This is a genomic window from Alteromonas sp. LMIT006, assembly GCF_024300645.1.
GTDB classification, from domain to species: domain Bacteria; phylum Pseudomonadota; class Gammaproteobacteria; order Enterobacterales; family Alteromonadaceae; genus Opacimonas; species Opacimonas immobilis.
Window position 1 is genome coordinate 922743 of the sequence record NZ_CP101291.1, and the last position, 57671, is coordinate 980413.

Genomic DNA, 57671 nt, shown 5'->3' on the forward strand with positions numbered 1-57671 from the left:
ATTGAACCGTGCACCAACGCTTCACCGTTTGGGGATCCAGGCGTTTGAACCGACGTTGATCGAAGGTAAAGCCATTCAGCTTCACCCATTGGTTTGTGCGGCGTTTAACGCGGACTTCGACGGTGACCAAATGGCGGTTCACGTTCCATTGACACTCGAAGCGCAACTTGAAGCACGTGCATTGATGATGTCAACGAACAACATTCTTTCACCAGCAAACGGTGAGCCAATCATTGTTCCATCACAGGACGTTGTATTGGGCTTGTATTACCTAACACGTGACCGTGTCAACGGTCGTGGTGAAGGTATGGTGTTTGCGGACCCGAAAGAAGCTGAAAAAGCGTATCGCACTGAACAAGCTGAATTGCATGCTCGTGTGAAGGTTCGTATCACTCAGTATGAAGTGAACGAGTCTGGCGAAAAAGTGGCAAATACCTCTTTGGTTGATACGACCGTTGGTCGTGCATTGCTTTCGACAATCTTACCGCAAGGTTTGGATTTTGCGTTGATCAACCAGCCAATGAAGAAGAAGCAAATCTCAAATCTTTTGAACGAGTGTTATCGTAAGCTCGGTCTAAAAGACACAGTTATTGCTGCTGACCAAATCATGTACACCGGTTTCCACTATGCGATGATCGCAGGTGCGTCAGTTGGTATCGATGACATGGTGATCCCTGAAGAGAAGAAAGACATCATCGAAGCAGCTGAAGCTGAAGTCGTACAAATTCAGGAGCAGTTCAACTCAGGTCTAGTAACGGGTGGTGAGCGCTATTCAAAAGTATTGGATATCTGGACAGCGGCAAACGAAAAAGTCGCAAAAGCGATGATGAGCAATCTCGAGAAAGATACGGTCATCAACGCACAAGGCGAACCTGAAGACCAGACTTCGTTTAACTCGGTTTATATGATGGCCGACTCAGGTGCTCGTGGTAGTGCTGCTCAGATCCGTCAGCTAGCGGGTATGCGTGGTTTGATGGCAAAACCGGATGGCTCAATCATCGAGACACCGATCACGGCAAACTTCCGTGAAGGTCTAAATGTACTTCAGTACTTTATCTCTACTCACGGTGCGCGTAAAGGTCTTGCCGATACCGCATTGAAGACGGCTAACTCTGGTTATCTTACACGTCGTTTGGTTGACGTGGCGCAGGATTTGGTCATTACTAACGACGATTGTGGCACCTTAGAAGGTGTTGTAATGACCCCTCTAATTGAAGGTGGAGACGTTGTTGAGCCATTGCGTGAGCGTGTACTTGGTCGTGTGGTTGCTGAAGATGTCATCATGCCAGGTGGTGAAGAAGTGCTCGTTGCACGTAATACGTTACTTGATGAAGCACTGGTAGACATGCTTGAGGCCAACTCGGTTGACCAAGTTGTGGTTCGTTCAGTTATCACTTGTGACAACGATCACGGTGTATGTGCTAAATGTTATGGTCGTGACCTAGCGCGTGGCCATATGGTTGCCTCTGGTGAAGCGGTTGGTGTTATCGCTGCTCAGTCAATCGGTGAGCCAGGCACACAGTTAACCATGCGTACCTTCCACATTGGTGGTGCGGCATCACGTGCGTCTGCAGAAAACTCAGTAGCCGTGAAGAACGCAGGTTCGATCAAATATCACAACCAAAAAACCGTTCGCAATCAAGACGGCAAGCTCGTAGTGGTATCACGTTCAACTGAAATTACAGTTATTGATGAAAACGGTCGTGAGAAAGAGCGCTATAAAGTGCCTTACGGTGCCATCTTAGCGCACGAAGACGGTACTCAGGTTAACGGTGGCGACATCGTAGCAAACTGGGATCCGCATACTCACCCAATCATCACAGAACGTGCAGCGAAGATTTCATTTGCTGACGTAGATGAATCAAATACCGAAACGCAAACAGATGACCTAACTGGTCTATCGCGTATCGTTGTTAAAGATTTAGCGACGGTAAATGCAAAAGAGCCTAAGTTAATCCTTGAGTCTGATGAGTTCGGTTTACAAGAAATTCGCTTACCAAGTGGTACGGCAATTCTTGCAACCAATGGTATGGATGCGAAAGAAGGTGACGTGTTAGCACGTATTCCTCAAGAAGGTTCTAAAAACCGTGACATTACCGGTGGTCTACCGCGCGTTGCAGATTTGTTCGAAGCGCGTAAGCCAAAAGAGCCTGCGATATTAGCAGAGCACACTGGTATCATTGGCTTCGGTAAAGAAACCAAAGGTAAGAAGCGTTTGACTATCACTCGTGCTGACAATGGTGACGTATACGAAGAGATGATTCCAAAATGGCGTCAACTTAACGTGTTTGAAGGTGAATCAGTACAAAAAGGTGAGGTTATCGCCGATGGTCCAGAGTCACCACATGATATCTTGCGTCTACGCGGTATCAGTGCAGTCTCTAACTACATCGTGAACGAAGTACAAGAAGTCTATCGTTTACAAGGTGTTAAGATCAACGATAAGCACATCGAAGTCGTTATCCGCCAGATGCTACGTAAGTGTATCATTCTTGATGCAGGTGATTCGCAGTTCTTAGAAGGCGAGCAATTAGAAGTTTCACAAGTGAAAATTGCTAACCGCGCGCTGGAGAAAGAAGGCAAAGTCCCTGCTAAGTACGAAACACAGCTATTGGGGATTACCAAAGCGTCACTCTCAACTGAGTCATTCATCTCAGCTGCATCGTTCCAGGAGACCACGCGTGTCCTTACGGAAGCAGCGGTACAAGGTAAAGAAGATGAGTTACGCGGTTTGAAAGAAAACGTCATCGTGGGTCGTCTGATCCCAGCTGGTACTGGTTTCGCGTATCACGAAAAACGCGCAGCTCGCAAAGCGGGTGCGGAAGTTGAATTGTCTATGACAGCGGATGAAGCTGCAGCGGCAATTACTGAAGCATTAAATGCGGAAACAGAGATGCCACAGACTGACGAAGAATAACATCGTTAGCAAAGCAATAAATATGAAACGCACCTTCGGGTGCGTTTTTTTTGGTAAATAACGAGGTATTCAATTTGCAGTTTTATGAAAGCTTGTCTATAACTAGAATGTAATTGTTAATTTATTCAAAAAAAGGAAAAAAATGAATAAAATCACTTTCCTTGCCTTGCCTTGCCTTGCTTAGCCTAATCTTCAGCTCTAGCTCATCAGCCCAGTTCGTTGCCTATGACGACTCCAACTATTACTTAAGTCATTTGCATCAACAAAATATTTATTACCAGATAGATGGGAATAACGAAGGGTTCAATCAAAACTCAAGAGAATTAGAATTAACCTTAGGAGAAATTTGTCGCAAAAAAGCTAGGGAGAAGTGGCTAGAGTGCACAAAGCGTGTTAGCGGTGTTTTATTAAATTATACACTTTCAAACTCTGTAATGGCTTACGGTGCTACATTAATGCTAACGGGCGTAGGAAGTGCTGTTGGTAGTACAATTGTTGCGTATGGTGCAATTATGACGGGAATTGGAGCTTATTACCACAGCATAGAAACAAAAAGATGTGATGTAGAAAAAGAAAATATGATAGACGGGTGTTCATCATGATTAAATCAATAAACATTAGCCTCAAAAATATAATTATAGTCATTATGCTCCCATTACTGGTTCAAGCAGGCTTTGACATTTTCACTGAAATGGATGCGGCGCATTGGGATACTGGGCGGTATTTTATGGTTTTTGTAGGAGGCGTGTTTGTATATCTGACCTATGAAAGAATTAAACCCTTTAAAAGTGTTGTTGGAAAAATATGTTTGGAAGTTTTTTTTAAAAACCAAATCCTAATTATTGTGATCATGATAAACGTAAGTAATTACATAAGGATGGCAAGCGATGTAAGTTACCATCAAACTGTTCAAGAACCAGATGTTGAAACTGCAAACTCTGCAAATACGAACACCTCAGGTTTAAATTCGCTGCCACAGTCAGAATTAACCGCCCCTAAAATCATGGAAAAGTCAGATCATGATGCAAAACGATTTTTAGCATCCAACACTGTCAGTCAACTTCAATCATTCCATGAAAAAGTAAAAGCTGTAATGGCAAATAATAATGTAAGTACTCAATCTTTGACAAAAGAGCAAGAGATGCATTTGATGAACATTGGTATGCAACTTGCCCAATATGCTCAGAGCAAACAATGGGAAGCGTTTGAAAAAGTAGTGCTGGCTGAATCTGGTGATGTTGATACCTTAACAGCACTGACCAATGCAGCTATCGCATTAAGTGCGCCAGTTGATATGATCGAAAATTTTGTGAATCAAGGTGCGCAGATATTCCCTACCTCAACTTTACATGCACTTTCACAAGGAAGGATAGAGTTTGTAAAGCAGTTGGAGAATTTTGGTGTAAACCTAGTGGATGACTCGAGTGAGCTCCACGTACTAGATATGGCGATGATGATGCCGATGCCAGCAGAAAGTTTTGAGTTTTTGTTGGATAAGTCTTTTGATTTAATGTCATATAAACCCTCCATGGGTATCGACACTCTAGGTATTGCTATTGTGAATGCGCCAATAAATCCAACAGCATCTCCACGAATCGTGCAATCTTTATTAACAAAAGGCGCGGAATTGAATAGTCATCATATAGAACTATTGCAGAGATTATCTAAGGATAGGCCAGATATACACACAAAAATTGTAAAATTGTTACCAGTTCTGGGGACTTGAGTTTAATAAATATGAAACGCACCTTTGGGTGCGTTTTTTTTCGTGTTGATAATCAGGTAAGGATGGTTAAACAACTTGACTTTATTCTCATTCACCTTCATAATTTCGCGTCCTTAAATTAGGCGATGTTCTCGCTAAACCTTAAGAAAGACAGAGTTTTTGCTGGAATACGAGCATATTTCACAAAAACGACACGTTGGTAATGTATAAACATTGCCGTATTTTTATTTACTCAGGAGCTAGTTAATGGCAACAGTTAACCAGTTAGTGCGTAAGCCTCGTAAGAAGCCAGTTGCAAAAAGCAACGTTGCGGCTTTAGAAGCTTGCCCACAACGTCGTGGTGTATGTACTCGCGTATATACAACTACGCCAAAGAAGCCGAACTCTGCATTACGTAAAGTATGTCGTGTTCGTTTAACCAACGGTTTTGAAGTATCTTCATATATCGGTGGTGAAGGTCACAACTTACAAGAGCACAGCGTTGTATTGATTCGCGGTGGTCGTGTTAAAGATTTACCAGGTGTTCGTTATCACACAGTTCGCGGTACATTAGACTGCGCTGGCGTAAGCGATCGTAAACAAGCCCGTTCTAAGTACGGCGCTAAACGGCCAAAATCGTAACGGTTCTCCGTTAGTAAGGCCAAACATTAATATTTAATGAGTTTTGGGAAATCCCTGAATTCTACGGAGAATTAAGATGCCAAGAAGAAGAGTCGTAGGACAACGCAAAATCCTACCTGATCCTAAGTTCAAATCAGAACTACTTGCAAAATTCATGAACGTCGTCATGTTAGACGGCAAAAAATCAACAGCTGAGAAAATCGTTTACGGTGCGCTTGATATTGTTGCTGAAAAAACTGGCAAAGCACACTTAGATGTATTTGAAGATGCACTAGAGAACATCCGTCCAACGGTCGAGGTTAAATCTCGTCGTGTAGGTGGTTCTACGTACCAAGTACCTGTAGAAGTTCGCCCAGTACGTCGTAATGCACTAGGTATGCGTTGGTTAGTAGAAGCGTCTCGTAAACGCGGTGAGAAATCAATGGCTCAGCGCTTAGCGGCAGAAATGCTCGATGCCTCTGAGAACAAAGGTTCTGCGGTTAAGAAACGTGAAGACGTACACCGCATGGCTGAAGCGAACAAAGCGTTCGCACATTACCGCTGGTAAGCTGGTAATAACCAACCTAGGGAATAAGAGGACTATATGGCTCGTCAGACTCCGATCGAACGCTATCGTAATATTGGGATTTGTGCGCACGTTGATGCGGGCAAAACCACCACGACTGAGCGTGTTTTGTTCTACACTGGTCTATCTCATAAAATTGGTGAAGTGCACGATGGTGCCGCTACTATGGATTGGATGGAACAGGAACAAGAGCGGGGCATTACCATTACCTCTGCTGCAACGACTTGCTTTTGGGCAGGTATGGAGCAGCAGTTCCCACAACACCGCATCAACATTATTGATACGCCAGGGCACGTTGACTTCACCATTGAAGTAGAACGTTCACTGCGCGTATTAGATGGTGCGGTTGTCGTATTCTGTGGTTCTTCAGGTGTTGAACCACAATCTGAAACGGTATGGCGTCAAGCTGACAAATACGAAGTGCCACGCATGGTATTTGTCAACAAGATGGACCGAGCCGGAGCAGACTTTATGCGTGTTGTCGGTCAAATCCGCAAACGCTTAGGCGCGCAATGTGTGCCAATTCAATTGAACATGGGCGCAGAAGAAAACTTCGTCGGTGTCATTGATTTGATCAAAATGAAAGCCATCAACTGGAATCCAGATGATCAGGGTATGACCTTTACCTATGATGAGATCCCAGAAGAATATCAGCTTGAAGCAGAAGAACTTCGCACTGAATTAGTGGAAGCTGCGGCGGAAGCCAATGAAGAGTTGATGGACAAATATCTAGAGGGTGAAGAACTCTCTGAAAGTGAAATCAAAGCGGCGTTAAGACAAAGAACAATTAATAATGAAATCGTCTTAGCTACGTGTGGTTCTGCATTCAAAAACAAAGGCGTGCAAGCCGTGCTTGATGCCGTCGTCGAATATTTACCTTCACCTACCGAAGTCAAAGCGATTACCGGTATATTGGACGACAAAGACGAAACTGAAGCGTCTCGCGAATCAGACGACAAAGCGCCTTTCTCTGCGTTGGCGTTCAAAATTGCAACCGATCCGTATGTCGGTACCCTAACCTTTTTCCGCGTATATTCTGGTGTCGTCAACACTGGTGATACCGTGTATAACCCAGTAAAAGGTAAGCGCGAACGTTTTGGCCGCATTGTACAAATGCATGCAAACGATCGCGAGGAGCTTAAAGAAGTCCGCGCGGGGGACATCGCAGCAGCGATTGGTCTTAAAGACGTGACCACGGGTGATACCTTATGTGACCCAAGCAATATCATTACGCTTGAGCGTATGGAATTCCCTGATCCGGTTATTTCGATTGCAGTAGAACCTCGTTCAAAACCCGACCAAGAAAAGATGGGTATTGCGCTATCGAAATTGGCGGCAGAAGATCCGTCGTTCCGCGTGCACACTGATGAAGAATCTGGCCAAACCATCATATCTGGTATGGGTGAATTGCATTTAGACATCATTGTTGACCGCATGAAGCGCGAGTTCAGTGTCGAATGTAATGTTGGTAAGCCGCAAGTTGCTTACCGTGAAACCATTCGTTCAACGGTTGAAGTCGAAGGTAAATTTGTACGTCAATCTGGCGGTAAAGGTCAATTCGGTCATGTGTGGTTGCGTTTAGAGCCACAAGAAGAAGGTGCAGGCTATGAATTCGTTAATGAAATCGTTGGCGGTGTTGTACCAAAAGAATACATTCCAGCGGTAGATAAAGGTTGCCAAGAACAGATGCAATCGGGCGTATTAGCTGGTTATCCCATGTTAGACGTAAAAGTCACATTGTATGATGGTTCATATCACGATGTTGACAGTTCTGAGATGGCGTTTAAAATTGCAGGCTCTATGGGCTTCAAAAAAGGTGCACTTGATGCATCTCCAGTGCTCCTAGAACCAGTAATGAAAGTCGAAGTAACCACTCCGGAAGAGTGGATGGGCGATGTGGTGGGTGACCTCAACCGTCGTCGCGGCTTGATTGAAGGAATGGAAGATGGTGTTGCGGGGATTAAGATTGTCCGTGCTAAAGTGCCTCTTTCTGAAATGTTTGGGTATGCCACTGATTTGCGTTCAGCCACGCAAGGACGTGCATCCTATTCGATGGAATTCTTTAATTATTCTGAGGCGGCATCGAATGTTGCTCAGGCGATTATCGAATCTCGTCAATAATTTTTATTAGCAGGTTTGGTCCGGTCTTGTGTGGTCGGGCTTTTCAAAAAATTAGGAAACTTAGCAATGGCAAAAGAAAAGTTTGAACGTACGAAACCGCACGTTAACGTAGGTACAATCGGCCACGTTGACCACGGTAAAACGACATTAACCGCAGCGATCACTACTGTACTAGCAAAGACTTACGGTGGTTCAGCGCAAGCATTCGATCAAATCGACAACGCTCCAGAAGAGCGTGAGCGTGGTATCACGATCGCAACTTCACACGTAGAATATGACACACCAACACGCCACTACGCGCACGTAGACTGCCCAGGACACGCTGACTATGTTAAAAACATGATCACTGGTGCTGCACAGATGGACGGTGCGATTTTGGTGGTTGCGGCGACTGATGGCCCAATGCCACAGACTCGTGAGCACATCCTATTAGGTCGTCAGGTTGGCGTACCTTACATCATCGTATTCATGAACAAGTGTGACATGGTTGACGATGAAGAATTATTAGAATTAGTCGAGATGGAAGTTCGTGAACTTCTTTCTGAATATGAATTCCCAGGTGACGACTTACCAGTTATCCAAGGTTCTGCATTAAAAGCGCTTGAAGGCGAAGCAGAATGGGAAGCGAAAATCATCGAACTAGGCGAAGCCTTAGATTCATACATCCCAGAGCCAGAGCGTGACATCGATAAGCCGTTCATCTTGCCAATCGAAGATGTATTCTCAATCTCTGGTCGTGGTACTGTTGTAACCGGTCGTGTTGAGCAAGGTATCATCAAAGTTGGTGAAGAAGTCGAAATCGTTGGTATCAAAGAGACTACGACTACTACTTGTACTGGTGTAGAGATGTTCCGTAAGCTGCTTGACGAAGGTCGTGCAGGTGAGAACGTTGGTGTTCTATTACGTGGTACTAAGCGTGATGAAGTTGAACGTGGTCAAGTATTGGCGAAACTGGTTGGTTCAATCAACCCACACACTAAGTTTGAAGCAGAAGTATACGTACTAAGCAAAGACGAAGGTGGCCGTCATACGCCATTCTTCAAAGGCTATCGTCCACAGTTCTACTTCCGTACGACTGACGTAACAGGTGCGGTAGAGCTACCTGAAGGCGTAGAGATGGTTATGCCAGGCGACAACTTGAAGTTTGTTGTTGAGCTTATTGCACCTATCGCGATGGACGAAGGTTTACGCTTCGCAATCCGTGAAGGTGGCCGTACAGTAGGTGCGGGCGTTGTTGCCAAGATTATTGACTAATACATGTTAGTTATTGAAAAAGCTCGCTTCGGCGAGCTTTTTTGTATCTGGTGGTTGGAGTACCCATTGTCTGGAATTTAGAATTTAGTGGATTCGCAGACACACAGGTACCATGCCACATCCTTTTTCGTTGTGATCTATATGAAAATCTTTTTTGAAGTTCATTATTTATATTATTTAACGCAATATTTACCAGGTAACTGATGCGGAATATCTTGACGTGTTTTGGGTTGATGAGTTTGATCACTCAAAGGCATATTACAAACATCAAAGAGCCGATTGGATCGTGTTTGGGGATACAGTAGAAGATTTGGATGACATCCATCAATACAGTAAAACTACGCTAATGCAACATGGGATTTGACCGAAAATTTTCTATTATGATGTTTCAGAATGTCCTACGACAGTGCGATTTGTTGAGGGGCAACACAAGCTACAGAGACTACAAACCCGTTTTCCAAGTTCAATTGAGAAAATGCGCCCAGCGAATTGCGGTTTATTTGATACAAAATTAATACCACGCAATTAACCGAATAGGAACAAGTTGAAAATATAATGTAAGCGCTTTCATTATTACTTTTCATTAACTTATCTTTGCTGTATGGTTACGGTGTTTTAAAGAAAAGAGCGTGATATGAAATTTTTAATAAAATATTGGTTGGTGATGGTGTTTGTCCCATTCTCAGCACTGGCAGGTTGGGAAGTCACATGGATCGAACGCTTTGATGGCACTGGTGTCAACTGGAACAACTGGACGGCGCAAACCAACGCTAATTACAATAATGAAGTCCAGTGTTACACTGATGATGAAACATCCGCTAACCGTAACTATGAAGTATCAGACGGCACATTAAAAATTATCTCTCGCCGCATGAATATCAATTGTCCTGGGCAAAATGGACGTTTTCGTGAGTGGACTTCAGGTCGTTTGAACTCCAAAGATAAGGCAGAATTTTTGTATGGCAGAATTGAAACGCGTTTGCGTTTTAATGATTTACGCCATGGCACGTGGCCTGCATTTTGGGCGTTAGAAAATCGCATCCAAGAACAACCCATCGCGGGTGATAACGACAACGTTGGTTGGCCAAATCGTGGGGCAGGTGAAATCGATATATGGGAATGGCACGGAAATAATGGTAACAGTTATATTACGGCATTCCATAACTCAACCCGCTATGCTGGCAGCGACGCATGTGGTGCTGTCGCTTATTATAACTACCCTAGTGGTGCTCCAGATGTACAGGATTTTCATGTATATGCAATGGAATGGACCGCTGATAGCATTAGTTTTCATATAAATGACACCGAAGTAGTGCGTTATGACATGCGCAGTTGTGACTTTTATGAAGAACCGATGTTCCTTCTGCTCAATGTCGCGATGGGTGGTACTTTAGGTGGTGCGATAGATTCATCTTTGGATACATCTACGTTAGAAGTCGATTATGTTGCGCGTTGTTTACCAACGTCCTCAAACCAAGCTTCACGTTGTAATGAAACGACTCCATTGGCACTCGATGATGACAATGATGGAGTGGCCAATAGTGAAGATCAGTGTCCTGCGACGCAAGCCGATGCAAACGTCGATTATAGAGGATGCTTAGTTGTTCCGCCTGAGCAACTACCTGATGCACCCGAAACAGCTGCGCCAATACCTACAGTAGATGCCAATAATGTGATTTCCTTGTATTCAGATGTATATGAAAATATAACTAATATTGATTACAATCCAAACTGGAACCAAGCAACTCAAGTTGAAGAGCTTTTGATTGATGGCAATAACACGCTGGTTTATCGTGGTTTGAATTATCAGGGCACGGATTATGGTAACAATAAGCAAGATGTGAGTGATTATGACTTTTTGCATATTGATTATTGGACTAAGGACGCAGCCTACCTCGAATTATACCTAATCAGTCCAGGTCCTAATGAAAACCCAGTTAACTTACCCATCGAGCGTGCCCAGTGGCAAAGTGCGGTGGTGCCACTCAGTGAATACGAACAAGTCGTTGATTTAACAGATACATTTCAGCTCAAAATTATGGGTTCAGGAACGGTTTTTATTGATAACATTTATTTTAGTCGAAGGGCTGACAATGGGAATACCAACCCAACAACTCCAACCAATCCAACTAACCCAACTAATCCAACCCCATCAAATAATGCGCCAACGATTAATTTGCTTGTAGCTCAAGCATCGCAAACGATTTCTCGTATTGATACAACCGATGGCAATGTAACTGTAATTGCTCAAGTTCAAGATGATGATAGTAATGACTCACACACAATTGAGTGGAGTATAAGTGGTGTATCCAGCCATAATGTAAATAATGCACAACTCACATTTTCTCCAGCTGCAATCACTGCAGATCAAGTTATCATCAGTGCGACGGTAACGGATTCAGGCTCTCCGGCATTAAGTACCACAGCGTCGAGTACCTTAGATGTGTTTACCCCTGTAACAACGCCTTCGACTGCAGTAACTCCGGCAACAAATGATTCAGGAGGGTCTACAGGCGGTATTGTAAGCGCCTACTGGTTAGTGGGGCTTGGGTTATTGGTTTTATGGAGAAGAAAAAGCCTTTTGTAGAGGTGACACCAAGTAGACATTGGTGCATACTTTAATTTTTGAAAATTAGATTTCTATACGGACATGATACTGCTGTTAATTTACATTGGTGTGGCATTGGGCTTTTCTTTTTTGTGCTCCATTGCCGAAGCGGTTATTTTGAGTGTGTCGAGCGCACATATCTCGGTACTCAAGAAAAAGCGCAACGCCAGTGGCCAGATCCTTGAAGATCTCACGCAAGATATCAATAAACCGCTTTCGGCGATATTAACCCTCAATACTATTGCACATACGATGGGCGCAGCAGGCGCCGGTGCGCAAGCGGCAAAAGTATTTGGGGATGCGTATTTAGGGCTCATTTCTGCGGTGTTAACGCTGTTGATTTTGGTGTTCTCAGAAATTATACCCAAGACCCTTGGCGCGACGTTTTGGCGTCAACTGGCTCCGGTTACTGCGTATTTTTTGAAGTATTTAATACTTATACTGTATCCATTTGTGGTCATGTCCAGAAAGCTCACCTCAGGATTTACTGAAGAATCACCATTAAAAGGGCTATCTCGAGAAGAACTGCACGCGATGGCTGAAGTCTCAGGGCAAGAGGGGCAATTAGCTGCGCATGAAGCGAATATCCTCAAAAGTCTTATGTCACTTCACGAAATGACGATTCGTCAAGCCATGACGCATCGCAAGGACGTATTTTCTGTCCCTCAAGATATGACGGTGGATGCTTTTTGTAACGAGCATGCGCATGTGCAGTTTTCGCGTATTCCGATCTTCGAAGAAGGTGATGCCGAAAAAATTGTTGGATTTGTCATGAAAACCGATGTTTTAATCGCACAAGCGCAAGGCAAACATCATTATCCTCTGATTGATTTCAAAAAGGACATGCCGGCGTTGCTCAGCTCGATGCCGTTATCGAGTACGTTTGATAAATTTTTATCACATAAAGTCCACATGCTACATGTGATAGACGAGTACGGCGGCTTAGAAGGCATCTTGACTATGGAAGATTTGTTAGAGGCACTCTTAGGTGTGGATATTCAGGATGAAACCGATGAAAACATGAGTCTACGACAAGTTGCTAAGGCACTAGCTCAGTCACGTCGTCAAGAAAAAGCCAGCAAGGTATCCAAATGATTAAAGCAAAAGAAAGGTCAGTGTAGCTGGCCGTCGTCATAAAAGAATTTGTGCCACATACTCAAGTGTTCCATGAAGCGAGATTTAGTCGCAGCGCTCACTTCATCCACTTCTAACAAATCATCCGGGATTTCACCTAAAATTCGCCAAAAAGTCAGCGCTTGGGCACCGCAAGCAAGCACTTGAGCACAGTTAGCATTGGCATTGTCTGAGGTGATGTATGCTTGGGTTTTATAAACCAAATCCGTCATTTCAGAGGGCATTTTATCAATTTGCGCTAAGCTATTTTTAAATATATTACGCAAAGCGTGCCAGTGATCGTTGTCATCTGACACATCTCGCTGAGTAGCCATTACACTGCTCTGAATCGCATTGATGTGCTGTAAAATATCAAAATTGAGTTGATGTAAACTCGCAAATAATGGCTCTTTTTCAATTAACCTTGGATCGATAAATCGTTCTTCTGACATGGTTCCTCACTTCATTTTTACATGGCTAACAATCATTTAACAGCAATCATTATGCAAAATAGGTATTATTAGTAGTGGAAATGGTCTTGCAGGCGTTGATAAATAAGGGAAATGTCATTTTACTCCCTTTGCGACTACCAAAGTCTAATTCAGATACTAGCACAAATGGATACTCTTAGTAGTAGATTATTGTTTTTAAGGTAAATTTTATGCGAACTTTCACACTTCTTATGATGGTGTTGTTGACTGCGTTTGCCCCAGCTGCGATGGCTGGAGGTGGCGGCGGGCTAACAATAGACCTCACAGCAACGGCTGCAGGCTTTTTGGCAATAGGTGTCTTCGTTGTGGCTTATACCGCGGTTATTTTTGAAGAACAGATTCACATGCGCAAATCCAAGCCTGTTTTATTGGCTGCTGGCGTGATTTGGATCATTATTGCCTTTGTCTACATGGGGACGGATAAACGTCACTTAGTAGAAGAAGGGATTCGTCATAATTTCCTTGAATACGCAGAACTCTTTTTCTTCCTACTTGTGGCAATGACTTACATTAATGCGATGCTTGAGCGCGGCGTGTTTGATGAGTTGCGCAATCGTTTGGTCAGACGCGGATACAGCTATAAAGCCCTATTTTGGTTGACTGGCGTATTGGCGTTCTTTATTTCACCGATTGCCGATAACCTAACCACTGCGTTGGTGATGTGTGCGGTGATCATGGCTGTAGGTCGTGATAACCCCAGCTTCATTGCGCTTGGGTGTATCAATATTGTGGTCAGCGCTAATGCGGGTGGCGCGTTCAGCCCATTTGGTGACATTACCACCTTGATGGTCTGGCAAAAAGGCATTTTGGATTTCCATGAATTCTTTGCGTTATTCATTCCATCAGTTGTGAATTTTTTAATACCAGCAGTAATTATGTCGTTCGCTATTCCGAAAGGTAATCCACCACCATTGGCAGACGACAATGATGGCCCTGCTATCAAGCGTGGTGGCATGCGTATTGTTGGTTTCTTTTTATTAACGATTGTTACCGCGGTGAGCTTCCATAATTTTTTACATATACCGCCTGTGTTTGGCATGATGTTCGGTTTGGTATATTTGAAGTTATTTGGTTACTACCTCAAAACCGTCGAAAAAACCTATGCAGCATTGAACGATGCGATTCCAGGTGCGGCACCTAAACGTGCAGCAGATGGCAAAGACAAGTTTGATATCTTTAACAAAGTCGCTCAGGCCGAGTGGGATACCTTATTCTTCTTCTATGGTGTTATTCTTGCGGTAGGTGGCTTAGGCTTTATGGGCTACTTGGCATTGGCGTCTGAATTCATGTACGTGCAACTTGGCACCACGACAGCCAATGTCTTGGTTGGGATCTTATCGGCCATCGTCGATAACATTCCGGTCATGTTCGCGGTCTTGACAATGCAGCCTGAGATGAGTCATTCACAATGGTTATTGGTCACCCTTACAGCAGGTGTGGGCGGTAGTATGTTGTCGATTGGTTCTGCCGCTGGCGTTGCGCTAATGGGGCAAGCACGTGGCTACTATACATTCTTTGCACACCTCAAATGGACCTGGGCAATAGCCTTAGGCTATGCAGCGAGTATTATGGTGCACTTGGCGATTAACTAAGCCTTAAGCATTTTAAAAAAGTAAAATCAACAAACCCGAGTCTACTCTGTTAGCCTCGGGTTTTTTTATGTAAAATAAACCCAAATTCACATGATTAAACACTATGTTTGCACTCGATATAAACGCACTTCAAAAAACGTACAAAGGCGGTGTTCAAGCCTTAAAAAGGATTGATTTACAAGTTCAACAAGGCGATTTTTTTGCTTTGCTAGGACCTAATGGCGCAGGTAAATCCACCACCATCGGCATCATTTCGGCTTTAGTGAACAAAACTGCTGGTTCGGTAAAGGTCTTTGAACACGACTTAGATAATGCACTAGACAAAGCCAAATCCTGTATTGGCCTAGTGCCGCAAGAGTTCAATTTTAACCAGTTTGAGACAGTGTTGCAGATTGTGGTCAATCAAGCTGGGTATTACGGCGTACCTAGAGCGCTCGCTAAACAGCGCGCTGAAAAATATCTGAGCAAACTCGATTTGTGGGATAAACGCAATGCGCCTGCGCGGACATTATCGGGCGGTATGAAGCGTCGTTTGATGATTGCCCGGGCTTTAGTACATGAACCTAAATTACTTATTTTGGATGAGCCGACTGCAGGGGTGGATATTGAGATCCGACGTTCAATGTGGACGTTTCTGCAAGAGATCAATGCGCAAGGTGTGACCATCATTTTGACTACCCATTATCTTGAAGAAGCCGAAATGCTCTGTAAAAACATTGCTATCATTGATAAAGGTATCATCGTTGAAAACACGACAATCAAAGCACTCCTCGCCAAACTTAATATCGAAACCTTTATCTTAGATGTGCAAACAGACGCGTCGGAGATTGTGCTCGATGGGATTGAATGCCGTTTTAAAGAGGGCGAATTAGAGATTGATGTTCCCAAAGAAGCAGGGTTAAACCCTGTGTTTGCTCAGCTCAGTGAGCAAGGTGTGCAAGTGTTGAGTATGCGCAATAAAGCAAACCGTCTTGAAGAGTTATTTGTGCGCTTGGTGGAAGCGGGTCGAGGAGATAATAATGAATAATATGATTTTCACTGCGCTCAAAACGATTTGGATCAAGGAATGTACTCGCTTTTTGCGAATTTGGGTGCAAACGCTCGTTCCGCCTGCGATTACGATGTCTTTGTATTTTGTGATTTTTGGTAACTTGATTGGCTCTCGGATTGGTGAAATGGGTGGCTTTACCTACATGGAGTTTATCGTACCTGGACTCATTATGATGTCGATCATCACAAACTCGTACGCCAATGTGTCGAGCTCATTTTTTAGCGCGAAATTTCAGCGCAATATAGAAGAATTACTGATTTCACCTGTTCCTACATGGGTGATTATCATGGGGTTTGTTGGTGGCGGTGTCGCGCGAGCCATGCTAATCGGGATCATTGTGACTACGGTATCTTTATTTTTTGTTGACGTCCACATTCACAACGCCCTGATTATTATGCTCACTCTGATTTTAACCGCGACGCTATTTGCGACAGCAGGTTTAATTAACGGTGTCTTCGCCAAAACATTTGACGACATATCTGTGGTACCCACCTTTGTTCTGACGCCATTAACGTATTTAGGCGGTGTGTTTTACTCCCTTAGCTTATTACCAGAATTTTGGCAGATGGTGAGCAAAATCAATCCGATTGTATACATGGTAAATGGTTTTCGCTATGGATTTTTGGGGTATAGCGATGTCAATTATGCGTATTCACTAGTTTTGTTACTTGGATTTAATGTGGTTGCCTTTGCAGTTGCTTATCGTTTGATTCAGCGTGGCACAGGTATCCGCAGTTAATGGCACAAGGCAACTCACGAGTCATTACGACGAATCAAACGGGCGTGCATGACAAGTTACTTGAATTAGTAAGTAGGTACTTACACTCACAAAATCTAAAGCCAATCAATGCACACACTCAAATCGCTTTTGCCGAGGTCTGTGATTGGTTAGATGGTTGGCACGGTGATCTTATTTTAGACAATTGCTGCGGGGTCGGGGCTAGTACAGCCAAAATTGCTAAACTTTATCCCGATGCCAGAGTCATTGGCATTGATAAGTCTGCCCAACGAGTAGACAAACACGCACATTACGCTATAGCCCAAGATAATTATATTCTGGTTCGAGCCGACCTTAATGATTTTTGGCGATTGGCGCGTAAAGCGCAATGGCAATGCGAAAAGCAATATTTGCTCTATCCAAATCCATATCCCAAATCGACACAAGTCCAGAAACGTTGGCATGGTTCACCTGCGTTTTTGGATATGTTGGCATTAGGTGGTGCATTAGTGGTGAGATCAAATTGGCGTTTATACCTCGAGGAAGTCGCAATGGTTTTGACTTACCTAGGCACTTGCTCATCTATCAAAGAGGTGAATGATGCTGAGCCAATGACGCCTTTTGAAGCAAAATATCAAAATAGCGGCCAAGTGTGTTGGGAATTGTGTACGAAAAGGGTATAGTCGTGAATTGCTAGTCTCAGTATTAGAAAATGCTAGTATTTGCAATGTCATAGTTATAATATTCGCATCTTGCCTAGGATGGCTATATGGAATGATGGATAGATAACGATTTTTGGAAAGCCCGTGAGTAACGCTGAAGCAAGTTTAGAGCATTTGTTCCGTGTATTTACGATGCCGGAGCACCATGACTCAACGTTGAGTCAGATTGAAAAGAATTTATCGGATAATTTATCTGACTTTTTGTCGCGCCATGTTGTCGCTAAACGTCATTCTTTAGAAGATATCGAGCGTGATTTTGCTTATGCAGAGATGCCCGAGCGCCCAGAGTTTGTTTCAGCGCATGCGCAAAAACTCCTTGATACGCTGGTTGCCCATTCCGTTAACACCTACGCGCCAACTTTTATTGGTCATATGACCTCAGCTTTACCTTACTTTCATTTATCCTTATCGAAGCTACTGGTTGGTCTGAACCAAAACCTCGTCAAAATCGAAACGTCCAAAGCGTTTACCCCCCTTGAACGTCAAGTTTTAGGCATGATGCATCATTTAGTATTCGCAAATGCTCCTCGATTTTATGACGACCACTTGCATTCTGCGCAGCATTCTTTGGGTGCGTTTTGCTCTGGTGGGACGGTTGCGAATATGACCTCCTTGTGGGTGGCTCGAAATGCTAAATTAGCGCCAAAACTCGGTTTTAAAGGTGTGTCCCAAGAAGGTATTTTTGCAGCCTATCAAGCTTATGGTATTTCAGATCTGGGAGTGATTTGCTCACCACGAGCCCATTACTCGGTTGGTAAAGCCGTTGATTTATTAGGCATAGGACGCAAAAATATTCTGCACAATACTGATTGTAACCACTCACTAACCCCGAGTGAGGCATTAAGGATTGGGCGTGAGTTTCAAGCCAAAGGCAAAGATATTTTGGCGATTGTCGGTATTGCCGGCACCACAGAGACTGGGCACATTGATCCGCTGGATGAATTGGCCGATGTTGCTAAAGAATTAGGGTGTTGGTTTCATGTCGACGCAGCATGGGGTGGGGCAACTTTGTTCTCAAACACCCACAGAGTCAAAATGCGAGGGATTGAACGTGCCGATTCTGTAACGCTTGATGCGCACAAACAAATGTATGTTCCGATGGGCGCTGGAATGGCATTGTTCAAAGATCCACAAGCTGCCAACTCCGTTCGCCATCATGCACAGTACATTTTGCGTCAAGGTTCAAAAGACCTTGGCTCAACCACGTTGGAAGGCTCTCGTAACGGCATGGCCATGATGGTGTATTCGTCATTGCACATTCTTGGACGTGAGGGGTATGAATTACTCATCGATCAAAGTATAGATAAAGCTCAACAGTTTGCGGCTATGATTGAAGGTGATACAGATTTTGAATTGGTAACTCATCCAATGTTATCTTTATTAACGTATCGTTACGTTCCTGCAGCAGCCCAGCACTTATTATCTGAATCCACGCATTATCATGCGATCAATGAATTATTGAATCGTCTGACCAAGGCGATTCAAAAATCACAGCGAGAGGCGGGCAAGTCTTTTGTTTCAAGAACCCGTTTTGCAGTGGATAAATATTCGGATGATGTATTGACGGTTTTTCGTGTGGTGATTGCCAATCCGCTAACAACCGTGAATCATTTGCGTGATATCTTGGCCGAACAAAAAGCCATTGCGCTCGAAACAGAAGCTTATCAAGCGCTAATGGAATATGTGACACAGGCTACGGCAACTCAAGCGGTAGGTTATCAATAAGGCGCGTTTTCCCTAAAAACGCAGCGCCTAAAATCACGAGTTCCTTTTCTGCAAATCCCGCTGGTTGCAAAGTGTGTGCATTGCGGATTTCGATATAATCTGGTTTAAAACCAGCATTGGTTAAACGCGCGTTGCCCTCGATAATAAGGTGCTTGTGGTCTTGCTCTCCGTCAAGCAATGCTTGCTTGATATCAGATAAAACGCGATATAGGGTGGGGGCGACTTGTCGTTGTTGCTCATTGAGATAACCGTTACGGGAACTCATGGCTAGTCCATCATCATGACGCATCGTCGGTACTGTCACGATATCAAGATTCATGGATAAATCTTCAACCATGGCTTTAATAACTTGTACTTGCTGATAGTCTTTTTCACCAAAATAAGCAATATTCGGTTGCACCATATTGAACAGCTTAGTCACGACGGTTGCAACACCTCTAAAATGGCCAGGACGAGATGCTCCACAAATCATATAAGATATGCCAGGTACTTCGACAAAGGTTTGTTGCTCAAGACCGCGAGGATAAATATCGTTGGCTGTAGGAGTAAAAATAACATCAACGCCAAGTTCGGCTAATTGAGCAGAGTCTTCGGCTAGAGTACGAGGGTAGTTATCTAAATCTTCTCCTGCACCAAATTGCATCGGGTTAACAAAAATTGACACTACTACGATATCAGCGTCTTTTTTTGCGGCTTCAACTAAGCTTAAGTGACCCAGATGCAGATTGCCCATGGTTGGTACAAAACCTATGCGTAGGCCTTTTAATTGCCATTCACGTCTAAGGGCTCGAAGTTCAGCAATATCGGATATGGTTTGCATGCTCACTCCGAAAAAGTATGTTCAGGGCCTGGAAATGTGCCCGATTTTACTTCGTTAATGTACTGTGTCACTGCATCTTGTAGTGAGCCAGCTTGAGCGAGGTAATTTTTTGAAAACTTTGGCATGTAGTTAGCGCTTACCCCTAGCATATCATGCATAACTAAGATTTGTGCATCAGTGACATTACCCGCTCCGATTCCTATTACAGGGATTGCAAGGGCATCTGTTACGCGCTTTGCCAAGGGAGCTGGAACACATTCTAGCACTAGGGCTTGAGCACCAGCTTCTTCGAGTTGCAACGCGTTATCAATTAATCTTTGCGCTTTGTCAGTCTCTCGGCCTTGCACTTTGAAACCACCAAAGACATGCACAGATTGTGGGGTTAAGCCTAAGTGACCACATACCGGTACACCACATTCGGTTAACCTTGTAATGGTTGGAGCAAGCCAAGCACCCCCTTCCAGTTTGACCATACTGGCGCCAGCCGCCATAAGTTTTGCTGCATTGGCACACGCTGTTTCGGGCGTGTTATAGGTCATAAACGGCATGTCAGCCATGACGAAGCTGCGCTGAATACCACTGGCTACGGATTTTGTGTGATAAGCCACTTCATCGATACTTACTGCCAGCGTATCCTTTTCGCCTTTGAGTACCATGCCCAATGAGTCACCAATAAGCAAAATGTCGACACCCATAGAGTCGAAGAGTTTGGCAAAACTGGCATCATACGCGGTTAACGCAGTGATCTTCTCACCATTTTGCTTCATTTTAAGCAATGTTGCAGTTGTAACAGATTTCATAGGATGTCCTTGCTAATAATCTGTAAAAATCAAAAAACGGCACTATAAAGCGAAAACTGGCAAAATACTAGTTTTCGGATTAATTCATTAACCTGGTAAGTGAAGTTAAATCACATTCTCTCACCCAGTGAGCGATGGATTGGTTATCAGGCATGATCAGGTCAGGTTGGATTTCAAAGAGAGGTACTAAAACAAATTCTCGACCTTTTATACCGTAATGCGGCACAGTCAACTCATCCGTTTTGATGTACGCATCACCGTACAATAACAAGTCCAAGTCTAAGGTTCTTGCCCCCCAGCGTTCAGCTTTTCGTACTCTACCATGCTGCTGCTCAATAGCTTGTAGTTCATGAAGTAGTGCTAAAGGTTGTAAGTTTGTACTTACTTTACAAACGGCATTGACATAATTGGGTTGATCTTTTGGCCCCATAGGAGCACTGGAATAAAAGTGAGAACGCTCCAGTAACTTTATCTCAGCATGGGACGCTATAGCGGCAAGCGCATCGGTTAATTGTTGGACTGGGTTGCCAAGGTTGGCACCTAAACCAATGAAAATCCCTGGGCTAGGATTGTATTTCACGACTTTTTCCGCTTACGACGATAGCGGCCTTTGCTCGGTGAGTTTTGCCTAAGGGCATCGATCATGGTCTTGCGCTGTTCGTTATTAGCTTCCTGGAAATCCGTCCACCACTGTGCTAATTCGAATAAATCACCGCCTTCAATTTGACCCCGTAACAATAAAAAGTCATATGCTGCGCGGAATCTAGGATGAGCAAGCATTTGGTAAGCGCGACGCCCATAGCGCTTGGAAAGGCGATGCTGAAAATGCCAAATTTCACGCATTGGGATGCTAAAGCGTTTGGGAATCATTATCCGTTTGAGTTGTATGCTCAAAACACTGCTGCACGCCATACTAAATGCATCAGCAGGAGATAATCCGGATTCTGTTTGATATTTTGCGGTCGCTTCTTCAATTGGGTACCAAAGTAGAGCCGCATAAATAAATGCTGGGGTCACCCTTTGGCCATTATTGATGCGATTATCCGTATTGATAACGACTTGTTCGACAAAACGAGCTTCTCTAGACCCCGCTATTTTGGTCAAATTAGCAGTTTGTGGAAATAGCTGTGCGAACAGTCCGAACTCTTCCAGTAATTCATAGGTAAGCAAACCTTGTCCATTAAAAAGCAGCTTGAGCACTTCTTCAAACAAACGTGCTGGTGGAATATTTTGTAATAAACCGGAGTAGTGATGAATCGCCTCGGAGCTTGGTTCATCGATCTGCATATTCAGCTTCGCGGCAAAGCGCACGGCACGTAACATTCGCACCGGATCTTCACGATAGCGAGTCTCTGGATCACCAATTAAACAAAGACGTCTCGCTTTGAGATCTTGAAGCCCACCAACAAAATCGATAACTTTGCCATTGTGCACACCAAAATACAGCGCATTGACAGTAAAATCACGTCTCACTGCATCTTCTTCTATGGTGCCATACACATTATCTCTGACCAGCTGGCCTTGTTCGTCAGCTTTGGCAACATCATTGGTTTGTGAGGGGGCTTGCTCACTATTGTGCGGGCCACGAAAAGTTGCGACTTCGATGATCTCTCGGCCAAACACAATGTGCGCCAAACGAAAGCGTCGTCCTATGAGACGACAATTGCGAAATAACCCTTTTATCTGTTCAGGTCGTGCGCTGGTTGCAATATCAAAGTCTTTAGGCTCTTTACCCAAAAGGATATCACGCACACAACCACCAACGAGATACGCCTCAAAACCGGCCGAGTGTAAGCGTTCACAAACCTTTATAGCATTAGAGGACAACTTATCTAGCGTAACCAAATGTTCGCCGGGAGTAAGAGAGACAGCTGTGTGAGACACCGAATTAGGCATGAAATAGTATGTTCTTGGTTTATATTATTCGAATTATCTACACATCATAAGGGTTTATGTGTCGTTCGACAATCATTTCCTGTTGAAATTCAGGCGTGTTAACACGCCATTGTTGAATACCATCGGTGAGTAATCCATTGATCGATGTCGCATTTGAATGCAAACCAAGTAAGGTAAAAACGTTTCTTAAATTATCTAATGGCTTTGTGTTGTCGAGTGCTGGTGCGTGATTTTGTTTACTGAGCTTTTTTCCTGGCTTGGAAACCAATACAGGGCAATGTGCGTAGTTAGGTATGGACTGTTCAGTAAGGCTATCCCACAAATTAAGTTGTAACAAGGTGGTCGGAAGCAAATCAGTGCCTCGAACGATATGAGTAATGCCTTGTACAATATCATCTAATACAACGGCAAGGTTATACGCAACCAATCCATCTTTGCGCTGCAAAACACAATCTTCAAAAGCGGTATGTCCAATTAACGTTTGGTGTGGCATATATTTTTTTGCTTGTTGTAAGCCGTGCCAGCGATCGGTAAATTCAGTGATAACAGCTTCATTATGCCAGCGAATGGCGCCAAAGTTGTGATGAGCCCGGCGACATTGTCCTTGATAAAGTGAATGGTTTGCTTTGATTTGTGATCGGGTGCACTGACAAAAATAGGCTTTGCGTTCGCGTAAAAGTGAATCAAGCGTTGCGCGATAAAATGCTAGGCGTTCATGCTGCCAAAAAACAGGTAGATCTGACACCATGCCATGAATTTCAAGAGTGTCAATAATGAGTTGAGAAGCACCGGGCACTTCTCGTGGTGGGTCAATATCTTCGATTCGCAATAGCCATAAGCCATCATGGGCTTTGGCATCAAGATAACTCACCGTTGCGGTAAACAATGAGCCAAGATGAAGAGGGCCGGAAGGGGACGGAGCAAACCGTCCCACATAAGTTGACATGACTTAACCTAAGAGTTGTTTCTCTTTGATTTCTGCCATGGTTTTACAATCAACACATAAATCGGCTGTAGGACGAGCTTCTAAACGGCGAATACCGATTTCGATGCCGCATGAATCACAGAAACCAAAGTCATCATCATCAATGCGCTTGATAGTCTTTTCGATTTTTTTGATAAGTTTCCGCTCACGGTCTCGAGTACGCAGTTCAAGAGCAAATTCTTCTTCTTGAGATGCGCGGTCAACTGGATCAGGGAAATTTGCAGCTTCATCCTGCATGTGATGAACAGTACGATCAACTTCTTGTCTGAGCTGATCGCGCCACGCAGTCAATATTGTGCGAAAGTGCGCCATCTGCGCGTCGTTCATATACTCTTCGTCTTTGCCTTCTTGGTATGCTTCAATACCAGCAATAGAGAGTAATCCTAATGTTTTATTATTTGTAGTGGCCATACCACGTCTCCTTAACAACACTTTACTGAAGTGTTGACACTATAAATAAATATAGTGCGTGTTTGAGTAATTTGACAAAAACCTAAAATTACAGCTCAGATGATATGTGGCTGTTTTATTGATTTTCAATCATTAAGACACCTAAAAATTGTAAACTAATGATTTTAAATCGATTTTTGAATAATATTAGTTCTCGCGCGCAAGATTATGGTTACATTTTGGGCATTTGCAAGCTTTTTATAGACGCTAATCAATAAGTAATTGATACTATAGATATAAAAAGGTTAGACCTAAGGACGACAGAACGGTTATGACAGCTTTTACTTTACATTTATCCCAACAATCGCCAGTTGCTCCGTATGCATCGAGTGCCTTATTTAGCATCTTTGACAATACAGTAACGATTCATCAATCTCTGAACGAGCCGCAACGCAGTGTGCAAAAAGCCGCGCGTCAACTTGCTCCAATTATCGGCCAACAAGTTGAGTTTGATGAGTCTTGGGATGCGCTGACACAAAGACTATTTATACAGGCGCTAGGTGCAAAAAATATTTCGGTACAATGGTCTAAACAAGTTGATGCACTGGCCTTAGATCAGCAAATAACAGCTTTGCAATTTGCTCAACAACTCATTAATGACACGCCGGAAAATATGTCGCCGGAGCAATTGGCTAAACAAGTTGCGCATTATTTGGAAGGCCTGGCGCCTGAATGTGTTTCAGCAAAACATATAGTCGGAGATGCGTTGCTTGATTTTGGTTGGGTCGGAATACATGGAGTTGGCAGAGGCAGTGAACGCCCACCAGTCTTACTGGAATTGGATTACAATCCGACAGGGGATCTCGATGCACCAGTAAGCACGGCGTTAGTCGGTAAGGGTATCACCTTTGACAGTGGCGGTTACAGCATCAAATCCAGCGAAGGGATGTTGGATATGAAATGTGATATGGGAGGTGCTGCGACCGTTGCAGCAGCCCTGGGTTTGGCAATCAGCCGTGGTGTGAAAAAGCGTATTAAGTTGTTTTTGTGTTGCGCTGAAAACTTGATTTCAGGACATGCATACAAACTTGGGGATATCCTAACATACAAAAATGGCGTCAGTGTTGAAATAGTAAATACAGATGCAGAAGGTCGCTTAGTTTTGGCTGACGGACTTCAGGCTGCGAGTGAGTGCTCACCATCTCTAATTGTAGACGCTGCGACTTTAACTGGTGCCGCTGTCATGGCTGTCGGAACGGATTACAATGCCTTGTTTACGCAGTTCGATGAGCAAGCCCAACAATTGATGGCACTTGGGGATGCCAATGCAGAACCTTTCTGGCGTCTGCCTCTGGCTGATTTTCACGCCGACATGTGTCCATCGCCGTTTGCGGATACTGCTAATAGCCGACCTCAAAAAGGCGGCGGTGCGGGTGGTGCCTCTAATGCAGCAGGGTTCCTAAAACGCTTCGTTGACCCCAATATTCCATGGTTACATATTGATTTAGCCGCGGCATACACACGCAATGCTACGGCGCTAAGACCTGCGGGGGCAACCGCTATGGGTGTCTTAAGTATTGCGGATCTCATTGGCTAATGGATACGTTATCTGCTGCAGTAATGCTCTTTTTGATCATGGATCCTCTTGGCAATATGCCTATCGTCATGTCTGTGTTAAAAGAGTTTCCTGAGCGACGCCGAGCGATCATTCTGGTAAGGGAGCTGATATTTTCTCTTCTTGTCTTACTAGGCTTTTTGTTTGCCGGCGAAAAGATTCTCATCTTCCTAAATATTGAGCAGGAGACGGTGAGTATTGCGGGTGGCATTATCCTGTTTATCATTGCTCTGAGGATGATTTTTCCGACTCCTGGAGGCGTAATGAATCTACCAAGAGGCGAAGAGCCGTTTATTGTGCCGCTGGCAATCCCGATGATCGCTGGCCCATCATCAATGGCAGCTCTGATCTTACTCTCCAATCAAGCACCAACCAGAATTATAGATTGGTCGTTGGCATTGTTGGGGGCTTGGGGATTGACTGCTATAATCTTGCTCAGTGCTAGTAAATTATATCGTCTGCTCGGTGATAAAGGGTTGAGTGCACTAGAACGATTGATGGGAATGATCTTGATCATGCTTTCAATACAGTTATTTTTAAACGGGATCAAAAATTACCTCGCATGAAAAAGTTATCCACCTTCCAACGTATTCGAGAGCTCAAGCCTCAGTTAGCGATCGTATTTGCTGCATCAGTATTATCAAGAATGACACCACACTATACATTGTATTTTGAAGCCAATGATGATGCTGAGCAAGCTCCACTGGCACAGCACATCCTACAACTAGTTTGGCAGCGACTTGCTGATCCTAAGCAAAGTTTTAATTTAAATGTGCAAATCGAAAAACTCGAGGCGAGCTTACCTGATCCTGCAACAGACGCTACCTTTGGAGTATTACCTGCGGTGGATGCTGGTTTGGGCCTTATTGCAGTGTTGAGATTTTGGCAAAATGCACAAGATGATGCGCCGGTCATGGTCGCTAAACTCGCACAAGGCGGGGTTGAAGCGTTTTTGTTAGCAACGGACATAGCAGAAGAATATGCCCAAGTGCAAGCTATCACCGATGCAGAGGAATACGACAAAGCGAATCGAGCCTTGAATCAACATATTAAAGCACACCCTTTGATGGTGTTTGAGACAGAATGGCAAAATACGTTATTAGATGTTTTGCAGAACAATAAGTTATCCAACCAGGATCTCGTTCAGCAGTGCCAGCAGATGGCACATGAAACAGGGATAACAACCTTGGGGATTGAGTTATAAATTTGAGTTCACACTGAACTTAGCCGTTTAGCTGATAAAGTCCGTAGATGAAACCACTGGTTTGAGCTGATTTAACAGCACTAAGATTGAGTTCTGCCCAATCAACGGCTAAATCAGGTTCATGCTCGCAATACACTAATGTGTGTACATCAATGAGCCCTTGCTTGAATAAGTGTTGCAAAAAAGAAACTAGTAATCCTTGATTGAAGGGAGGGTCAACAAAAACAATATCTAAAGGCCTGGTAAGTGCTAACTTTTCAGCTTTTATTTTTAATGCATCACTTTCATAGACTGATACTGTCTCGGCGAGACCAAGGATGCTGATATTTTTCTGAAGTTGCTGACAAGCCTGACGATTTAGCTCGCACGCGATGACCTGACCTGCACCTCGCGATGCTGCTTCAAACGTTAAACTTCCACTGCCTGCGAACGCGTCTAAGCAAACGGCATCCACAATATGTCCTTGTAACCAGTTAAATAATGTTTCTTTAGTGCGGTCCGTCGTGGGTCTAAGCCCATGTGAATCTATGACCGCTAGTTTTCGGCCACGATGACGACCACTAATTATTCTGATTTGTCCCATCGCAGACGGATTTTTTTGCTTTTTGTGACGCATTCACGCTAAACCTTAAAGTAATCTAGTGTTATGATAACAAAATTAACTTATTAGCAATAACTGCTTGTCGCCAAGGTTTGTTTTTCGATGTTTAACTTGTTTAAGAAAAAGGACACAAAGCCGGATTCAACTCGCCCCGAATCCACGCAACCTAATGCGCAACAGACAGAAAAAAAAGGTCTGTTTGCGTCACTCTCCGAGCGTCTATCCCGGACTAGAGCAAACATTGGTAGTGGTTTTAGGTCACTTTTTAGTGGTCGAAACATTGATGATGATTTGTACGAAGAGCTCGAAACTCAGCTTTTGGTTGCCGATGTTGGCATGACAACCACTCAAAACATTATTGAACATTTAACTCAACATGCTGACAAATCGGCGTTAAAAGATGCTGATGCCCTTTTTGTTGAACTCAAATCTTATATGGCAGAATTACTCGCAAATGTAGAAGCGCCACTCGATACGCAAAACACAGAAGGTCCATTTGTTATTTTGATGGTGGGTGTCAATGGTGTGGGCAAAACCACAACGATTGGTAAGATGGCGAAACAATTTCAAGCACAAGGCAAAAAAGTCATGTTAGCTGCCGGTGATACCTTCCGTGCTGCTGCTGTGGAGCAACTACAGGTATGGGGTGAACGCAACGAGATCCCTGTTATCGCTCAGCAAACCGGTTCTGATAGTGCTTCAGTTTTATATGACGCCTTAAATGCTGCACAAGCACGTGGCATAGATGTTCTGATTGCTGATACCGCAGGTCGCTTGCAAAACAAAGATCATTTAATGCAAGAACTAGAGAAAGTTGTGCGTGTGATGCGCAAACTAAATCCTAACGCACCACACGAAATAATGCTCACATTAGATGCTGGGACTGGACAAAACGCCATTAGCCAAGCGAAGTTATTTAACGATGCGGTAGGTCTAACAGGTATTAGTCTGACAAAACTCGACGGTACTGCTAAAGGCGGGGTCATTTTTCCCATTGCTGAGCAGTTCTCATTGCCTATTCGTTATATTGGTGTGGGCGAGGGGATTGATGATCTGCGTCCTTTCCATGCACAAGAATTTATTGACGCTTTATTTGATGCTCCTGAGTCAGCTGAGGAAATCGAAACGCAATTATGATCAAATTTGCCAACGTCAGCAAAACTTATAGCGGTGGGCAAATTGCCCTACAAAAAGTCAATTTTGAGCTCGAGGCCGGAGAGATGGCATTTTTGACAGGTCACTCCGGCGCGGGCAAATCTACCATTCTTAAACTCATTAGTCTAATGGAGCGCCCCAGTGTCGGCGAAGTCTTTATCAATGGGCATGTTCTCAATCAGTTACGGCGCAAAGATATTCCCTATGTGAGACGAGATATTGGTATGATCTTCCAGTCACACCAATTACTGATGGACCGTACAGTATTTGATAATGTCGCGTTGCCTCTCGTGATTGAAGGATATTCACGCAAGCACATTGTACGACGGGTATCAGCTGCTCTTGAATTAGTAGGCTTGCGCCACAAACAAGAGCTATCGCCGAAAATGTTGTCAGGTGGTGAGCAACAACGCGTTGGTATAGCTCGAGCTATCGTTAACAACCCTCCATTATTACTAGCTGATGAGCCGACGGGGAATTTGGATCCTAAATTGTCTTTAGAAATTTTCCATTTGTTCGAACAGTTAAATAACCGCGGCATGAGTATTTTTATTGCGACACATGATTTGGGCTTAATTGCACGTATGAAGCATCGCACGCTTACCCTAAATCAAGGTCGTATGATTGAAGATGCCTTACAGGATGATATGTATGGGGTGACCACTAAGTTGCCAGGTGACATGCGATGAGCTTACTTTTTCAAGGTCGCGAAACGACACCAAAACTTCGCAAGCAATCGTTATGGCAACGCATACGAGGTGGTTTTACTAATCATATTCGACAAATTTTGGCCTCATTAGGGGAATTATGGCGCACCCCGCTGGCATCGATTATGACTATTGCTGTATTGGGATTGAGTATCACTTTGCCTAGTACGTTGTACATCTTAGTAAAAAATAGCTCTCAAGTGACGGCGGGTTGGGGGCAAGCAGGTGAAATCTCACTTTATCTTAAAGAACAAACGACCTTAGAGCAGGCCAATGGTACCTTGCTCAGTGTGCGTTTGATGACAGAGATTGCAGACGTAGAGCTGATCACTGCGGAACAGGCGCTTTTCGATTTTGAAGCACAATCAGGGCTAACCAACACCCTTTCATACTTAGACGAAAACCCATTGCCTCATGTACTGGTTGTCACACCAAAACGTGAACATCTCGCACCGACGGCAGCTGAACATTTGTTAGAGCGCTTAGAGCGTTTAACGCACGTGGACTTTGGCAAATTGGATATAGAATGGTTAAAGAGACTCACCGCTATTTTATCTATTGCCAGTGACATAGTATGGATTATTGCCCTATTGCTCTGTATTTCCGTCGTGTTGATCATTGGCAACACTATTCGCTTAAATATATTGAACCAGCGTGAAGAAATCATCGTAATGAAGCTCGTTGGTGCAACTGATAATTTTATACGTTTTCCTTTTTTGTACACCGGTATTTGGTACGGATTACTAGGAGGGTTAATGGCGTGGTTCCTTGTGGTATTTATTTTATGGTGGATACAATCTGGAATTGAAGCGTTAGCAGAACTTTATCAGGCAGATTTTGTGCTTAGCGGTCTCGATCTTACGGCACTCACTGTAATATTAGGACTAGCAGTGATGTTGGGATTACTCGGTTCCTATATTTCAGTGCAAAAGCACATTAAAGAAATTGAACCCAAATAGTGAAACTAAACTAAGACTGAACAGGTTTCTTAAAAAACAAAGCATTTTAACGATATACCGATAAAAAGTTTTATTCTTCAGAATTATTTGCTATATTTTTCGTAATATCTATAAGAGGTTTTACAATGACACAATCAATGCAAATGACCTTAGCATTACCACAAAGTGGAAGCATTGAAAGCTATGTACAATCTGTTTCTACTATTCCAATGCTCAGCGCTGACGAAGAGCGTGATTTAGCTGAGCGTTTATATAATGAAGGTGATTTAGAAGCCGCACGTCAACTTGTTATGTCGCATTTGCGCTTTGTCGTGCATATTGCCAAATCTTATGCAGGCTACGGTTTACCTCAAGCGGATTTGATCCAAGAAGGTAACATAGGCTTGATGAAAGCGGTCAAACGCTTTGACCCAAGTGTCGGTGTGCGTCTCGTCTCTTTTGCGGTACACTGGATTAAAGCAGAGATCCACGAATTTGTGCTTAAAAACTGGCGCATCGTGAAAGTTGCTACGACCAAAGCACAGCGTAAGTTGTTCTTCAATCTTAGAAAAGCCAAGAAACGCTTAGGTTGGTTTACGCATGAAGAAGTTCAAAAGGTAGCTGAAGAGCTTGGTGTAAGCGAAAAAGAAGTGTTACAGATGGAAGCTCGAATGGGCTCTCAGGATGCTGCATTTGATTTAAACGATAGCGATGACGATGATAGCAATTTTGCTCCAGCTCAATACCTAGAAGACAAATCAGCAAGCGTAGAAGAAACTGTTATCAATGCGGATTACGATGCCAATGCGTCTAAGCGCTTGTATTCAGCAATTAAAACGCTAGATGAGCGCTCGCAAGAAATCATCGAAACGCGTTGGTTGGCTGATGATAAGATGACGTTACAAGATCTAGCAGCTAAATATAATGTTTCTGCTGAACGTGTTCGTCAAATTGAAAAGAACGCAATGAAAAAGATCCAGGCAGCAATGGCCTAAAATAATGCAAACTACTCCAAAAAAGGTCGCGGATTGCGGCCTTTTTCGTTTTTTAGATATGGCATTTATTCTTTTACTGGCAACACCCAATACACACCTTTAAATTCGGCTACTGGTTGCTGTCCATCTAGAATCTGTACAGATAATTCAATCCGCGTCTTATCGCCTTTCGATAAAGGGCTAAAATCACCGTGTAAGGTATCCAAATCGGCAATACCTCTTGGCTGCGAAGTCACTGGCTTGTGATAATGAATTTGTCCATCACCTAACACAATATCGCCTTCAAATGCATTTTGTTGAAGTTGCAAATGAATTAAGCCCCAGCCAGTGAGCGTGGCGAGTGAGTAAATACTTCCTGCAAACATACTGCCGTGTAAGTTGATATTCTTGTTGAGCGAGGCTCGTACCTCAAGGGTCAACCCATCGTATTGATAGACTTGAATACCCATTTGCTCACTGATGGGGATTGTTGTCTGCCAGGTGTGTTGCAATTGCTCACACCATTTGGGATGCATTAAAATGCGTTGGGTAGTGCCAAGGTGTTTTACCATTTGGATGCGTTTGAGTTTGATTAAATCCTTGGGCGCAGATTCTTGTTTTTTGTACCCACATGAGGCGAAAAACGCTTCGGAAGTTTCCAAGCTATTCGTCACAGCTCTGACCGCACCTTGGCTAATTGCGTAATTTTCTAACGCAGCAATGATAACTCGTCCTAACCCTTTACCATGAGCGGCAAAATCGACCGCAATATGCCTGATCTGCACTTCATCTGCTGTATTAAAATGCAGTCTACCGACGGCGACGATTTCATTATTCGCATTGATGACCATGCGATGATGGGCCACAGCGTCGTATTCGTCTTTTTCTGAACCAAGAGGGAGATTAAAAGGCTCACGTAAAATTCGCCAGCGAAACTGAAAATAACGTTCGAGCAGCTCATCGCTCTTTGGGGTGAGTACCTTGTACATGTCTATTCCATGTTGAGTGTAAAAGTCACAGGGCCGTCGTTGACCAATGCAACTTGCATATCCGCACCGAATTGACCGGTTTGTATTGTACACTGAGTTTGTGACTTAATGGTAGCTACAAAGTGATCGTAAAGTTGTTGGCCTAACTCGGGTGAAGCACCTCGAGAAAAGCCTGGACGATTACCTTTTAGGGTGTCGGCTACCAAAGTAAACTGTGAGACGATCAGGATATCTCCTGAAATTTGTTCAATGTTGAGATTCATTTTACCCTGTTCATCACTGAACATACGAAATTTAAGAATTTTTTGTAGCAGTTTCTCTGCCGTTACTTCTGTATCAGTCGCCTCAACTCCGAGTAAAATCAACATACCGTGATTGATTTGCGCAATGCGTTTTGTAGCAACGGTCACAGACGCGTTTTGTACTCGTTGAATCAGTGCAATCATGTCATTCCTTGCGTAATAATCAGTTAAATAAGTTTGGCCATAAGATCCGTTGCATCTTTTAATGCAGCAGCAATGTTAGGCTCTGAAGTACTGTGACCTGCATCAGGAACAATATTCAGCGTACTGTTTGGCAAAGCTTGCTGTAATAAATATGACGCTTCGAGTTTGCAAATCATATCATAACGCCCATGGACTATATAAACAGGTAGTTCTGAAAGGGTAGCAACGTTGTGCAATATGTAGTTTTCAGAGATAAAACAATTATTTTTTAAATAATGACATTCAAGTGTGGCGAGGCTGGATACTTGCTGCAAATCATAATTGGTTAATGGATCGTCATAAGGGTGTTGAATTCGAGAGATACGCTCTTCCCAGCCATACCAAGCGCGTAACGCATCGGTTTGTAGGAATTTGTTTTTTTGGTTAAAGCGCGCTTCAAACAACTCGCACACCTCACGGGTTGAAGTGGTTTTATCAATTAACATGTCTTGAGTAAAGGCTTCATAGTGTTCTGGGTAAAGCTGCGCTGCACCACCTTTGGGAGAGAGAAACCAGTCTATATCTTCTTCTCGGGCTAGAAACACACCACGAAGTACCAAACCTAATACGGTTTTTGGTGTGCGAATCGCTGCTAATAAAGCCAAAGTTGCGCCCCAACTGCCTCCAAATAAGAGCCATCTATCCACATGGCAGTGCTGCCGAATTACTTCAATATCTGCCAGTAAATCTTCGGTTGTATTATCACGTGTCTCGGCTAATGGGGTAGATTGGCCGGAACCACGCTGGTCAAACGCAATGATCCGGTAAATATCAGGATTAAACATCGATGAATAGTTTGGGCCTAATCCGCCACCAGGACCGCCATGGAGATATAACACTGGGATGCCATCGGGATTACCCGTTTCTTCAATATGCAAAGTATGAATATCCGAAACTGATATGGTGTAGCTTTTATAGGGTGCAGTAATCGGATATAAGTAATTCATTGCTATTGTATTTTTTATTGTTTTGGACTAATTTTAAGTCACGTATAATGATGCACAAACCATATCAAGGAAATTACTATGTCACAACAAGGTTCAGGGGGCAATGTTATCGCCGCTATTTGTAATGTTTTCATTCCTGGTTTAGGTCAACTGGTACAAGGAAGACTTGGCGCAGCGATTTTATTTTTTGTCGTATGCGCAGTCTGTTATGCACTCAGCGCGACATTAATTTTAATTTTTATGTGGCCTGTAGGGGCTCTGTTTCACCTTTGGTCAATAATCAGTGCAGCTAGATACAATCCCAATCACATATGATTGACTAACTTACAAGGACGTTACATATGAAAAACTAAGTGTTTTTCTCTTTGTTCTCATCGAGGTCAAGGAATTTGGCCTCTTTGACTGAGCAAGTGAATTCCGCACCGATCAACACCACTATCCAAGACAAATAAACCCATACGAACAAAATAGGAATGACCGCCAGGGCACCATAAATCAGCTCATAGGAAGGGAAATTTTTGACGTATAAAGCAAATCCTTTTTTACTGAGTTCAAATAAGAAGGTTGATAAAATCGCTCCAGCCAAAGCGTGTTTGAATTTCACGCGAGTGTTAGGTACCAACATAAAAATGATCAAAAATGCAATTAACGCCAACAAACTGGGTACCCATTTAAGCAAAAAAGTACCCAACCCTGCTGTGTACTCTTCAGCGACTGCGGCAAAACCTAACAAGTAAGTACTTACGACAACACTAGCTCCAATTAAGATTGGCCCAAGTGTGATAATCATCCAGTATATTGCAAAGGTAAAGACCGCAGGTCGAGTCTTGCGGGTACGCCAGATTACATTCAATGTTTTATCGATATTGCTGATCAAAAGCAGTGCGACGACAAGTAGAGAGATGATGCCGATTGCGCCCATTTCACTTGCGTTACCCACAAATTCAGTGACGTATCGTTGCACAACATCGCCAGAAGTGGGCACAAAATTGTTAAAGATAAAATCTTCCAATACTTGGCGCACACTAGCAAAGGCTGGAAAGGCACTTAAAATGGTAAAGAACACCATAATAAATGGTACTAATGACAACAAAGAGACGTACGCAAGGTGTCCAGCTGAAACCGTAATCTTGTCTTCTTGACAGCGTTTAACAAAATAACTAAGAAGATTTTGTAATTTAGGAAATGTCGTGCGTTGTAAAAGCATCCATGCTTTTTGCCATGTGTTCATTATTTGACTTAAAAATTCATTGACTAATGAATAGCTTAGCAGACATCTCTGCTAAGCGACAAACACATTACACAATTCTTTTAGGCGCGTAAGCCAAGCATATGGCAAATGGCATAACTCAATTCACTGCGATTGAGGGTATAGAAGTGAAAGTGTTTTACGCCTTCACGAGCGAGGATTTTAACTTGATCCATCGCGATACTGGCGGCCAATAAATTGCGGGTCGTTTGGTCAGCGTCATCTAGGCCATCGTACATTTTGTGTAACCAGTTAGGTACGTGCACATTAGTAAAGTTGGCAAACCTTAGTAACGTTTGATAATTAGTCACTGGTAAAATCCCTGGAACAATATCAATATCAATACCAGCGGCAGCAGCGCGGTCGCGGAATCGCAAATAATGAGAGGAATCAAAAAAGAACTGAGTGATGGCTTCAGTTGCTCCTGCTTCGGCCTTGCGTTTTAAATTGAGCAAATCAAATTGTGCATTAGGTGCTTCAGGATGCGTTTCAGGATAAGCGGCAACGGAAATATCAAAATCAGCTACGTCCTTGAGTAAAGCAACCAAATCTGATGCATACATATCTGGCTTATCCATGCCATCGGGCAAGTCACCGCGCAGTGCCACGATGCGTCTGATCCCGTTGTCCCAATATTCTTGCGCGATTTGGGTTAATTCTTCACGTGATGCATCCACACAGGTCAAATGCGGAACGGCTGCAATTCCCATGTCGTTTTGAATGCGTTTTACCACATTGTGGGTTTTGTCACGTTCACCACTGTTAGCACCATAAGTCACGGACATATATGATGGTTTCAACGGCGCAAGTCGTTCGACAGACTTCCATAGCATGGTTTCCATCTTCTCGTTACTCGGTGGGAAAAATTCAAAAGACACCTGAATATCACGTAATTCTGACAAAGACTGGTTGAGAAGATCTATGCCTTGAGCATAAGAAACCATGAGTGAACTCCAAAAAAAGGGTATACAATAGACGTTTAGACGTCTAAACTACGAGATATTAGTGGTTCGGTCAAGCAAAATCATCCGTTGTTAGACTAAAACCGTATTCTGAAAATATATAATAAATATAAAAACACGATAAGGCAGTATGATGGCAACTTGGAATGGTAAATACATACACCCCTACGCAGAGCACGGTAAGAAAGCCGAGCAAGTCAAAAAAGTTACAGTCTCAATACCGATTAATGTGCTTAAAGTGTTGACCGATGAACGAACCAGACGTCAAGTAAATAATTTGCGTCATGCCACTAACTCTGAGCTGCTATGTGAGGCCTTTTTGCATGCGTTTACGGGGCAGCCGCTGCCCAACGATGATGACTTAGCTAAAGAAAATCCCCATCGCATACCAGCTGAGGCGAGAACCTTGATGGAGCAAATGGGGATGCTAGAGGTGGAGGAAGTCGAAAAATAATCGGCTTATTCCATATATCCTTCCGGTAATTCTTCTAAGAATGCCACGCCTGAGTCAATTGCAGCTTGGGCAACTGCTTTAGCGATACGTGAGCATAATCTCGGATCCATTGGTTTTGGAATAATGTAATCGCGACCAAATTCTAAAGACGACGAATTACTTGCTACCAAGACCTCTTCTGGAACCGGTTCTTTAGATACCGCACGCAAGGCTTCTACTGCAGCAACTTTCATTTCATCATTAATGGCATTAGAACGAACATCTAGTGCTCCACGAAAGATAAACGGGAAACACAATACGTTGTTGACCTGATTGGGGTAATCAGAACGGCCTGTGGCCATAATTAAATCAGAACGCGTGGCATGAGCGAGTTCAGGCTTGATTTCCGGATCTGGGTTTGAGCAGGCAAACACAACTGGATTTGGCGCCATCAAAGAAAGTGTTTCAGCTGGCAGGACATCAGGCCCTGATAAGCCTAGGAACACATCGGCTCCGTCCATTACATCTTCAAGTGTGCGTTTGTCAGTGTTATTGGCAAAAGCAAGTTTGTGCTCAGGTAAGTTTTCACGACGGGTGTGGATCACACCATTGCGGTCAATCATGTAGACTTTTTCACGTTGTGCACCACACTTGATCAATAGCTCCATACACGCAATCGCAGCTGCCCCTGCGCCCATACACACAAAACGTGCGTCTGCAATGGCTTTGCCTTGGATCTCTAATGCGTTCAGCATACCTGCTGCCGTAACAATAGCAGTGCCGTGCTGGTCATCATGAAAAATTGGGATCTTACAACGTTTCTGTAATTCGCGCTCAATTTCAAAACACTCAGGTGCTTTGATATCTTCGAGGTTAATGCCACCAAAGGTATCTGCGATATTCGCTACCGTGTTAATAAATTCTTCGGTGGTACGGTGATTGACCTCAATATCTATCGAGTCCAATCCTGCAAAGCGTTTAAACAACAACGCTTTACCTTCCATTACTGGTTTGGATGCCAGCGGCCCTAAGTTCCCTAATCCCAAAATAGCGGAACCATTTGAAATGACCGCAACCATATTACCTTTGGCCGTGTATTTGTAAGCCATGTTTGGGTCGTCAGCAATTTCACGAACGGGCTCAGCAACACCCGGACTATATGCTAAGGCTAGGTCATTGACCGTTTCAGCTGGTGTAGTTAATTCAACGCTAATTTTTCCTGGGGTAGGGAGGGCGTGGTAGTCTAACGCCTGTTGACGGAAATCCGACATCTCGATGGGCATCCTTATATAGGGTATTGAGAAATAACGCCTTGAGGCAAATAACGTATTATTTTTATTGTTGTGAAGGTAAATGTAACACACCCAAAACAAAATGTAAGAGGCAAAAAACAGTAAGCACAAAAAAAGCGTCATATAGACGCTTTTTTTGTATAAGACATTGGGCTTACTTAGATTTAAGTGCACCAAAACGCTTGTTGAAGCGGTCAACACGACCACCTGTATCAACGTTACGTTGCTTACCAGTATAAAATGGGTGACAAGCTGAACAAACGTCCAAGTTTAAGTCTTTACCAACCGTAGAACGGATTTTGATGACGTTACCGCAAGAACAGTTCGCAGTAATTTCTTCGTAGTTAGGATGAATACCTGTTTTCATGGGTTACTCCAATATAGAAGCCGTATCGCTATAAGATCTAGGCATACCTAATCAAACACCATACGCTAATAAAAATTATGACAAGTAATTAAACTTGCCGTTTAGGGTCGCGCATATTAAAGTAATCTGTCTTTTGGATCAAGTGTTTATTCAATGCACATCTATGCAGTAGCGATTCCAGTTCCCCTGTATAAAACGTTTCACTACACCAGTACTGAGACGCTGATTGTGGGTGCGCGCGTGGAAGTGAACTTTGCCAGTCGTCGCATGGTCGGGATTGTGTGGCAAGAGACCGATGTCCATGAAATCGAGGCAAATATATTCAAAAAGCTTAAACCGATTATTCGCTTGCTTGATCAATCCCCTATTTTTGATGCTACTTGGCGTAGATTATTGCAATGGTTAGCCGAATATTATCAACACCCTCTTGGTGAGGTATGTCAGACAGCACTCCCCGTCGCGCTACGCAAGCCGAAGGGAAGTAGTCAATTTCCCGCACAGACGTATCTTAAGCTTACTGCAAAATTTCAAGCGCAATGGGACGATATTGGGGATGCGGGAACGATTTTCAAAAATACCGGTCATCGAGCCGCTAGCCAGCAACAAGCACTGTTTAGCGAGATAGCTCAAGGCGCAAAAGTACTGACAGACATTCGTCAGTCTTATACCAAACCAACTCTGGATGGTCTTAAGCAAAAAGACATGATTACAGAATTTTCAGCGCCGGTCGTTGCCGGCGTCTGGCATCGTTCTACTGATTATTGGGAAACCTTATCACATGCCCGAGCAAATGTTGAACAAGCTCTTGCGATCACGGGGATAACCGCACAATTGGAACAATATGGGGCGTTTTTACTTGAAGGCATTACCGGCAGTGGCAAAACGGAAGTGTATTTGCAAATTATTGCTCACGTTCTAGCGAGAGGACAGCAAGTGTTAATCCTGGTACCAGAGATAGGGTTAACGCCACAGACGGTGTCACGTTTTGAACAGCGCTTTGGTATCGAAGTAGGAGTAATTCATTCAGGCTTAACTGACACAGCTCGTTTAACCGTCTGGCAAAAGGCAAGAGCTGAGCAAATTGGTCTGGTGATCGGTACACGCTCTGCGATTTTTACCCCTTTACCTGCTTTGGGAATGATCATCATTGATGAAGAACACGATGAATCTTTTAAACAACAAGATGGTCTTAAGTATCACGCTCGAGCATTAGCAACCATGATTGCGCATAAACGCAATATTCCTCTATTGCTGGGGACAGCCACCCCAACGGCTGAGACATTGCTCAATGCGCAAACGGGCAAATATCAGCATTTTACTTTGCAACAACGTGCAGGTGGAGCGGTGCCTGCGACCTTGCGTCTGGTCGATACATCGCAAGTTACTTTGACGTCAGGCTTGGCGGATGAAACGCTAAAAACCATGCAGCAGCATCTCAATGCAGGGAATCAAGTGTTGGTATTTCTCAATCGCAGAGGGTATGCGCCAGCCGTGGTTTGCCAGCAATGTGGATACGCTCAAGAATGCCGTTCCTGTGATAAACCATTTACTTATCATCGCGCCAAAAGCAAGCTGATTTGTCATCATTGCACGGAACAAGTCAACCTATATCAGACCTGCATGCATTGTGGGCATCACACTATGCAAACTGAAGGGATCGGCACGGAACAATTGACTGCGCAAATAGATGCGTTGTTTCCTCACCACCGAACCATACGAATAGATTCCGATGCGATGCGGGGAAAAGATGTATTGAGTAACACCCTTGATGCAATCAATGCCAACGATTATCAAATTTTGGTGGGCACTCAGATTTTGGCCAAAGGACATCACTTTGCTAATGTCACTTGTGTGGTTATCATGGATGTCGATACGGCGCTTTTTTCGCCTGATTTTCGTGCCACTGAAAAATTAGCGCAGTTGATCACTCAAATCTCGGGACGAGCTGGGCGTGCAACCAAACCCGGAGAAACTTTGTTGCAGACTGCGCAACCAGGACACCCACTCATCCAAGATTTATTACACAATGGGTATGGTCATTGTATACGCACGATTTTGCATGAGCGTCAGGCGAACCATTTACCGCCCTTTACCCATCAAGCATTGATTCGAGCTGAGGATCCAGACGTAAGTAAGTGCTTGCGTTTATTGCATTTTGCAATGCAACAATGCGAACAACTACAATCGCTGATGCTTCTTGGGCCGTTACCGTGTTTGATAGAAAAGCGTCAGTCTCGGTATCGGTATCAATTGTTGTTACAAGCTGAGCAACGAGGGTACTTGCAAGGTGTGTTAAAACAATTAACGCCTTCAATTCAAGAGCTTGCACAAGAATTGCGCATTCGCTGGTCAGTTGATGTGGATAATATAGATTTTAGTTAAGAGGTTGGTACAATACCAAAGTCTTTCACAATTTGAGCTGTAACCTTCATGGCGACTCGAGATTACGTCAACCGTCAACCTAAACCGCGCAAACCTAAAAAGAATGAACAACAACAGCGAAAAGTTTCGATAATACGGATCACGATGACCTTTTTGGTATTGTTTGGGTTTATTGGTGGGTTATACTGGTTGAGTCAACAACCTCTTGAGCAAGGCAGCGCTGATGAGCCTAATGAAACTTCTGTTCCCAAGCAATCGCCTGCAGAGAAACCGGCACAATCTGTTACCGACGAACCGTTACCTGAGCTACCCCAAGAAGAGTGGGAATTTATTAAAATTTTGCCAGGCTATGAGGTTGAAGTCGATGTTGAAGCGATCACATCCGATAAGCTATTTTTGATGCAATGTGGCTCGTTCCGACAATTCGAACAAGCTGACTCGATGAAAGCGACGATGGCCTTGGCTGGTCTTGAACCTCAAATACGCGGTTCCAACAATGGTTGGTATCGAGTAATACTAGGTCCGTATGATTCCAGACGTGATGCCGAGAAAGACCGTCACAAACTGCAAGGCGTCAATATTCATAGTTGCAAGATTTGGTTATGGAATTTGTAGCTTAAACAAAACTTGAAAATCTGATAATCATCCTTACTTAATACAAATAGTTCATAAGTAAGGAATCAATGTGACCACAATCGTATCGGTAAGACGTGGCAATCAAGTTGTCGTTGCTGGTGATGGCCAAGTGTCTCTTGGCAACACTGTAATGAAAGGCAATGCGCGCAAAGTTCGTCGCATTTACAAAGACAAAGTTATCGCAGGTTTTGCTGGAGGCACAGCTGATGCCTTCACTTTGTTTGAACGTTTTGAAGCAAAACTCGAATTGCACCAAGGTCATCTCATCAAAGCGGCTGTTGAATTGGCCAAAGATTGGCGAACAGATAGGATGTTGCGTCGCCTAGAAGCGATTTTAGTGGTTGCTGATCACAGTGCATCTTTGATGATCACGGGAAACGGCGACGTGATCCAAACCGATCATGACCTTATCGCTACTGGTTCAGGTGGACCATTTGCGCAAGCTGCTGCAACGGCATTATTTCACAACACAGAATTAAGTGCGCAAGAGATTGCAACCAAAGCGCTCACAATCGCAGGTGATATTTGCGTGTATACCAATCATTCTCAGACGGTTGAAATCCTAGATTATTAATTCAGCCATCTACTTTTACAGGAAACCTAATTATGTCAGAAATGACTCCGCGTGAAATTGTTCACGAACTTGATAGCCATATCATCGGCCAACAAGACGCAAAACGCGCAGTATCAATCGCTCTGCGTAATCGCTGGCGTCGAATGCAGCTTCCATCTGAACTGCGCCAAGAAGTCAGCCCAAAGAATATCCTGATGATTGGTCCAACAGGCGTCGGCAAAACCGAGATTGCTCGTCGCTTAGCAAAACTGGCCAATGCGCCTTTTGTCAAAGTTGAGGCGACTAAATTTACGGAAGTCGGTTATGTGGGTAAAGAAGTTGAGTCGATTATTCGCGATTTGACAGACATAGCAGTCAAAATGGTCAAAGAGCAAGCGATGCAAAAGGTACGTTTTCGTGCCGAAGAAGCGGCGGAAGAAAAAATTTTGGACATCCTGATCCCACCCCCAGAAAATATTTTTGGTGAAAAAGAAGATGTGGACAACAACAGTACACGTCAAACGTTTCGTAAAAAATTACGCGAAGGGAAACTAGACGACAAAGAAATCGAGATTGATGTTGCGCTACCTCAAGTTGGAGTCGAAATTATGGCTCCTCCTGGTATGGAAGAAATGACCAATCAATTACAAGGTATGTTCCAAAACCTCTCTGGCGATAAGAAGAAAAAGAAAAAACTCCCGGTCAAAGAAGCCTTGAAGTTATTAGTCGAAGAAGAAGCGGCGAAACTCGTTAATCAAGATGATTTAAAACAAGATGCAATTGATGCTGTTGAGCAAAATGGCATTGTGTTTATCGATGAAATCGACAAGATCTGTAAGAGTGAAGGCAAAAGCAGCGCTGATGTGTCACGTGAAGGTGTTCAGCGAGACTTACTACCAATTGTCGAAGGTTCCACGGTTTCAACAAAACACGGTATGGTCAAAACAGATCATATTTTGTTTATTGCATCCGGTGCGTTCCAAATGAGTAAGCCGTCTGATTTGATTCCAGAATTACAAGGTCGTTTACCCATCAGAGTTGAGCTATCGGCTTTAAGCGTAGAGGACTTTACTCGTATCTTAACTGAACCGAATGCCTCGTTAACTGAGCAGTATATTGCTTTATTAGGGACCGAAGGGGTCAAGCTCAGTTTTGATGAATCTGGGATCCAGCGTATTGCTGAAGTCGCTTGGCAGGTTAATGAAAAAACAGAAAACATTGGAGCTCGTCGTCTGCACACTGTGATGGAGCGCTTAATGGAAGAAATTTCCTTTGTGGCGAGTGAAAAGGATGGTGAATCTCTGTTAATTGATAAAGCCTACGTCGACGAGCATCTAGAAATGCTTGCGGATAATGAAGATTTGAGTCGCTACATACTATAGCGATAAATAGTCACCTCCCAGAGTGATGAAACCGCTGATGACGAAAGTCTGAAGCGGTTTTTTGTTAACAAAACTTGAAATTTATTTTTCTCACGGTAAACTTAAACGATTAAGTTTTGTCGTGAAAAATTATGAAATACCAAAATAAAGTACAGCTAATCACTTATGTTGATCGTTTAAGTGGGGGCACTGTTCAGCAATTACATCAAATGTTAAAAGAATGTTTCCCTAACGTGTTTGGTGGAATTCATTTGTTGCCGTTTTACAACCCCATTGACGGGGAAGATGCTGGGTTTGATCCAATTGATCACACATCAGTGGACGCTCGATTGGGTAACTGGGATGATGTGCAAGCTTTAGGACAAGACTTTGATTTGATGGCTGACATGATTGTCAATCACATGTCGGCGCAATCGATACCGTTTCAGGACGTCTTAGCAAAAGGTAAAGATTCTACCTATTGGGATTTGTTTTTAACCAAACAAAAGGTGTTTGGTGACAAACCCAATCCCGATGATATTGCAAATATATTTCGTCCAAGACCAACGTCACCTTTTACTAAAATGACTTTAGGCGATGGCTCAGAAGCTGACTTTTGGACAACATTTACAGCAAATCAGATCGATATTGATGTTGCTTCTGAACAGGGTAAAGCGTACCTAGATGGGATTTTGACAACGTTTTCGCGTAATAATATTAAACTGATCCGCCTTGATGCTGCCGGTTATGCCATAAAACAGGCTGGCACAAATTGCTTTATGATGCCCCAAACGTTTGCATTTATTGAAGCATTATCTTCTCGAGCAGAAGCATTGGGTATGACATGCTTGGTTGAAATCCATTCCTACCACAAGATCCAATGCGAAATCGCCAAGCGCTGTTCTCTAGTTTATGATTTTGCCCTACCTCCTTTGGTTCTGCATGCAATGAATACCAAAGACCTAGCACCACTTGCAACGTGGCTTGAAATGTCCCCGCGAAACTGTGTAACCGTATTGGATACCCATGACGGGATTGGCATTGTGGATGTTGGTGCCAATGGAGATGAACCTGGCTTATTAACTCCAGAACAAATCGATACATTAGTGGAAAGTATTCATGACCAATGTGCTGGAGAAAGCCGAGCGGCCACAGGGTCTGCGGCAAATAACGTTGATTTGTATCAAGTGAATTGTACGTATTACAGTGCGTTAGGCTGCGATGATTATCGTTACTTGTTGTCTCGTGCGATTCAGTTTTTCTGCCCAGGCATCCCGCAAGTATATTATACAGGGTTATTAGCACTGCCGAATGACATGGACTTGTTAGCCAAATCTCAAGTTGGACGTGACATAAACCGCAGTTATTTGGATTTGGCAAAAGTACAACAACACGCGCAAAAGTCCGTCGTGCAAGCGTTACTTAAATTAATTCAAAAGCGCAATCAAAACGATGCTTTTGCTGGCGAGTTTAGCCAAGTTATGACAGATGAGCGGTATTCCATGCGGTGGGCAAATGGAACCCAGGTTGCTCGGCTGGATATTGATTTGGCCACGCTGAATGCGCATGTCGCTTTTGATAGCGAAGTGATTGAATTACGCAGTTGGCTGTAAGTTATCCGTTGGTCGGGCACGAATCGCCAAAATGCAGAGCAAAGGGTAGTAATTGGGACTCTTTGCTTTGCTTTAACAGCATGATGGCAGCACGTTCACCTTTGCTGTCTGAATTTTGTACCACGGTAGTTAGATTAGGGTGAAAGCGTTGGCCTTCATTAGTTCCATCAAAGCCGACTACTCTAATATCATCCGGTACCGATAACCCCATCTCAATCGCTTCGCGAATAAAATAGACCGCAATTAAGTCTGACATACAGTAAACAATGGTGGGACGAGGCTGATTGGATAACACTTCTTTGGCCGCCCGAACGGCAAAGGATTCGATATTTTCAGGGATACTCCACAGCTGTCCATAATTAAAATCAACGCCGCATTCTGCAAACGCTTTTTCGTAACCAAGTAGTCTGCGTCGGCTGATGGATGTGACTGGATCAATCATAGGAACATCATAGATCCGACAAGTCAGCTGAGTTTCAATTAAGCGCAAACCAATAACGGCGACCACATCATCCGCTCGAATGGTTTGTTTGACTAATTGATAACACGCCTCAATATTATCGATATTGACGGATGGGTAATCGTCAATATTAAAGTCCACAGTAACGACTGGCTTTGTCGTTTTTCTTAAGGCATCAATTAAATTGGGATTGGTAGGAGAGCCATAACACAAATACCCGTCGACAAAATCGTTGACGTTATTGAGATCATCACCGGCACCTGAAACCAACAGAAGCTGTTGACCGTTGGCCTCTAAACACTGGGATACACCGCTAATAAAAGTAGACGCAACTGCATCATTAACGGTATACGAGATACTGTTGGCTAAAACTAACCCTACAATACTGGTTTTTCCTCGACGCAGTGACCGAGCTGCTTTATTGGGTCCGGTATAGCCAAGTTCTTCACAACGCTCGAGGATTTCTAGTCGTTTAGCCTTAGATAATTGATTGGGTTTGTTGAAGGCGTTGGATATGGTCGCGGTAGACACACCTAATTCTTCAGCTACAGATTTTAAGGTGAGTTTTTTCACGAGACGGACCTTACAGCAAATAGGTTAATTGATTAAGGAAGACAAATACTATTATGTAGCAGATTTAACTTAATCTCCAGTGTTAAATTTTAGTTAATATAATTAACATTTATGTTAGCCATTAGGTAGAGCATGCCAAGAAAAGTTGCAGTGATACTTTTCATACTCTAGTATTGTATGGGTAACATCATCTACAAAATACCGTACCATGCAAGTTAAAGCACGTTCGTTCACCCCTCATTCGGACTATTTTTGTGGTAAATTTGTTGCAATGACCACAAGTTGTGAAGTTTTGATTGAAAGCGAACACGCAGATGTCGCACAAGAAATTGCTGAGGTAATCATCCGTGAGGCCCTTCGGGTAGAGCATAAGTTCTCTCGTTATCGCACCGATAATATTATTCACGAAATCAACCACTCTGGCGGTAATCAAGTTATTCTCGATGTTGAAACACAGTCATTATTGCACCTTGTTGACACCTGTTATGAGCTCAGCGATGGTTTATTTGATATCACCGCAGGTGTATTGAACAAGGTCTGGAGTTTTTCCCCTGATGCGATACCACCAAGTGAAGGGGCTATTAATGAAATGCTTGAGTATGTTGGATGGCATCGTGTGAATTTACGAGAGAACACGATTACTCTGCCAGAGCACATGGCAATTGATTTAGGTGGAATAGCCAAAGAATACGCAGTCGATAGATGCAGTGAAATCTGTCAAGAACGTTGGCCAGATATTTCGGTGCTCATTAATTTCGGTGGGGATGTTGCGGTGTCTAACCCAAGGCATAACGCGAGTTTCTGGCAAGTAGCAATACCCTCTATCGATGCTTGTATTGATACCCCAAGGTTAATTCAATTGTGTAAAGGTGGCATGGCAACGAGCGGAGACTACAAGCGCTATTTAATGCACAATGGGATACGTTACTCGCATATCCTAAATCCCCAAAGCGGTTATGCCTTAACCAATGCTCCTAGAGCCGTCACAGTGTGCGCGGATAATTGTGTTCAAGCTGGTTTGTTATCAATGATGGCGGCCTTCCACGGACCCAATGCACAGGCATTCTTACTCGAACAAGGCGTAGCGCATTGGGTCGTGGATTAACCTTATATTAGTGGCTCCAATGATAATGTTCGGCCTTAGCATGAACAGCTTGTTCGGTGGCCTCTGGCATAAATTGTTTATTCGCGTCTTGGAAGAAAAACGGTTCGGCGCGAAACTCTCCATTTAATTCCTGCATATCTTCGCTGGCAAATACTCGCCCGTTAATCACCGTATGGGTAACATACTCACTGCGTTTGATATCACTTAATACATCGCCATCAATAATGGCTAAATCAGCCAATTTGCCCACTTCGATGCTGCCAATGGCATGATCCATACCTAATGAAATCGCACCATCAATGGTACCACCACGAATTGCTTCCCAAGGTGTAAAGCCGCCTTGAACCATGATCCACAGTTCCCAGTGCGCTGACAACCCTTCGCGTTGACCATGAGGCCCGATGTGCACGCGTACGCCTTCATCACGGAGTGCTTTGGCGTATTTGGAAACTTCTATATGATTGTAGAATGCTTCTGATGTCGTAGGGCGACGCACGGCACGACGGTCAACTAGGGTATGTGGTGTATAGCGCAATAATCGCTCGTTTTCCCATACATTGGTTTTGTCATACCAGTATTCTTCACCCATCATACCACCATAAGCCACCACAAAAGTCGGTGTGTAACCCACATCAGATGCGCTCCATAACTGGGTCATATCGGAATATCCACGGGCAATCGGCAGAGCATGTTCAAGGACAGTATGGCCATCAACAATCATTGACAAATTTTGTTGAAATTTGCCGCCACCCTCTGGCATGACCATCATCTTAAGCTCTTTAGCTGCTTGCAGCACCCATTGTCTTTGATCTCGACGCGGTTGGTTGTAGGATTTTACCGAAATCGCCCCTTGTTCTTTGAGGCGATTAACATGAAAATAGGCATCTTCAAAGTCATTGATAATCGCTTTATAGCCAATCCCTTCGGCACCATACAATATTGTGCCGGTCGAGAATAGACGAGGGCCAACACGTAAACCGGCACGCTGAAGTTCTGCTGCGGCAAAAATTTCTGTTGTATCATTTGATGGGTCGTGCATGGTGGTCACACCAAAAGCAATGTTTGAGAATTGGATCCAGTTTTGTTCTGGAATAATCTCATTGCGTCCTTGTGAACCATGCGCATGTGCATCCACTAATCCTGGAATAACCGTCTTACCAGTCGCATCCAATATTAACGCCTCTTCGGGGATTTGAATGGCATCAGCGGGTCCCACTGCTTCGATGATATTGTCTTTGATCAACACAGTACCGTTATTAATGATTTCTTCTTTACTATCTGCATCGCGCATCGTCACAATAGTGCCACCGACAATAGCAGTGTACCCTTCGGCTTTTTTACTCGCCACATTAAAACTTAAGTTGATCCCTTCAGTCACTGGCTCAGCGGCTTCATCGTTGCCACCGACAAAAGCAAACGCTTCATCCAGACTTTGCTCATATAAAAACGGGCCATGAAACCACGTTAATTTGTCATTATTGGGTGACCAATTGAGATATTCTCCAGCACGGGCACTGATTTGTGTAACGGGTAAGGACGTCATGTTAGGCCCAATGGTAATTCGTTTTCCATTATCGACAAATGGTACAACATAGGTATTGTATTGATATACAAAAGCAAGCCATTGCTTGTCATGCGAAAGTCGATATTCACTGACTTTATCTGCGCCATACGCGTGTTGGCGCAGATCGTCACCTGCCAGATTAACACTCACCAATTCGGTTTCGGTATAAGGGGTCCCAGAAACGAATCGAGTAAAATAAATTCGCTCGTTGCCACCAGCAAAATGTGGTTGCATACCTGATTGACTAACGCGTTGTGTCGTTTGTTTCTGAAGATCCAGTACGTATAAGCCAGGATCAACCGAGTGTGCCGGATCAAGTAAGTAACCACCGGTAAATTTACGATATGCAATGAACTCACCACCGGGAGAAAATGCAGGTTCAACATAATGGCCAGGAGCAGTGGAAACCACTTTGCCTTTGCCGCCACGAGACGATACAACTCGGATAGTGCCCAAGGCCTGGTCGTCCCAGGTGGTGTAAACAATTTGTTTACCGTCATTAGAAAAACGCGGATAAAACTCGTCATGATCATTTTGTTTGGTCAGACGTCGAGTTTTACCATTTTGTAGATCACGAATATAGAGTTTGCCAAGCGCTTGAAATAAAGCGGTTTTGCCGTCTGGAGATTGTTGTGACCAGCGGATCATTTTGACCGGAAATTCATCACTAGCCACATCTACTTTAAAGCGGGCTGCCTTTGCGTGTTGAACCTCGGTTTTTACACTAATATCCAGGGTATTTAATGCTTGAGTCGAGACCGTTAAACGATGGATTTTGCCACCTGTCCAAAACACAATTTGCTGACTATCTGGTGTCCAATCAAAGTAACTGAAGTAGCCTTCAGTGCCAAAGCCCTCTTGCATATCACGTTCAAGGCCAACAAAGACTGGCTGTTCTGTACCATCCTCAATGTTTTTGATAAATAATGCAGTTTGTTCGCGAATGCGTCGCACAAACGCAATGTGCTTTCCATCAGGAGAAGGCGTAGGTACTACTGCACCGCCGGTACCTGAAATATAACGTTCTGTCTCACTAGTTTCGCGGTCAAAGCGAGTGATGGCAAAAATTGATTTGAGCGGGTCGCGATTGTAGTCAAAGCGAAAACCGCCTGTGATGTCTTGAGTGTAATAAATGTAGCGACCGTCAGGTGAAAATGCAGGATCAGCGGTGTTTTTTTGGTCGCGTTTACCATTGCGACGTTCCTGAATGACTAATCCTTCTCCACCGGTGTGATGATACATCCATACTTCGCCTGCGGGAATACTTCGTCCTGACATAATGCCTTTTGTCACTAAAAGATATTGTCCATCTGGTGACCATTTCGGGGCGTGGATCAGATTATTTTTTTCTTTGGTCACTTGGCGCAGATTATTGCCATCAATATCCATGACCCATAGATTGGACAATCCGTCGCGGTCAGAAATAAAGGCAATTTGTGTACCATCTGGACTGACCGCAGGATGGATATTCCAAGCGTAATCTTGAGTCAACGCCCGAGCCTGACCGCCTTCCAACGGCACAATAAAAATATCCCCAAGTGTATCAAAAACAATGGACTTCCCGTCTGGCGTTACATCTAAGCTGGCCCATGTGATTTCATTAGTCTCTATGGTGATCTTTTCTCGCGCATAAGGGGGATCAGTGACGTCCCAGTCAGAGAATCTTTTTGTGTCTGTTGTATCAGCAAAGCAGAGATTTATGCTCAAAAAAGAAAGCGCAAGTCCGCTGTAAAGACTTATCAGGGATTTTTTCATCGGTTTTTCCGTCGTATTGTTATTTTAATTAAGTAAGTGTGACATATTCTTCGGCGCTGGTAGGGTGAATCGCTACGCAGGCATCAAAATCGGCCTTGGTTGCGCCCATTTTAATCGCGACGCCAAAGCCTTGTAAAATTTCATCCATACCATGCCCTATACCGTGAATGCCAACCACTTTTTCATCAGCTCCGGCGCAGATCAGCTTCATTTTGGTCAGTTGTCGATGTCGAGTGACAGCGGTATACATAGCGCCAAAACTGGAATTATACACTTTGACGTTGGGTTCGCCATATTGGGCGATCGCCTCCGCTTCGGTCAATCCCATAGTGCCAATCGGTGGATGTGAAAAGACCACTGTTGGGATCAAACTGTAATCCATCTTAGCATGAACTTGGCCATTGAATAATCGCTCAGACAACAATCGTCCGGCTTTTACCGCAACAGGAGTCAAATCGATTTTGCCGATGTTATCGCCTAAGGCATAAACACCATTTGATGTGGTATTTTGATAATCATCAACTTGGATGTGCCCCGAATCAGTCAACTGAACTTGGGTATTTTCAAGCCCAATATTTTGGGTAGCTGGGGCACGACCAATGGCCCAGATCAAGCTGTCAGTGACAATGCGTTCACCATTGTCGAAAGCGACGGTGAGAGAACCGTCAGAGTTTTGGGTGACCTTTGTCACCTGAGTATACGTCATTAACTGAGGACCGTGCTCTGCCATCATTTCGGTAAGCGTAATGCTGATGGTTTCATCAAATTGACGTAATGGGCGATTTTTACGAACAACCAGCGTCGTTTCAGTGCCTAGCGCATGTAATACTCCAGCAAGCTCCACAGCAATGTATCCAGCACCAACTACCACGGCACGTTTAGGTTGCTCATTAAGAGCAAAGAAGCCGTCGGAAGTGATCCCCAATTCTGCACCTTCTACTTCGGGAATTATTGGATAACCACCCGTGGCGATGCTAATGTGTGGAGCGGTGTAAAGTGCCCCATCTACCTCGATCGTATGATCATCAATAAATCGACCGAAGCCATTGATGACGGTGATCCCATTGTTATCCAACACTCGGTCGTAAGATGCATGAATGCGTTGGATATAGGCTTCACGGGATTCAATGAGAGTTGCCCAAGAAAAATTATTAACGGTGATATCAAAACCATAGTCTTGTGCATACAAATTGATGGCTTCTGCAACCTGAGCGCCAAACCACATGGCTTTTTTGGGTACACAGCCCACATTTACACAGGTACCGCCGATGTGCTTTGCTTCAATCAAAGCGACTTTTTTTCCATGTTTTGCTGCGCGGTTTGCCGAGGCAATACCACCACTTCCACCACCTAAGCAGATGTAGTCATATGTGTGCATGTCGTTGCCTTATAATAAATGTATGAAATTAGTAAATATTCGTTTTAGGTTCATTATGAACGATAAGAACATCTAATAATTACATCAGAGATCAAAAAAGTAAAAGAAAAATGCTTAAGCGACTTCTTGTACAGATGATAGAGTATTGAGCCATTGTGCAAAATGTAAAAAAGTATATTGTGCTCCACGAACCATCTGATCCGCTTCGGTTGTAGTAATCCCCTGATTATCAATTGCTGTAACTATGCGGATAAACTGATGTTTGGTACCAGAGCCATAAATGTTAAGGTAGTTAAGAATATCGTTTCGTTTAAGTTGTTTGACGATGTTGTGACAAGTATCTGGGGCGTTGATCAATAGTGACTCTAACGCAAATACCAGACCATACCAATGAGTTTTCGTCCATGAAATGTGTTCGAGTGCATAGAAGTATTCTTGATGTTTGGTGCGGTATGAAGGGATTTGTGGGTAATCAAGATGCGCAATGTCTTTTTGAATCGCTGGGGTTTTAAACTTGTAGCCAAACATATTGAGAGTGCGCACAGATAGATATTTGGTCAGTTCCAACTCCATATTTAAAAACCAGTAATAATGTGCCGACAAAATACTGTGGTATTTTGGAGCATCTAAGCTAGGGCTCATAAGACCTGACATAAGCTCATGTTGCAATAACGCTTTGTGTTCGGATTCTGTATTATCCGAGAGTAACTGATATAAAGACATAAGGCTAATATTGCCAAAGGTAAATAGGAAAATATTTTACCCTTAAGTTATAGCATTTGATGCCGCATTTACAATGGATTAACAGCAAAAGTAAACTTTAGTCTAAATGTATCTACCCCCTTGTACCTCGGTAATTTAACCCCACTTAAGAATCATAAACACGTTAATATTTTAAGGACTCAAACATGTCGGAACCCTCTTTATCTCATGCGCAAAAATGGACGAACCGCCAAGGTCTTCCTGCGTTCAACGCCATCGAACCGAATGCAATCGTTCAGGTCATTTCAGATGCTATTACTGAATGCAAAAGCAATGTGGAACGAGTGGTCGACAAGCAATCATCCGACTTTGATGAGGTTGTTTTGGCGTTGGATGAGGTTGATACACATCTGAGTAATTTATGGTCGCCTGTTTCGCATATGAATTCTGTTGTTTCAAGCGATGCATTAAGAGAGGCTCATGATTCGTGTTTACCCCTGCTTTCAGAATACGGAACCTGGTTAGGTCAGCACAAAGGATTGTATGAGTGTTATCAAGCGATCGCGAATAGTGACAACTTCGCACAATTAAGCGACGCCCAACGTAAAGTTGTCACCAATGCGATTCAAGAGTTTGAATTATCAGGTGTCGCACTGCCGCAAGCAGAACAGACACGATTTGCTAAGATTCAATCAAGACTATCGGAATTATCCAGTGCTTTTTCCAATAATGTGCTAGACGCAACCATGGCGTATAGTAAACACATTACGGATGAGACCTTGTTAGCGGGTTTACCCGATTCAGCGAAAGCGGCTGCAGCACAAGCGGCAACAGAAAAAGATTTGTCTGGTTGGCTATTTACCTTAGATATTCCTAGTTATCTGCCAGTGATGATGTATGCCGATAATGCCGAGTTGCGAGAGGAACTGTATCGCGCCTATGTAACTCGTGCCTCTGAACAAGGACCCAATGGTGGTCAATTTGATAACACGGATATTATTGTTGAAATACTGGAGCTCCGTCAGCAAAAAGCGGATTTACTTGGGTTTGCAAACTATGCCGAGCTATCGCTTGCGAAGAAGATGGCTGACAATCCGGCTCAAGTCGTCGACTTTTTACAGGATTTAGCAAACAAGTCAAAACCCCAAGCAGAGGCCGATCTAGCTCAAGTACAGGCGTTTGCTTTGGAGCATTACGGCAAAGAAACACTCGAGGCTTGGGATATTGCGTATTATTCTGAAAAGCTAAAGCAAGACCAGTACGCAATTTCGGATGAAACGCTGCGTCCGTATTTTCCTGAGACCAAAGTGATTCCAGGATTGTTCAAAGTCGTCGAGAAGCTCTATGGTTTAGTTATTTCTCAACGCAATGATGTCGATGTATGGCATGACGACGTCAAATTTTATGATATTCATGATGCGCAAGGTGAATTGCGTGGCAGTTTTTATCTAGACCTGTATGCCCGAGCTAAAAAACGCGGTGGCGCATGGATGGACGAATGTCGAGTGCGTCGCACTTGTCAAGACGGTTCACTGCAATACCCAGTGGCGTATTTGACCTGTAACTTTAGTGGCCCGGTGGATGGCAAACCTGCGTGCTTTACACATGATGAAGTGGTGACTCTGTTCCATGAATTTGGTCATGGTATTCATCACATGTTGACCAAAATTGATGTGGCAGGGGTATCTGGAATTAATGGTGTGGCTTGGGATGCGGTGGAACTGCCTAGTCAGTTTTTAGAAAATTGGTGCTGGCAACCTGAGGCATTACAGTTTTTGTCGGGCCATGTTGAAACCGGAGACGCACTGCCGCAAGAGCTTCTGGATAAAATGCTCGCCGCCAAAAATTTCCAATCGGCGATGCAAATGCTGCGTCAGTTGGAATTTAGTCTGTTTGATTTTACTTTGCATATGCAAACACAAAAGGTGGATGTGCAAACGTTTATCAACCAAGTACGCGATGCCGTGAGCGCCCTAAAAGCTCCGGAGTTTAATCGTTTTCAAAACAGTTTTGGGCATATTTTTGCTGGGGGCTATGCGGCCGGATATTACAGCTATAAATGGGCGGAGGTGTTATCGGCAGATGCATTTGCGTCATTTGAAGAAAATGGTATTTTCGACCGTGAAACCGGCAGTGCGTTTTTGCACAACATTCTGGAAATGGGCGGTTCTAAAGAGCCAATGGAATTGTACGTTGCCTTCAAAGGACGTGAGCCTACTGTAGATGCGCTGTTGCGCCACAGTGGAATTGCCGCCTAAACTTTGATCAAAGCTAGGATACACAGCGTAAAGGTTCTATAGTTATACAACGGTAGAACCTTATTAATTTGTTATGTCATTAGAATCATACCAGGCGATTTATGCTCGAGCTCTCAAACGCAAACGCAGTGAAGCCATCCTTGAAAGTTTACTCAATGAACCCTTACACACTCGCCAAATCGCCCAAATTGGCGATGACCGATTTTTAGCTGAGTTCACCAAAAAAGTGTTTCAATCCGGTTTTGTGTGGCGCGTGGTACGCAACAAATGGCCTGATTTTGAAGAAGTCTTTTGGGGCTTTGACATCGAGAAAATCTTGATGATGCCAGAAGACATGCTCGAGAAGAAAGCCACTGATCCGAGAATCATCCGCAACTATAGTAAGGTCAAAACAATCAAAGAAAATGCCCTGATGATCCATGACATCGCCGAACAGCATGGCAGTTTTGGCGAATTTGTCGCGCAATGGCCAAAAAACGATATTGTCGGATTGTGGGATTATTTGAAAAAACATGGCAAGCGACTAGGCGGTAATACAGGTCCCTATGCGTTGCGTTTTTTGGGCGTTGATACATTCTTGTTATCCAAAGACGTCGAAGATTACTTCACTCAACATGGCATTATTACGGGTTCAGCTCGTTCAAAACGCAGTTTAACCGCAATCCAAGGTGCGTTCTTAACTTGGCAACAACAATCAGGACGTTCCTTGACTGAGTTAAGCCAATTAGTGGCATATAGTTGTGGGGACAATTATGTGGGTGTGCAATAACGCGCTTTTTGATACAATCCTAACCCTATACATTCATAAGGAATTGCTATGAGCCAAGACACGACCACCAACGCCGACGTTACTGATGGGAAAACCCATTTTGGCTATCAAACCGTTGCGGCAGATCAAAAAGAAGCGATGGTCGCGAAGGTTTTTGACAGTGTTGCGGCCAAGTACGATATCATGAACGATGTGATGTCGCTCGGCATACATCGCTTGTGGAAGCGTTATACAATTGATATGGCCGGCGCAAGAAAGGGCATGCAGGTTCTTGATTTGGCTGGTGGCACGGGTGATTTGACGGCTAAATTCTCTCGAATTGTGGGGCCAACCGGAAAAGTCGTATTGTCTGATATCAACCCTTCGATGCTGGAGGTGGGTAAAGATAAGCTGCGCGACCAAGGATTAGTACAAAATATCGAATACGTTGAAGCAAATGCCGAGGACTTACCGTTTGCTGATGACCAGTTTGATATCGTAACCATGGCATTTGGTTTGCGTAATGTGACCAATAAAAATAATGCACTTGCATCAATTTACCGAGTCCTCAAACCAGGCGGCCGGCTATTAGTGTTGGAGTTTTCTAAACCAACCAATCCCGGATTGGCCAAAGTATACGATGCGTATTCGTTCCATCTGTTACCCAAAATGGGAGAGCTCATAGCGAATGACGCAGAGAGTTATCAATACCTTGCCGAGTCTATTCGCATGCACCCCGATCAAGATACTCTGGCTCAAATGATGCGTGATGCTGGGTTTGATAGTGTCGATTACACCAACTTGACTGGTGGTATTGTTGCCTTGCATAAAGGGTTCAAATTTTAATGCTATGGCGTCAATTTTTGGCTGAATGTTTGAGTCTTGGCACGAACCAAGTTCTCAATCTTGAACCTGAACAACGCACGGCCTTTGCCTCATTATCAGGACACTCATTACAGATTGTGTTGTTGCCTATCGAGTTCCCAATCGCCTTATATTTTACTGATAAAGCGATTGATATTCAGTTGCCACCGAAGCCGTTAGTTGATGATGCTGTGGATTGTACTGTCAATGTAGCTTTAAGTGCCTTAGATAAAATTCGAGATACCAGTCAGTTAACGGCATTAATCAAAGCCGATAAATTGGATATTCAAGGTGACTTAGGGATACTGCAAAAACTCAATACGGCGATGCAACAGGTGTCTTTGAATTGGGCAAGCGTGTTAACACCAGTATTTGGTGAGACATTAACTTCGCAATTACTCAACTTTCACGAAGCCCGATTAGCTGAATTTAAACAGCACGTCGAAGCGGTTCAAATCACCTTGGCAGAAGGGCTTATCGAAGAAAAAAAACTCATCGCCCCAGCCATTTTTGTTGCTGACTTTTGTGATGAGGTCAGTCAGATCCGTATTGATACCGACCGCTTGCAGGCGCGTATCACCCGCTTAGAACAACAACGGAAGACCAATGGCGAGTAAACGTTTTTATCAAATCACCAAAGTCATTTTGCAATACGGTTTGGATGATTTAATTCCTGCCCATTGGATCCCTTGGTATGCGAAGATCGGGCGTCACAGCATTTTTTGGTTACGCAATCGCCACAAACAACGCAGTCGTGGGGAACGCTTGCGGCTTGCACTTGAATCACTAGGTCCTGTGTTCATAAAATTCGGGCAAATGTTGTCCACAAGACGCGATTTGATTCCGTTAGACATCGCTGATGAACTGGCGATTTTGCAAGATAACGTGTTGCCGTTTGATGGCGAAATAGCCTTACAGTCTGTGCTAAAAGAATTGAAACTAAACAGTGTGGATGAGCTGTTTAGCGAGTTTTCGATTACACCAATGGCTTCCGCTTCGATTGCTCAAGTTCACGGTGCCAAACTGAAAGCTTGTGGTACCGATGTGGTGGTCAAAGTCATTCGTCCCAATATTGCTCCTATTATTGAATCAGACGTGGAATTATTGCGTGCGATTGCTGCGGTGGTACAAAAGTGGTTACCAGATGGTAAGCGCATGCGGCCAGTTGAGGTCGTTGAAGAATACCAAAAAACCATTTTTGATGAGCTTGACTTGGTCCGTGAGGCGACCAATGGCATGCATATCAAACACAATTTCAAAGATTCACACTCTTTGTATGTACCGCATTTTTATACTGATTATTGCACGCAAAATGTCATTGTTATGGAACGCATCTATGGCACACCGGTTGCGGATGTTGACTCGCTGTTAGAGCAGGGGGTTAATATGAAACTTCTTGCTGAACGCGGGGTAGAGGTGTTTTTTACTCAAGTCTTTCGCGATAGTTTTTTCCATGCGGATATGCACCCCGGGAATATTTTTGTTGGCTTAGACCGTCCACATGATCCATATTACATTGGCATCGATTATGGCATTGTGGGCACGTTAAACGCACAAGATAAACATTACTTGGCCGCGAATTTTATTGCATTTTTTAATCGCGATTATCGCAAAGTGGCTGAACTTCACGTCGATTCGGGGTGGGTGCCGAGCGATACGAATGTGGATGATTTAGAGGTTGCGATC

The 57671-nt window shown here is 43.7% G+C and carries 53 protein-coding genes and 1 pseudogene (2 of these 54 cut by a window edge); 35 read left to right on the forward strand and 19 right to left on the reverse strand.

The genetic code is table 11. The features are described 5' to 3' along the window. From rpoC to NLG07_RS04360, 10 genes are all read left to right on the forward strand, one after another. Positions 1–2917: the 3' portion of a DNA-directed RNA polymerase subunit beta' gene (gene rpoC / locus NLG07_RS04315; RefSeq protein ID WP_254856468.1), read on the forward strand. 1265 nt of this gene lie to the left of the window's left edge; the window shows 2917 of its 4182 coding nt (coding positions 1266–4182); its start codon lies off the left edge, out of view; its stop codon occupies positions 2915–2917. Positions 2918–3171: 254 nt separating this feature from the next. Beyond that, entirely contained in the window at positions 3172–3519 is a 348-nt protein-coding gene (locus NLG07_RS04320; protein ID WP_254856469.1) for a hypothetical protein, read from the forward strand. Next, positions 3516–4643, forward strand: coding sequence for a hypothetical protein (locus tag NLG07_RS04325; protein WP_254856470.1), 1128 nt, complete (start codon positions 3516–3518; stop codon positions 4641–4643). The genes NLG07_RS04320 and NLG07_RS04325 overlap by 4 nt, the downstream gene beginning before the upstream one ends. 246 nt (positions 4644–4889) lie before the next feature. Continuing rightward, positions 4890–5264 (forward strand): 30S ribosomal protein S12, encoded by a 375-nt coding sequence (gene rpsL, locus NLG07_RS04330; protein ID WP_254856471.1) that lies wholly within the window; start codon positions 4890–4892, stop codon positions 5262–5264. Positions 5265–5340: 76 nt separating this feature from the next. Beyond that, complete coding sequence (rpsG, locus tag NLG07_RS04335; protein WP_254856472.1) at positions 5341–5811, forward strand: 30S ribosomal protein S7; 471 nt, start codon at positions 5341–5343, stop codon at positions 5809–5811. A 36-nt stretch (positions 5812–5847) separates the two neighbouring features. Further along, entirely contained in the window at positions 5848–7950 is a 2103-nt protein-coding gene (gene fusA, locus NLG07_RS04340) for an elongation factor G (RefSeq protein ID WP_254856473.1), read from the forward strand. A gap of 66 nt (positions 7951–8016) precedes the next feature. After that, a complete protein-coding gene (tuf, locus tag NLG07_RS04345; RefSeq protein ID WP_254856474.1) occupies positions 8017–9204 on the forward strand; it encodes an elongation factor Tu in 1188 nt (395 codons plus the stop codon). Positions 9205–9424: 220 nt separating this feature from the next. Then, positions 9425–9568, forward strand: a complete 144-nt coding sequence (locus NLG07_RS04350) for a hypothetical protein (protein ID WP_254856475.1) — start codon at positions 9425–9427, stop codon at positions 9566–9568. A gap of 270 nt (positions 9569–9838) precedes the next feature. After that, entirely contained in the window at positions 9839–11791 is a 1953-nt protein-coding gene (locus NLG07_RS04355; RefSeq protein WP_254856476.1) for a family 16 glycosylhydrolase, read from the forward strand. A gap of 63 nt (positions 11792–11854) precedes the next feature. Further along, on the forward strand, positions 11855–12907 hold the full coding sequence (locus NLG07_RS04360) for a CNNM domain-containing protein (RefSeq protein WP_254856477.1): 1053 nt from the start codon (positions 11855–11857) through the stop codon (positions 12905–12907). A 17-nt stretch (positions 12908–12924) separates the two neighbouring features. Here the strand turns inward: NLG07_RS04360 and NLG07_RS04365 are convergent, their stop codons facing one another. Continuing rightward, the gene (locus tag NLG07_RS04365; protein ID WP_254856478.1) at positions 12925–13377 is read right to left on the reverse strand and encodes a hypothetical protein; all 453 of its coding nucleotides are present in this window, start codon (positions 13375–13377) and stop codon (positions 12925–12927) included. 233 nt (positions 13378–13610) lie between these two features. Between NLG07_RS04365 and nhaD the strand changes: the two genes are divergently transcribed. The 5 genes from nhaD to panP all read left to right on the forward strand — a co-directional run bounded on the left by nhaD (position 13611) and on the right by panP (position 19224). Next, entirely contained in the window at positions 13611–15008 is a 1398-nt protein-coding gene (nhaD, locus tag NLG07_RS04370) for a sodium:proton antiporter NhaD (RefSeq protein ID WP_254856802.1), read from the forward strand. A 103-nt stretch (positions 15009–15111) separates the two neighbouring features. Continuing rightward, entirely contained in the window at positions 15112–16035 is a 924-nt protein-coding gene (locus tag NLG07_RS04375) for an ABC transporter ATP-binding protein (protein ID WP_254856479.1), read from the forward strand. After that, positions 16028–16798 carry an ABC transporter permease gene (locus NLG07_RS04380; RefSeq protein ID WP_254856480.1) on the forward strand — a complete coding sequence of 257 codons (771 nt, stop codon included), beginning with the start codon at positions 16028–16030 and terminating at the stop codon, positions 16796–16798. Before NLG07_RS04375 ends, NLG07_RS04380 begins: the two co-directional genes overlap by 8 nt. Then, a complete protein-coding gene (locus NLG07_RS04385) occupies positions 16798–17460 on the forward strand; it encodes a tRNA (guanosine(46)-N(7))-methyltransferase TrmB (protein ID WP_254856481.1) in 663 nt (220 codons plus the stop codon). Before NLG07_RS04380 ends, NLG07_RS04385 begins: the two co-directional genes overlap by 1 nt. 123 nt (positions 17461–17583) lie before the next feature. Beyond that, positions 17584–19224, forward strand: coding sequence for a pyridoxal-dependent aspartate 1-decarboxylase PanP (gene panP, locus NLG07_RS04390; RefSeq protein ID WP_254856482.1), 1641 nt, complete (start codon positions 17584–17586; stop codon positions 19222–19224). Here panP and panC read toward each other — a convergent pair. The 6 genes from panC to dksA all read right to left on the reverse strand — a co-directional run bounded on the left by panC (position 19193) and on the right by dksA (position 24136). Next, entirely contained in the window at positions 19193–20044 is an 852-nt protein-coding gene (gene panC / locus NLG07_RS04395) for a pantoate--beta-alanine ligase (RefSeq protein WP_254856483.1), read from the reverse strand. The genes panP and panC overlap by 32 nt on opposite strands. A gap of 2 nt (positions 20045–20046) precedes the next feature. Beyond that, the gene (panB, locus tag NLG07_RS04400; protein WP_254856484.1) at positions 20047–20844 is read right to left on the reverse strand and encodes a 3-methyl-2-oxobutanoate hydroxymethyltransferase; all 798 of its coding nucleotides are present in this window, start codon (positions 20842–20844) and stop codon (positions 20047–20049) included. Between the two features lie 79 nt (positions 20845–20923). Then, complete coding sequence (folK, locus tag NLG07_RS04405; protein ID WP_254856485.1) at positions 20924–21424, reverse strand: 2-amino-4-hydroxy-6-hydroxymethyldihydropteridine diphosphokinase; 501 nt, start codon at positions 21422–21424, stop codon at positions 20924–20926. Beyond that, positions 21421–22728 (reverse strand): polynucleotide adenylyltransferase PcnB, encoded by a 1308-nt coding sequence (gene pcnB / locus NLG07_RS04410; protein WP_254856486.1) that lies wholly within the window; start codon positions 22726–22728, stop codon positions 21421–21423. Before pcnB ends, folK begins: the two co-directional genes overlap by 4 nt. A gap of 49 nt (positions 22729–22777) precedes the next feature. After that, positions 22778–23686: a tRNA glutamyl-Q(34) synthetase GluQRS gene (gene gluQRS / locus NLG07_RS04415; protein ID WP_254856487.1), complete on the reverse strand. Its 909-nt coding sequence runs from the start codon at positions 23684–23686 to the stop codon at positions 22778–22780. Between the two features lie 3 nt (positions 23687–23689). Then, on the reverse strand, positions 23690–24136 hold the full coding sequence (dksA, locus tag NLG07_RS04420) for an RNA polymerase-binding protein DksA (protein WP_254856488.1): 447 nt from the start codon (positions 24134–24136) through the stop codon (positions 23690–23692). Between the two features lie 310 nt (positions 24137–24446). Here dksA and pepB point away from each other — a divergent pair, with 310 nt between their 5' ends. Genes pepB through NLG07_RS04435 form a run of 3 tightly spaced genes read left to right on the forward strand, consistent with a single transcriptional unit; the run spans position 24447 to position 26934 of the window. Then, positions 24447–25712, forward strand: a complete 1266-nt coding sequence (pepB, locus tag NLG07_RS04425) for an aminopeptidase PepB (protein ID WP_254856489.1) — start codon at positions 24447–24449, stop codon at positions 25710–25712. Beyond that, complete coding sequence (locus tag NLG07_RS04430) at positions 25712–26296, forward strand: YhgN family NAAT transporter (protein WP_254856490.1); 585 nt, start codon at positions 25712–25714, stop codon at positions 26294–26296. Before pepB ends, NLG07_RS04430 begins: the two co-directional genes overlap by 1 nt. Beyond that, positions 26293–26934, forward strand: coding sequence for a DUF416 family protein (locus tag NLG07_RS04435; RefSeq protein WP_254856491.1), 642 nt, complete (start codon positions 26293–26295; stop codon positions 26932–26934). The genes NLG07_RS04430 and NLG07_RS04435 overlap by 4 nt, the downstream gene beginning before the upstream one ends. 19 nt (positions 26935–26953) lie before the next feature. On the opposite strand, the gene rsmD is transcribed toward NLG07_RS04435, so the two are convergent. Continuing rightward, positions 26954–27550: a 16S rRNA (guanine(966)-N(2))-methyltransferase RsmD gene (rsmD, locus tag NLG07_RS04440; protein WP_254856492.1), complete on the reverse strand. Its 597-nt coding sequence runs from the start codon at positions 27548–27550 to the stop codon at positions 26954–26956. A gap of 168 nt (positions 27551–27718) precedes the next feature. Between rsmD and ftsY the strand changes: the two are divergent. The 4 genes and pseudogenes from ftsY to rpoH all read left to right on the forward strand — a co-directional run. Then, positions 27719–28672: pseudogene (gene ftsY / locus NLG07_RS04445) on the forward strand (signal recognition particle-docking protein FtsY); the annotation flags it as partial. After that, positions 28669–29379: a cell division ATP-binding protein FtsE gene (gene ftsE, locus NLG07_RS04450; RefSeq protein ID WP_254856493.1), complete on the forward strand. Its 711-nt coding sequence runs from the start codon at positions 28669–28671 to the stop codon at positions 29377–29379. The pseudogene ftsY and the gene ftsE, both read left to right, overlap by 4 nt. After that, complete coding sequence (gene ftsX, locus NLG07_RS04455; RefSeq protein WP_254856494.1) at positions 29376–30356, forward strand: permease-like cell division protein FtsX; 981 nt, start codon at positions 29376–29378, stop codon at positions 30354–30356. The genes ftsE and ftsX overlap by 4 nt, the downstream gene beginning before the upstream one ends. A 125-nt stretch (positions 30357–30481) precedes the next feature. Then, on the forward strand, positions 30482–31330 hold the full coding sequence (rpoH, locus tag NLG07_RS04460) for an RNA polymerase sigma factor RpoH (protein ID WP_254856495.1): 849 nt from the start codon (positions 30482–30484) through the stop codon (positions 31328–31330). A gap of 65 nt (positions 31331–31395) precedes the next feature. Here the strand turns inward: rpoH and NLG07_RS04465 are convergent, their stop codons facing one another. From NLG07_RS04465 to pip, 3 genes are read right to left on the reverse strand one after another with little or no spacing between them, the layout of a single operon-like run. Further along, a complete protein-coding gene (locus NLG07_RS04465; RefSeq protein ID WP_254856496.1) occupies positions 31396–32298 on the reverse strand; it encodes a bifunctional GNAT family N-acetyltransferase/hotdog fold thioesterase in 903 nt (300 codons plus the stop codon). A 2-nt stretch (positions 32299–32300) separates the two neighbouring features. After that, positions 32301–32744, reverse strand: coding sequence for a D-aminoacyl-tRNA deacylase (dtd, locus tag NLG07_RS04470; protein WP_254856497.1), 444 nt, complete (start codon positions 32742–32744; stop codon positions 32301–32303). Between the two features lie 23 nt (positions 32745–32767). Further along, positions 32768–33730, reverse strand: coding sequence for a prolyl aminopeptidase (pip, locus tag NLG07_RS04475; RefSeq protein WP_254856498.1), 963 nt, complete (start codon positions 33728–33730; stop codon positions 32768–32770). Between the two features lie 78 nt (positions 33731–33808). On the opposite strand from pip, the gene NLG07_RS04480 reads away from it, so the two are divergent. Then, a complete protein-coding gene (locus NLG07_RS04480; protein WP_254856499.1) occupies positions 33809–34045 on the forward strand; it encodes a hypothetical protein in 237 nt (78 codons plus the stop codon). A gap of 34 nt (positions 34046–34079) precedes the next feature. On the opposite strand, the gene NLG07_RS04485 is transcribed toward NLG07_RS04480, so the two are convergent. Next, positions 34080–34937, reverse strand: coding sequence for a virulence factor BrkB family protein (locus NLG07_RS04485; protein WP_254856803.1), 858 nt, complete (start codon positions 34935–34937; stop codon positions 34080–34082). 104 nt (positions 34938–35041) lie between these two features. Next, positions 35042–35923 (reverse strand): methylenetetrahydrofolate reductase, encoded by an 882-nt coding sequence (gene metF / locus NLG07_RS04490; RefSeq protein ID WP_254856500.1) that lies wholly within the window; start codon positions 35921–35923, stop codon positions 35042–35044. Between the two features lie 151 nt (positions 35924–36074). Between metF and metJ the strand changes: the two genes are divergently transcribed. Further along, a complete protein-coding gene (metJ, locus tag NLG07_RS04495; protein WP_254856804.1) occupies positions 36075–36395 on the forward strand; it encodes a met regulon transcriptional regulator MetJ in 321 nt (106 codons plus the stop codon). Positions 36396–36400: 5 nt separating this feature from the next. Here metJ and NLG07_RS04500 read toward each other — a convergent pair whose 3' ends face one another. After that, on the reverse strand, positions 36401–37645 hold the full coding sequence (locus NLG07_RS04500; protein ID WP_254856501.1) for a malic enzyme-like NAD(P)-binding protein: 1245 nt from the start codon (positions 37643–37645) through the stop codon (positions 36401–36403). A gap of 175 nt (positions 37646–37820) precedes the next feature. After that, positions 37821–38033: a 50S ribosomal protein L31 gene (rpmE, locus tag NLG07_RS04505; protein ID WP_254856502.1), complete on the reverse strand. Its 213-nt coding sequence runs from the start codon at positions 38031–38033 to the stop codon at positions 37821–37823. Positions 38034–38186: 153 nt separating this feature from the next. Here rpmE and NLG07_RS04510 point away from each other — a divergent pair, with 153 nt between their 5' ends. The 5 genes from NLG07_RS04510 (at position 38187) to gtfA (ending at position 44578) form a co-directional block, all read left to right on the forward strand. After that, complete coding sequence (locus tag NLG07_RS04510) at positions 38187–40415, forward strand: primosomal protein N' (protein ID WP_254856503.1); 2229 nt, start codon at positions 38187–38189, stop codon at positions 40413–40415. Positions 40416–40463: 48 nt separating this feature from the next. After that, complete coding sequence (locus NLG07_RS04515; RefSeq protein WP_254856504.1) at positions 40464–41030, forward strand: SPOR domain-containing protein; 567 nt, start codon at positions 40464–40466, stop codon at positions 41028–41030. 70 nt (positions 41031–41100) lie between these two features. After that, positions 41101–41625 (forward strand): ATP-dependent protease subunit HslV, encoded by a 525-nt coding sequence (gene hslV / locus NLG07_RS04520; RefSeq protein ID WP_254856505.1) that lies wholly within the window; start codon positions 41101–41103, stop codon positions 41623–41625. 32 nt (positions 41626–41657) lie between these two features. After that, positions 41658–42986: an HslU--HslV peptidase ATPase subunit gene (gene hslU, locus NLG07_RS04525; protein WP_254856506.1), complete on the forward strand. Its 1329-nt coding sequence runs from the start codon at positions 41658–41660 to the stop codon at positions 42984–42986. A 131-nt stretch (positions 42987–43117) separates the two neighbouring features. Beyond that, the gene (gtfA, locus tag NLG07_RS04530) at positions 43118–44578 is read left to right on the forward strand and encodes a sucrose phosphorylase (RefSeq protein ID WP_254856507.1); all 1461 of its coding nucleotides are present in this window, start codon (positions 43118–43120) and stop codon (positions 44576–44578) included. A gap of 1 nt (position 44579) precedes the next feature. Here the strand turns inward: gtfA and NLG07_RS04535 are convergent, their stop codons facing one another. After that, the gene (locus NLG07_RS04535; RefSeq protein ID WP_254856508.1) at positions 44580–45611 is read right to left on the reverse strand and encodes a LacI family DNA-binding transcriptional regulator; all 1032 of its coding nucleotides are present in this window, start codon (positions 45609–45611) and stop codon (positions 44580–44582) included. Positions 45612–45819: 208 nt separating this feature from the next. Between NLG07_RS04535 and NLG07_RS04540 the strand changes: the two genes are divergently transcribed. Further along, positions 45820–46716 (forward strand): FAD:protein FMN transferase, encoded by an 897-nt coding sequence (locus tag NLG07_RS04540; protein WP_254856509.1) that lies wholly within the window; start codon positions 45820–45822, stop codon positions 46714–46716. A 7-nt stretch (positions 46717–46723) separates the two neighbouring features. Here the strand turns inward: NLG07_RS04540 and NLG07_RS04545 are convergent, their stop codons facing one another. The 3 genes from NLG07_RS04545 to NLG07_RS04555 all read right to left on the reverse strand — a co-directional run bounded on the left by NLG07_RS04545 (position 46724) and on the right by NLG07_RS04555 (position 52136). After that, a complete protein-coding gene (locus tag NLG07_RS04545) occupies positions 46724–50035 on the reverse strand; it encodes an amidohydrolase family protein (protein ID WP_254856510.1) in 3312 nt (1103 codons plus the stop codon). A gap of 28 nt (positions 50036–50063) precedes the next feature. Then, positions 50064–51413: a glutathione-disulfide reductase gene (gene gorA, locus NLG07_RS04550; protein ID WP_254856511.1), complete on the reverse strand. Its 1350-nt coding sequence runs from the start codon at positions 51411–51413 to the stop codon at positions 50064–50066. 114 nt (positions 51414–51527) lie between these two features. Continuing rightward, entirely contained in the window at positions 51528–52136 is a 609-nt protein-coding gene (locus tag NLG07_RS04555) for a hypothetical protein (RefSeq protein WP_254856512.1), read from the reverse strand. A 185-nt stretch (positions 52137–52321) separates the two neighbouring features. Between NLG07_RS04555 and prlC the strand changes: the two genes are divergently transcribed. The 5 genes from prlC to ubiB form a co-directional block, all read left to right on the forward strand. Continuing rightward, a complete protein-coding gene (gene prlC / locus NLG07_RS04560) occupies positions 52322–54373 on the forward strand; it encodes an oligopeptidase A (protein ID WP_254856513.1) in 2052 nt (683 codons plus the stop codon). A gap of 73 nt (positions 54374–54446) precedes the next feature. Continuing rightward, entirely contained in the window at positions 54447–55142 is a 696-nt protein-coding gene (locus NLG07_RS04565; protein ID WP_254856514.1) for a DNA-3-methyladenine glycosylase I, read from the forward strand. Between the two features lie 48 nt (positions 55143–55190). Beyond that, the gene (gene ubiE / locus NLG07_RS04570) at positions 55191–55967 is read left to right on the forward strand and encodes a bifunctional demethylmenaquinone methyltransferase/2-methoxy-6-polyprenyl-1,4-benzoquinol methylase UbiE (protein ID WP_254856515.1); all 777 of its coding nucleotides are present in this window, start codon (positions 55191–55193) and stop codon (positions 55965–55967) included. Then, positions 55967–56602 (forward strand): SCP2 domain-containing protein, encoded by a 636-nt coding sequence (locus tag NLG07_RS04575; protein WP_254856516.1) that lies wholly within the window; start codon positions 55967–55969, stop codon positions 56600–56602. Before ubiE ends, NLG07_RS04575 begins: the two co-directional genes overlap by 1 nt. Beyond that, a protein-coding gene (gene ubiB, locus NLG07_RS04580; protein WP_254856517.1) for a ubiquinone biosynthesis regulatory protein kinase UbiB crosses the window boundary here: on the forward strand, positions 56592–57671 show its 5' portion. Its footprint extends 564 nt past the window's final position; only the first 1080 of its 1644 coding nucleotides appear in the window; it begins with the start codon at positions 56592–56594; its stop codon lies beyond the right edge, outside the window. Before NLG07_RS04575 ends, ubiB begins: the two co-directional genes overlap by 11 nt.

Excerpts from the sequence above, each read along its gene's own strand:
- NLG07_RS04325 (WP_254856470.1), top strand. The coding sequence starts at position 3,516 with ATGATTAAATCAATAAACATTAGCCTCAAAAATATAATTATAGTCATT.
- rpsL (WP_254856471.1), top strand. The coding sequence starts at position 4,890 with ATGGCAACAGTTAACCAGTTAGTGCGTAAGCCTCGTAAGAAGCCAGTT.
- rpsG (WP_254856472.1), top strand. The coding sequence starts at position 5,341 with ATGCCAAGAAGAAGAGTCGTAGGACAACGCAAAATCCTACCTGATCCT.
- fusA (WP_254856473.1), top strand. The coding sequence starts at position 5,848 with ATGGCTCGTCAGACTCCGATCGAACGCTATCGTAATATTGGGATTTGT.
- tuf (WP_254856474.1), top strand. The coding sequence starts at position 8,017 with ATGGCAAAAGAAAAGTTTGAACGTACGAAACCGCACGTTAACGTAGGT.
- NLG07_RS04355 (WP_254856476.1), top strand. The coding sequence starts at position 9,839 with ATGAAATTTTTAATAAAATATTGGTTGGTGATGGTGTTTGTCCCATTC.
- NLG07_RS04360 (WP_254856477.1), top strand. The coding sequence starts at position 11,855 with ATGATACTGCTGTTAATTTACATTGGTGTGGCATTGGGCTTTTCTTTT.
- NLG07_RS04365 (WP_254856478.1), bottom strand. The coding sequence starts at position 13,377 with ATGTCAGAAGAACGATTTATCGATCCAAGGTTAATTGAAAAAGAGCCA.
- nhaD (WP_254856802.1), top strand. The coding sequence starts at position 13,611 with ATGGTGTTGTTGACTGCGTTTGCCCCAGCTGCGATGGCTGGAGGTGGC.
- NLG07_RS04375 (WP_254856479.1), top strand. The coding sequence starts at position 15,112 with ATGTTTGCACTCGATATAAACGCACTTCAAAAAACGTACAAAGGCGGT.
- NLG07_RS04380 (WP_254856480.1), top strand. The coding sequence starts at position 16,028 with ATGAATAATATGATTTTCACTGCGCTCAAAACGATTTGGATCAAGGAA.
- NLG07_RS04385 (WP_254856481.1), top strand. The coding sequence starts at position 16,798 with ATGGCACAAGGCAACTCACGAGTCATTACGACGAATCAAACGGGCGTG.
- panC (WP_254856483.1), bottom strand. The coding sequence starts at position 20,044 with ATGCAAACCATATCCGATATTGCTGAACTTCGAGCCCTTAGACGTGAA.
- panB (WP_254856484.1), bottom strand. The coding sequence starts at position 20,844 with ATGAAATCTGTTACAACTGCAACATTGCTTAAAATGAAGCAAAATGGT.
- gluQRS (WP_254856487.1), bottom strand. The coding sequence starts at position 23,686 with ATGTCAACTTATGTGGGACGGTTTGCTCCGTCCCCTTCCGGCCCTCTT.
- dksA (WP_254856488.1), bottom strand. The coding sequence starts at position 24,136 with ATGGCCACTACAAATAATAAAACATTAGGATTACTCTCTATTGCTGGT.
- pepB (WP_254856489.1), top strand. The coding sequence starts at position 24,447 with ATGACAGCTTTTACTTTACATTTATCCCAACAATCGCCAGTTGCTCCG.
- NLG07_RS04430 (WP_254856490.1), top strand. The coding sequence starts at position 25,712 with ATGGATACGTTATCTGCTGCAGTAATGCTCTTTTTGATCATGGATCCT.
- NLG07_RS04435 (WP_254856491.1), top strand. The coding sequence starts at position 26,293 with ATGAAAAAGTTATCCACCTTCCAACGTATTCGAGAGCTCAAGCCTCAG.
- rsmD (WP_254856492.1), bottom strand. The coding sequence starts at position 27,550 with ATGCGTCACAAAAAGCAAAAAAATCCGTCTGCGATGGGACAAATCAGA.
- ftsE (WP_254856493.1), top strand. The coding sequence starts at position 28,669 with ATGATCAAATTTGCCAACGTCAGCAAAACTTATAGCGGTGGGCAAATT.
- ftsX (WP_254856494.1), top strand. The coding sequence starts at position 29,376 with ATGAGCTTACTTTTTCAAGGTCGCGAAACGACACCAAAACTTCGCAAG.
- rpoH (WP_254856495.1), top strand. The coding sequence starts at position 30,482 with ATGACACAATCAATGCAAATGACCTTAGCATTACCACAAAGTGGAAGC.
- NLG07_RS04465 (WP_254856496.1), bottom strand. The coding sequence starts at position 32,298 with ATGTACAAGGTACTCACCCCAAAGAGCGATGAGCTGCTCGAACGTTAT.
- dtd (WP_254856497.1), bottom strand. The coding sequence starts at position 32,744 with ATGATTGCACTGATTCAACGAGTACAAAACGCGTCTGTGACCGTTGCT.
- pip (WP_254856498.1), bottom strand. The coding sequence starts at position 33,730 with ATGAATTACTTATATCCGATTACTGCACCCTATAAAAGCTACACCATA.
- NLG07_RS04480 (WP_254856499.1), top strand. The coding sequence starts at position 33,809 with ATGTCACAACAAGGTTCAGGGGGCAATGTTATCGCCGCTATTTGTAAT.
- NLG07_RS04485 (WP_254856803.1), bottom strand. The coding sequence starts at position 34,937 with ATGCTTTTACAACGCACGACATTTCCTAAATTACAAAATCTTCTTAGT.
- metF (WP_254856500.1), bottom strand. The coding sequence starts at position 35,923 with ATGGTTTCTTATGCTCAAGGCATAGATCTTCTCAACCAGTCTTTGTCA.
- metJ (WP_254856804.1), top strand. The coding sequence starts at position 36,075 with ATGGCAACTTGGAATGGTAAATACATACACCCCTACGCAGAGCACGGT.
- NLG07_RS04500 (WP_254856501.1), bottom strand. The coding sequence starts at position 37,645 with ATGTCGGATTTCCGTCAACAGGCGTTAGACTACCACGCCCTCCCTACC.
- rpmE (WP_254856502.1), bottom strand. The coding sequence starts at position 38,033 with ATGAAAACAGGTATTCATCCTAACTACGAAGAAATTACTGCGAACTGT.
- NLG07_RS04510 (WP_254856503.1), top strand. The coding sequence starts at position 38,187 with ATGCACATCTATGCAGTAGCGATTCCAGTTCCCCTGTATAAAACGTTT.
- NLG07_RS04515 (WP_254856504.1), top strand. The coding sequence starts at position 40,464 with ATGGCGACTCGAGATTACGTCAACCGTCAACCTAAACCGCGCAAACCT.
- hslU (WP_254856506.1), top strand. The coding sequence starts at position 41,658 with ATGTCAGAAATGACTCCGCGTGAAATTGTTCACGAACTTGATAGCCAT.
- gtfA (WP_254856507.1), top strand. The coding sequence starts at position 43,118 with ATGAAATACCAAAATAAAGTACAGCTAATCACTTATGTTGATCGTTTA.
- NLG07_RS04540 (WP_254856509.1), top strand. The coding sequence starts at position 45,820 with ATGCAAGTTAAAGCACGTTCGTTCACCCCTCATTCGGACTATTTTTGT.
- NLG07_RS04545 (WP_254856510.1), bottom strand. The coding sequence starts at position 50,035 with ATGAAAAAATCCCTGATAAGTCTTTACAGCGGACTTGCGCTTTCTTTT.
- gorA (WP_254856511.1), bottom strand. The coding sequence starts at position 51,413 with ATGCACACATATGACTACATCTGCTTAGGTGGTGGAAGTGGTGGTATT.
- NLG07_RS04555 (WP_254856512.1), bottom strand. The coding sequence starts at position 52,136 with ATGTCTTTATATCAGTTACTCTCGGATAATACAGAATCCGAACACAAA.
- prlC (WP_254856513.1), top strand. The coding sequence starts at position 52,322 with ATGTCGGAACCCTCTTTATCTCATGCGCAAAAATGGACGAACCGCCAA.
- NLG07_RS04565 (WP_254856514.1), top strand. The coding sequence starts at position 54,447 with ATGTCATTAGAATCATACCAGGCGATTTATGCTCGAGCTCTCAAACGC.
- ubiE (WP_254856515.1), top strand. The coding sequence starts at position 55,191 with ATGAGCCAAGACACGACCACCAACGCCGACGTTACTGATGGGAAAACC.
- NLG07_RS04575 (WP_254856516.1), top strand. The coding sequence starts at position 55,967 with ATGCTATGGCGTCAATTTTTGGCTGAATGTTTGAGTCTTGGCACGAAC.